The sequence below is a fragment of the Nitratireductor sp. GZWM139 genome, assembly GCF_030068685.1.
Lineage (GTDB): Bacteria > Pseudomonadota > Alphaproteobacteria > Rhizobiales > Rhizobiaceae > Nitratireductor > Nitratireductor aquimarinus.
The window spans coordinates 278642-336312 of the sequence record NZ_JAMQML010000002.1; the positions used below are offsets into that span (position 1 = coordinate 278642).

The following is a 57671-nucleotide window of genomic DNA, read 5'->3' on the forward strand; positions in this document are numbered from 1 at the left end:
TTCCTGCGCGAACGCGGCTGTTTTGAGTTGCGTTTTGCCGCATGAAACCCTTTATACGCATTGCCAGCCGGTCGGACGGCCGCGCGGACCGGGGCCGAAAGGCTGTTCGCGAGGAAAGTCCGGGCTCCACGGAAAAACGGTGCCGGATAACATCCGGCGGGGGCGACCCCAGGGACAGTGCCACAGAAAGCAGACCGCCCCGCCTTCGGGCAGGGTAAGGGTGAAAGGGTGGGGTAAGAGCCCACCGCGTCGACGGTAACGGAGGCGGCAAGGTAAACCCCACCGGGAGCAAGACCGAATAGGAACGGCGCGAGGGGCAACCCTCAGGGCTTTTTCCGGCTTGACCGTTCGGGTAGGTTGCTAGAGGCCGATGGCAACATCGGTCCCAGAGGAATGGTCGTCACGTTGCATCGCTTTCGGGCGGTGCGGCCATACAAAATCCGGCTTATAGACCGGCTGGCATTTTCGTCTTTCATTTTCCGGAATTCTGTCCCGTTTGGGAAAATTCCGGATGCTTTTGGAAAATTTACAGGCCGTTCAGCGCCGTTTCGATGGATGCCCAGAGCGCCTCGGTCGGCTCGCATCCAATCGACAGGCGCACAAAGCCTTCCGCCACATCGTCACCCCATCTTGCGCGCCGTTCAGCCGAAGAGTGAACGCCGCCGAACGAGGTCGTGGCTTCGAGCAGCGGGCAGGTGTTGATGAAGGCTTCCGCCTTTTCTTCCGTTGCCAGAGTTAGCCCGATCAGCGAGCCGAAACGCAGCATCTGCGTGCGGCTGAGCGCATGGGATGGATCGCCTGCAAGGCCGGGATAGCGCAATGCCTTGATGGCTGGATGATCGGCAAGGCGGGTGGCGATGGTTTCGGCCGACGAGCACATCCGGTCAAAACGCAGTTCAAGCGTCTCGATCCCGCGCAGCACCAGCCAGGCCTCGAACGGGCCGGGAATGTTGCCGGAAAGCTTGCGCCAGTCGCGCACCGCGCCGATCAGCGCGCCGTCGCGGCTTGCCACATGGCCGAACAGCACATCCGAGTGCCCGTTGACTGCCTTGGTGTCGGCGGCAAGAACGATGTCCGCGCCCAGATCCAGCGGGCGCTGGCCGAAAGGCGTCATGGTCGTGTTGTCGGCAACGACGATGGCGCCATGTTCATGGGCAGCCTTCGCGACGGCCGCGATGTCGCACACATCGAGCCCCGGATTGGACGGCGTTTCAATGAGAACCATGCGGTAGCCTTCAAACCCGCCTTCAAGGAAGGAGGCCGTGGGGCGCGTGTCGTAAAGAATGCCAAGCCGGGAGAGGTGTTTCTCCAGAAGAACGCGCGGCGTGTAGTAGCCGTCCGCGGGTAGAAGCACCCGGTCGCCAGCCGAAAGCAGCGCCAGAAAGACGGACGAAATTGCAGCCATGCCCGATGGGAAGCTCACGGTCTCGGCATCTTCCAGATGGGCGAGGGCGGCTTCGACCGCTTCCCAGGTGGGATTGTCGAAACGGCCATATTGCCTAAAGCCTGCGGGATCGCCGGGAAGATGAAACACCGAGCTCATGACGATGGGCGTGGAGAGCGGATCGCCCTTTGCGAGCCGTGCCGGATGGAGGTGCGAAAGGCTTGCAGCGCGGGCGTTCTGGCTGTCGGACATGGGGCTCCTCGCAGGCGTCATGGGTGACTTTGGGGCAGGTGCGGACCGGGCGGCCCGAAGCCTTTCCTAACCTTTTGTTAGCCTTAATGCACGATAAATGACCATGGCCCGATGCATGCCGAAATCGCCTGTCATCGAGGCATAAGTGAAGGTTAATCCCGTTGACGCCCATATCGGCCCATGGTACCCCATAAATCAAATCAGCGTTTCGTTGCAGTTGGAGTACGGGTTCCACCCATGTCGGCCTCTTTTTCAGGGCGACGTGGCGTATGGGATTCACCCTTGCAGAGGGGCGGGCACACATTCGGAGAGCCGCTTTTGACAGCGGCAGAAGAGATGCAAAGGGGCATAGGCCAATTGGCCGTTAAGCGTCATGGACCGGTTTCTGTCGAATGCAGTAAACAAGATCGACTCCAAGGGTCGGGTCTCGGTGCCGGCGCACTTTCGCTCCGTTGTTCAAAAGCGTGGTTTCACGGAACTCTATGCACTGCGTGCGCTCGACATCCCGGCGATGGATGTGGGCGGTCTCGACCTGCTCGACCGCTACGAGGAGCGCATTGCGCAGGAGGATCCGTTCCTGCAGACGGCGGACGACATGTCCTTTTTCGTGCATGGCGACGGCGCCTTCCTCAAATTCGATCAAGATGGGCGCATCACGGTGACCGATTTTATTCGCGAGCACACGGGCATCACGAAGGAAGTGGCCTTCGTGGGGCGTGGACTGTTCTTTCAGATCTGGGAGCCGGAGCGGCTGAAGGCCCATGGGCAGGCAGTGCGCGAACGGCTCCTCAAACTTCGGCAAGCGGCTGCATCCGGCCGGACTGCCGGACAGTCGGAATGATGGCGGGCCCCGGCGGCGAAAGCCCGGCCGGTGGCGGACCGGCCCGCCACATTCCGGTTCTTTTGCGTGAAGTTCTTGAAGCCCTGCATCCGCTCGAAGGTCATTCCTTCATCGACGGCACATTCGGCGCCGGCGGCTACACCACCGCGCTTCTGGAAGCCGGCGGTTCGGTCACGGCCATTGACCGCGACCCGACGGCGATTGCCGCAGGGCAGGCGCTGGTCGACAAATGGGATGGACGCCTGCGTCTGGTGGAGAACCGCTTCTCCCGCCTCGACGAGGTGGTTGACGCGCCGGTTGACGGCGTCGTTCTCGACATCGGCGTTTCCTCCATGCAGATCGACGAGGCGGTGCGCGGCTTTTCCTTCCAGAAGGAAGGCCCGCTCGACATGCGCATGGAGCGCACCGGGCTGAGCGCAGCCGACGTGGTCAACACGATGAAGGCGGGGGATCTCGCCCGCATCTTCGGCATTCTGGGCGAAGAGCGGCAGGCCGGGCGCATCGCGCGCGGGCTTGAGCGGCTTCGGGCCGAAAAGCCTTTCGAGACGACGCTCGACCTTGCCAATGCGGTCGAGAAAATCGTGGGCCGGCGTCCGCAGGAAAAGATCCACCCGGCGACCCGCGTGTTCCAGGGCCTGCGCATCTACGTCAATGACGAGCTGGGTGAACTGGCGCGCGCGCTCTTTGCAGCCGAGCGTGCTCTGAAGCCCGGCGGGCGGCTGGTCGTGGTCACGTTCCATTCGCTCGAAGACCGGATCGTGAAGCGCTTCATGGCTGAGCGGGCCGGCGGTTCCGGCGGTTCGCGCCATCTGCCGCAGGTTCACGAGGCGGCGCCCCTTTTCCAGAAACCGGCGAAATCCGTTTCGCCGTCGAAGGAAGAGACGGACGTCAACCCGAGGGCGCGCTCGGCGCGTCTGCGTCTGGCCGTGCGCACCGATGCGCCGGCGGGCGATGTGGATTTCGACATTGTCGGTCTTTCGCGGTTCCCGCGGCCGACGCGTGCTGGTGAAAGGTAGGCTCAGATGTTTCGCACAAGCGATATTGTTCTGATCACGGTGATGATGGCTGCCGCCGCCTTTACCTACAAGACCAAGCACGACGCCGAGGCCAGCTACAAGGAGCTGCGCACGATTGAGCGGCAGGCCGAGCTGGAGAAGGACTCCATCGACATTCTGAAGGCGGACTGGAGCCTGCTGACACAGCCTGCGCGCCTGCAGCGGCTGACGGAAACCTACAAGGAAGAGCTGGGGCTTGAGCCGGTGGAAGCGCCGCGCATCGCCGAGTTCTCCGATCTGCCGGAGCGGCCATTGACCATTGAGGGGATCGTCACCGACATGGCGGGTGCCGATGGCGGTCCTGACCAGACGACAACCGGGGCGGTGCGGCCATGACTGGGGCAAGCGAATACACCCACGACACGGATACCTCTGCGGTGCGCCGCGGGGCTGCAACCATTGTCATGGATGGCGCAGGCAAGGCGCGTGGCGGCCGGGCGCAGAATCGCGTCGTCATGGCCATGGCCGTGATCTTCGGCATTTACGCCGCGCTTGGTGGCCGTCTCGTGCATCTGGCCATGCAGGAAGAGCCCGAAGCGAGCCTTCCCGCTGCCCGCGTGACCGCGTCGCGGCCCGATCTCGTGGACCGCAATGGCGAAGTTCTGGCGACCGACATCAAGACGGCGTCGCTCTTTGCAGAGCCGCGTCGCATCGTCGACATCGACGAGGCCATCGAGAAGCTCTCCACGGTTCTGCCCGACCTGAACTATCAGCAGACCTATCGCCGGCTCGACAGCGATGCCGGTTTTGTGTGGCTGCGTCGCCAGCTTTCGCCGCGTCAGCAGGCCGACATTCTGGCGCTCGGCATTCCGGGCCTTGGTTTCCGCACCGAGAAGCGCCGCTTCTATCCGGGTGGCCCGACGGCCTCGCACATTGTCGGTCTCGTGAACATCGACAACAAGGGTATCGCCGGCATCGAAAAATTCGTCGACGATCAGGGGCTTGCCGACCTACAGGCGACGGGCCTCGCGGTCGAGGGGCATCTGGAGCCGGTCAGGCTTTCTCTTGATCTGCGCGTCCAGCACATCATACGCGACGAGTTGGTGCAGGCGCTCGACCGCTACAAGGCGATTGCCGCCGGTGCGGTGGTGCTCAATGCGCGTACGGGCGAAGTGGTGGGCATGGGCTCGGTGCCCGATTACGATCCCAACAACCCGGTCAACGCGCTCGACAAGGATCGGCTGAACCGCATGTCGGCAGGCGTGTTCGAGATGGGGTCGACCTTCAAGCTCTTCACCACCGCCATGGCGCTCGATTCCGGCCTGGTGAGCATCAATGACAGTTTTGACGCCACACGGCCGATCCGCATCGGCGGCTTTACCATCAACGACTTCCATGGCAAGCGCCGTGTGCTGAGCGTTCCGGAGATCTTCATCTACTCGTCCAACATCGGCACGGCCAAGATGGCCGACGTTGTTGGTATCGACGGACACCGCGCCTTCCTGCAGAAGATCGGTCTTCTGGGACGCCTGCCCACGGAACTGCCGGAGGTTGCTCTCCCGACCGAGCCGAAGACCTGGAAGAAGATCAACTCGATCACGATCTCCTACGGTCACGGCATGGCGACCACGCCGCTTCAGACGGCGGTTGCAGCGGCAGCGATGCTGAATGGCGGCAAGCTTTTCCCGCCGACCTTCCTGCCGCGCACCGAGGCCGAGGCCAACGAAATCGCCGAACAGGTGATCTCGCCGAAGACCAGCGCCGAAATGCGCTACCTCTTCCGTCTCAACACGGAAAAGGGCTCGGGCCGCCGCGCCGAGGTGGAAGGCTATTATGTGGGTGGCAAGACGGGCACGGCCGAGAAGGTCGTGAACGGCCGCTACTCAAACAATGTGCGCTTCAACGCCTACATCGCCGGTTTCCCGGCTGATGATCCGGACTATGTGGTTCTCGTCTTCGTCGATGAGCCGAAGCCGGAGCGGGATGGCATCAGTGCAACAGCGGGCATGAATGCCGCACCGATGGTGCGTAACATCATTCGCCGCTCTGCGCCGCTTCTTGGCGTGAAGCCCGAATTCGGTCAAGAAAGTAATGCTTTGCTGGTCTCACAGCAGTGAGTCGGCCATGCGCCGAGGGGAAACGTGGTAATTGAAAGCGCCGGGGCCCATGAAATTCAGTGAATTTGCAGACATTCTTTCCAGTCAGGGGCTCTTGCCGGCGGATCGACCGATTTCAGGCGTTTCGTCGGATTCTCGCACGGTTGAAGCCGGTGACCTGTTCTTCGCGCTTGCCGGCGTAAAGGCGGACGGCGCGTCCTTCGCGCAGGAGGCTGCGCGCAGGGGCGCTGCGGCCATCATTGCACGACCGGGCGCGCTTTCGTCTGATCCGGGCATTCCCGTCATCGAGACCGACGATCCGCGCCGTGCGCTGGCGCTCTGCGCTGCGCGTGTGTTTCCGCGCCAGCCCGAAACCATGGTCGCCGTGACCGGCACCAGCGGCAAGACCTCCGTTGCCTCTTTCACGCGGCAGATCTGGGAACATGCGGGACTGCCCGCTGCCAGCATCGGCACCACCGGGGTGGTTGCGCCGGGGCGCGATGAATATGGCGAACTGACGACGCCCGACCCGATTGCGCTGCACCGTCTTCTGGACGAGCTCGCGGGGGCGGGCGTGACCCATGCCTCCATGGAAGCTTCCAGCCACGGGCTCGACCAGCGCCGTCTCGATGGCGTGCGGCTCGCTGCCGGCGGTTTCACCAATCTTGGCCGCGACCACATGGATTACCATCCGACGATCGAGGAGTATCACCGCGCCAAGATGCGGCTCTTCGATGCGCTGCTGCCCAAGGGCGCGCCGGCGGTGATCTTCGCTGACGATCCGTGGTCGGAGCCGACCGAGAAGGCGGCGAAAGCTGCGGGTCTCGATGTGCGCACCGTGGGCCGCAAGGGCGGTTTCCTGACCCTGAAGCGGGTCGAGCATGAGCGGCATCGCCAGCGCGCCGAAGTGGATGTCGACGGCGTGATCTACGAGGTGGACCTGCCGCTTGCGGGCGACTTCCAGGTGGCCAATGCGCTGGTTGCGGCAGGCCTTGCCATCAGCACCGGCACTGCGGCGGAAACGGCCTTTGCCGCACTTGAGACGCTGAAGGGCGCTTCGGGACGGCTGGAGCTGGTCGGAACGGCCGGCAATGGCGCGCAGGTCTATGTGGACTACGCCCACAAGCCGGACGGCCTTGAGAATGTGCTCCAGTCGGTGCGGCCCTTCACCACCGGTCGCGTGATCGTGGTGTTCGGTTGCGGCGGCGACCGCGATACGGGCAAGCGCCCGATCATGGGTGAGATCGCCACGCGGCTTGCCGATGTGGCCATCGTGACCGACGACAATCCGCGCTCGGAAGATCCGGCGATGATCCGCGCCGCCGTCATGGAAGCGGCGTCGGGCGCGCGTGAGATCGGCGACCGCCGTGAAGCGATCCGCGCCGCCGTCGCCATGCTTGAGGAAGGCGACACGCTGATCGTGGCCGGCAAGGGCCATGAAACGGGTCAGGAAATTGCAGGCCGCAAACACCATTTCTCCGATCATGAGGAAGTGCGCACGGCACTCGCGGAGCGCGCCGGATGAGCACGTTGTGGACCTTCGAGGCGCTGGTGCAGGCGACGGGCGGAAGACCGCTGGGCCAGGCATCAGGCCCCATCACCGGTATTTCCATCGATACGCGGACGCTCAACCCGGGCGACGCGTTCTTCGCCATTGAGGGCGAGCGTTTTGACGGGCACAGCTTCGCCACCGCTGCCATGGCGGCGGGCGCTTCGGTGCTGATCGTCGCCGAGGCGAAGCTGCCGGCGCTCGGGCGGCTGGCCGTGCCGATGGTGGTGGTGCCGGACGTTCTGGGCGCGCTGGAAGATCTGGGGCGCGCGGCGCGACTGCGCAGCCGCGCCAAGATCGTGGCGGTGACCGGCTCGGTCGGCAAGACCTCCACCAAAAACATGATGCGCCAGGCGTTTTCCGCCTGCGGCAGCGTGCATGCGGCCGACCGCTCGTTCAACAATCACTGGGGCGTGCCGCTGACGCTCGCCCGCATGCCGGCCGATTGCGATTACGCGATCTTCGAGATCGGCATGAACCATCCCGACGAAATCCGCCCGCTGGTGAAGATGGTGCGTCCGCACATCGCCGTGGTGACGCTGGTGGCTGCCGCGCATCTGGGCTTCTTCAAGAGCGTTGAGGAAATCGCCCACGCCAAGGGCGAGATCTTCGAGGGGCTGGTGAAGGGCGGCGCGGCGCTGATCAACCGCGACGATGCGCACTGGGACACGCTTGCGCGTCTGGCCGAAGAGGCCGGCGTGAAGACCATTGCCGGCTTCGGCGCGCACGAAAAGGCCGATATCCGGCTGACCCATGTGGAGTGCGGTCCGCAATCCTCAACCTTTGCCATCGAGATCGATGGCGAGGCGACCGAGGTGCGGCTGGGCGCGCCGGGGCGGCACATGGTGCAGAATGCGCTGGCGACGCTGGGTGCGGTCCATCTGGCGCAGGCCGACCTGCAGAAGGCTGCGATGGCGCTTGGCTCCTTCGACGCCGAGGCCGGGCGCGGCGCACGCCATCGGCTGATGCTCGATGGCGGCGCGTTCACGCTGATCGATGAGAGCTTCAACGCCAATCCGGCCTCCATGGCGGCTGCCTTCGACCTGTTGAAGCGCGCCGAGCCGGAAGCCGGTGGACGGCGCATCGCCGTTCTGGGCGATATGGCGGAGCTTGGCGAACATGCAGAAAAGCTGCATGCCGGGCTCGCCGGCATGGTGACGGATGCGGGCACGGAGCTCGTTTTCCTCGCCGGCAGGGAAATGAAAGCGCTGGCCGCGGCACTGCCCGAAGGGCTGCCGGTGGAACACCGCGAAGCAACGGACGATCTGCGCGCGCTTGTGCTTGCGGCTGTGAAGCCCGGCGACGCCGTCATGATCAAATCTTCAAAAAGCATCGGCTTCAACAAACTGGTCGACGCCATCCTAAAAACCTATCCGGGCGCGGCGACGGGGGACTGATCCATGCTCATGATGCTCGTTGACCTAGCCGATGAAGTTTCGGTTCTCAACGTATTTCGTTACATCACCTTCCGCACCGGCGGTGCGCTGATCACCTCGGCGCTGATCGTTTTCCTGTTCGGGCCGATGATCATCGCATCGCTGCGTGTGCGTCAGGGCAAGGGGCAGCCGATCCGCGCCGACGGTCCGCAGACCCATTTCAAGAAGGCCGGCACACCGACCATGGGCGGGCTCATGATCCTGTCGGGCATTCTGGGCTCCTGTGCGCTCTGGGCGAACCTCTCCAGCGTTTATGTCTGGGTGGTGCTGATGGTCACGCTGGGCTTCGGCGCCATCGGCTTCTATGACGATTATCTCAAGGTGACGAAGCAGTCGCATCTGGGCTTTTCGGGCAAGGCGCGCCTGACGGCCGAATTCGTGATTGCGGGCATTGCCGCCTGGGTCATCATGAATGCGGGGCAGGCGCCGTTCTCCTCGTCTCTGACCTTCCCCTTCTTCAAGGATTTCCTGCTCAATCTGGGCATCTTCTTCGTGCCTTTCGCGGCCTTCGTGATCGTGGGCGCGGGCAATGCGGTGAACCTGACCGATGGTCTCGACGGGCTTGCCACGGTGCCGGTCATGGTGGCGGCGGCGTCGTTCGGCGTGATCGCCTATCTCTCCGGTAACGCCATCTTCGCCAACTATCTGCAGATCCACTTCGTGCCCGGCACGGGTGAGCTGGCGGTGATCCTTGGCGCGGTGATCGGTGCGGGGCTCGGCTTCCTGTGGTTCAACGCGCCGCCGGCAGCAATCTTCATGGGCGACACGGGATCGCTGGCGCTTGGCGGCCTGATCGGCTCGGTTGCCGTGGCCACCAAGCACGAGATCGTGCTCGCCATCATCGGCGGCCTTTTCGTGGTGGAAATCCTTTCGGTGATCATTCAGGTGGCGGTCTTCAAGATGACCGGCAAACGGGTGTTCCTGATGGCCCCGATACACCATCACTTCGAAAAGCTCGGCTGGACCGAAAGCCAGGTGGTGATCCGTTTCTGGATCATTGCGGTGCTTCTGGCGCTGGTGGGCCTGTCCACCCTCAAGCTGCGCTAGGGCGGGCGCGATGATCCCGGCCTCCGTCTTCAAGGGCAGGAATGTCGCTCTGTTCGGGCTTGGCGGCTCGGGCATCGCGACGGCGCGCGCGCTGGTTGCCGGCGGCGCGGTGGTGACCGCGTTCGACGACAATCCCGAAAGCGTGGCGCGGGCTGCCGGCGAGGGCGTGCCCACGGGCGACCTGCGCGGCATCGACTGGAGCGCGCAGGATGCGTTCGTCCTGTCGCCCGGCGTGCCGCTGACCCATCCGCGCCCGCACTGGAGCGTGGAGCTGGCGCAGGCGGCGGGTGTGGAGATCATCGGCGATGTGGAGCTGTTCGCCCGCGAGCGGCAGGCCCATGCGCCCGACGCACCGCTGGTGGCGATCACCGGCACCAATGGCAAATCGACCACCACGGCGCTTATCGCGCATATTCTCGCCGATGCGGGGCGCGACACGCAGATGGGTGGCAATATCGGCCGGGCGGTCATGACGCTCGACGCGCCGCAGCCCGAACGGCATTACGTGGTGGAGTGCTCCTCCTACCAGATCGATCTCGCACCCACACTCGACCCCTCGGTGGGCATTCTCCTGAACCTGTCGCCCGATCATCTCGACCGGCACGGCTCGTTCGAGAATTATGCCTCGATCAAGGAACGGCTGGTGGCGAAAAGCTGGCTGGCGATTGTCGGTGTCGACGATCCCGATTGCCGCCGCATCGCCGACCGGCTTGCTGAGGCAGGGCGCAGGGTCGAGCGCATTTCATCAACGTCCCGGCTCGATGACGGGTTCTACCTCGACGGGCTCGCTTTGATGCGGGCGGTGAACGGCGTTGCCGAACAGCTCGCCACGCTTGAAGGCATCGGCTCGCTGCGCGGCGCGCACAATGCGCAGAACGCGCTTGCCGCACTGGCGGCCTGTCTGGAATGCGGGCTCAGCCTCGAAGAGATACAGGCAGGGTTCAACAGCTTTCCGGGGCTTGCCCACCGCATGGAGCAGGTGGCGCGCAAGGGGCGGGTGCTGTTCGTCAACGATTCCAAGGCGACCAACGCCGATGCGGCGGAGCGGGCGCTTTCAAGCTTTGAACGCATCTACTGGATTGCCGGCGGCCTGCCCAAGGATGGCGGGATTGAAACGCTGAAGAGCCTCTTTCCGCGCGTCGCGAAGGCCTATCTGGTGGGCGAGGCCGCACCAGCCTTTGCTGCTACGATCGGAGAGGCGACGGCGTTCGAGATTTCGGGTACCATAGACAAAGCCGTCGACCATGCGGCGCGCGATGCGGCGGGCGATCCCGCGCCGGAGGCTGTAGTCCTGTTATCGCCAGCCTGTGCGAGTTTCGATCAGTTCAGGAATTTTGAGGTGCGTGGCGATGCCTTCCGCGAGGCGGTTCGTTCGCTCGCCGGCGCCGAGATGATGGGGAGCAAGTGACATGGTGAGCCGCACCGACCGAAGCCCGGTTGCCAATTGGTGGTGGACCATCGACCGTTGGTTCCTTGGCGCGTTCCTGCTTCTTATGGGGCTTGGCGTCGTTCTGTCGTTTGCGGCAAGCCCGGCCGTTGCCGATCGCATCGGCCTGTCCAGCTTCCATTTCGTGACGCGCCAGATTGTCTACATGCTGCCTGCGGTGGTGGTGATGATCGGTGTTTCGTTCCTCAGCCCGCGTCTGGTGCGGCGACTGGCGCTCGTGATGCTGGTGGGCGCTCTGGCGCTGATGGTGCTGACGCTCTTTGCCGGTATGGAAGTGAAGGGCTCGCGGCGCTGGCTCCACATATTCGGCGTCTCCATTCAGCCTTCGGAATATCTGAAACCCGCCTTTGTGGTGATCTGCGCCTGGCTCTTCCATGAGCATGCGCGCCAGCCCGAAATTCCAGGCAATCTATTTGCGATGCTGCTGCTCGGTCTCGTCATCGCGCTTCTGGTCGCGCAGCCCGATCTGGGTCAGACCATGCTGGTGCTTGGCACATGGGGCGCGATGTTCTTCATCGCCGGCATGCCGTGGCTCTGGATCGCCGTGCTCGGCGCGCTGGGCGCGGGCGGCGCGTTTCTCGCCTACACGATCTTTCCGCATGTGGCCGACCGTATTGACCGCTTTCTGACCGGCGAGGGCGACACCTATCAGGTGGACATGAGCATCGAGGCGATCACCCGCGGCGGCTGGTTCGGGCGGGGGCCGGGCGAAGGCACGGTGAAGCGCATTCTTCCCGACAGCCACACCGACTTCGTGTTCGCCGTGGCGGGCGAAGAGTTCGGGATCATCATCCTTCTTATCATTTTGAGTATCTTCGCCTTCGTTGTGCTGCGCGGTCTTTCAAAGGCGCGCCGCGAAGAAGACGATTTTACGCGCTACGCGGTGAGCGGGCTGGTGATTCTGTTCGGCTTCCAGTCGATCATCAATATGGGCGTGAATGTCCGCATGCTGCCGGCCAAGGGCATGACGCTGCCCTTCATCTCCTATGGCGGTTCATCGCTGATCGCCATGGCCATTTCCATGGGCTTCGTGCTGGCGCTCACGCGCCGCAAACCCGAAAAGCGCCGCCCGGTCGCCTATGCGCAGCCGGCGGGACGCGAGGCAGTCGCAGGATAACATGACCAAGGGTACGATCCTTCTTGCCGCCGGTGGGACCGGCGGTCACCTTTTTCCGGCCGAAGCTCTGGCGCACACGCTGCATGAGCGCGGCTGGTCGGTGCATCTGGCGACCGACCGGCGTGCGTCGCGCTTTGCCGGTTCGTTTCCCGCCGACGAGACGCACATCGTTGAGAGCGCCACGTTCGGTTCCAAAAATCCGATTGCGCTTCTGAAGGCCGGCTGGACCATCTGGCGCGGCGTCAAGCAGGCTTCGGTGATCCTGCAACGGTTCAAGCCGGCAGCCGTGGTCGGGTTCGGTGGTTATCCGACGCTTCCGCCGCTTTATGCCGCCACACGGCGCAGCATACCGGCGCTGGTTCATGAACAGAACGCGGTGATGGGACGCGCCAACAAGGCGCTGGCTGGCCGTGTGCAGGCGATTGCCGGCGGCTTTCTGCCGGATGAGGGTGCGTTTGCCGACAAGATCGTGGCGACGGGCAACCCGGTGCGCCCTGCGGTCATCGAAGCTGCGGCAGAACCTTATCGTGCGGCAGGCGCGCAGGAGCCTTTCAGGCTTCTGGTCTTTGGCGGCAGCCAGGGCGCGCAGTTCTTTTCCGATGCGATCCCCGCAGCGATTGCGCTGCTTGAGCCTGAGCAGCGGGCGCGGCTCGTCGTGACGCAGCAGGCGCGTCCCGAAGACGAGGGCGAGGTGCGCGCGGCCTATGAGAAGCTTGGCGTGCCAGCCGAGGTCTCCACCTTCTTCAAGGACATGGCGCACCGCATCGCCGAGAGCCATCTGGTCATTTCACGCTCTGGCGCTTCGACCGTTTCGGAAATCGCGGCCATTGGCCGTCCGGCGTTTCTGGTGCCTTATCCGCATGCGCTCGATCATGATCAGGCGGCCAATGCGGCAGCGCTTGAAAGGGCCGGTGGCGCGGAGCTTCACGCCCAGTCAACGCTCTCGCCCGAGCGGCTTGCAGAGCTGATCGGCGGCGCCATGAACGATCCTCAACATCTGGCCGAGATGGCGGCTGCCGCGCGCAGCGTGGGCAAACCCAATGCAGCGGAGTTGCTTGCCGACCTCGTGGAGGCTATTGCCTCCGGCCAACCCGCAGACACAATGAAGGAAGGAACCCGCGCATGAAAATGCCGCAGACGATTGGAACCGTGCATTTCGTCGGCATCGGCGGCATAGGCATGAGCGGCATCGCCGAGGCGCTGCACACGCTTGGCTACAAGGTGCAGGGATCTGACCAGGCCGAGAACCCCAATGTGGTGCGCCTGCGCGAGAAGGGTATCGAGGTTTTCATCGGTCACGCCGGAGAAAATCTGGGCGAGGCGGAAGTCATCGTCGTTTCGACGGCCATCAGGAAAGACAATCCCGAGATCGTTGCGGCGCGTGAGAAGCATCTGCCCATCGTTCGCCGCGCCGAGATGCTGGCCGAGCTGATGCGCTTCGGTCAGGCGGTCGCCATTGGCGGCACCCATGGCAAGACGACCACGACCTCGATGGTGGCGGCACTCTTCGATGCGGGCGGGTTCGACCCGACGGTCATCAATGGCGGCATCATCAACGCCTATGGCACCAATGCGCGCATGGGCGAGGGCGACTGGATGGTCGTCGAGGCCGATGAGAGCGATGGCACCTTCCTCAAGCTGCCCGCCGACATTGCCGTCATCACCAATATCGATCCCGAGCATCTCGATCATTACGGAGATTTCGACAAGCTGCGCGCGGCCTTCCGCCAGTTCGTCGAGAATGTGCCGTTCTACGGTTTTGCCGCCATGTGCATCGACCATGCCGAGGTGCAGGCGCTGGTTGGCCGCATCGAGGACCGCCGCGTCATCACCTATGGCGAGAACCCGCAGGCCGATGTGCGGTTCTCCAATCATCACATGGACGGTCCGGTCTCCGTGTTTGACGTGACATTCCGCGACCGCAAGACGGGCGAGACGCAGACGCTTGAGGGTCTGCGCCTTCCGATGCCCGGCCGGCACAATGTGTCGAACGCGACGGCGGCCATTGCCGTGGCGCATGAGCTTGGCATCGACCATGAGGCGATCCGCGCAGGTCTGGCGGGCTTTGGCGGCGTGAAGCGCCGCTTCACGCTTACGGGCGTGTGGAACGGCGTCAGCGTGTTTGACGATTACGGCCATCACCCGGTCGAGATCCGCGCCGTGCTGAAGGCCGCGCGCGAGGCGTGTCAGGGGCGCATTCTGGCGATTGCGCAGCCGCACCGCTATTCGCGCCTGCATGATCTGTTCGACGATTTCGCCGCCTGCTTCAACGAGGCGGACAAGGTGCTGGTCGCGCCGGTCTATTCGGCGGGCGAAGACCCGATCGAAGGCGTGACGTCCGACACGCTCGTTTCGCGCATCCGCGCTTCGGGCCACCGCGACGTGGCGTATATCGAAGGGCCGGAAGCGGTCGAGCAGATTGTGCGCGACTGGGCGAAGGAAGGCGATTTCATCGTCTATCTGGGCGCCGGCAACATCACCCAGTGGGCCTATGCGCTGCCCAAAGAGCTTGAGGCCAAGGGATGAGCGGAGCGGAACTGCTGGAGCGTCTCGGCGACCGGCTGTCGGGCCTGCGCGGACGGCTGACGCCCGACGCCGGCATGGACAAGATCACCTGGTTTCGCGCCGGCGGTCCGGCTGATGTTCTGTTTCAGCCGGCCGATGAGGAAGACCTCTCCGCATTTCTGAAAGCGGTGCCGGAAGACATTCCGGTGACCATGGTGGGCATCGGCTCGAACCTTCTGGTGCGCGAGGGCGGCATTCGCGGTTTCGTGGTGCGGCTTTCGGCCAAGGGGTTTGGCCAGGCGGAAGTGGTTTCCGATACCCGCATTCGCGCGGGCGCGGCCATTCCCGACAAGCGGCTTGCCGCAGCGGCGCTTGAGGCCGGCATTGGCGGGTTTCATTTCTATCACGGCATTCCCGGTGGTCTGGGCGGTGCGCTGCGCATGAATGCGGGCGCCAATGGCGTCGAGACGAAAGAGCGGGTGATCGAAGTGCGCGCGCTTGACCGGAAGGGCGAGCTGCATGTCTTCTCCAATGCCGATATGGGCTACGCCTACCGGCATTCGGACGCGCCCCGTGACCTGATCTTCACCTCCGCTCTTATGGAAGGTTACCGGGAAGATCCCGATGTCATCCGCAGCGAGATGGATGCGGTTCAGCATCACCGCGAGACCGTGCAGCCGGTGCGTGAGAAAACGGGTGGCTCCACCTTCAAGAACCCGCCTGAAAGCTCGGCCTGGAAAGAGGTCGACAAGGCCGGGTGCCGCGGGCTGACCATTGGCGGCGCGCAGATGTCGCCCATGCACTGCAACTTCATGATCAACACCGGAACGGCGAGCGGCTACGACCTGGAATATCTGGGCGAGACGGTGCGCGCGAAGGTTCTTGAGCATTCGGGCGTTCGTCTCGAATGGGAGATCAAGCGCATCGGTGAATTCCGCGACGGTCGCGAGATCGACCCGTTTCTGGGGCAGATGCTCTAGTTTTGCTCCACTGTGAATACCGGTCGCACGAGGATGCGGCCGGGGATATTTGCTCCCGCGCGGTCTATGTTGCGCCGCAGCAGTTCTGCCCCTCCCGGATGTGTCAAGTTGCGTCCCGGGGGTGTTTGCGTTCACAAAATGTAAAATTTTCAGAAAATTGAATCTTCGGGAATCTCAAGCCCTTGCCTTGGAATCAAACCTCTGATTCTTTGGCCCATAAGTAATCACTGATTTGAGTCGCGGCGTTCGGGTCGGGGGCTTTCCCATTTGAGGAGGTCTTGCTCGGCCAATGCGGAATATTGCCCGAAATTCCGGGCGCTTGGACAAGGGGGTAGCCGGAAAATGAAGAGGAAGCACGTTGCCGTCCTGATGGGGGGATTCTCCTCCGAGAGGCCGGTTAGTCTTTCTTCCGGTACTGCCTGCGCCGACGCTCTCGAAGTCGAGGGCTATGCTGTCACGCGTGTCGATGTTGGGCGCGATGTTGCGCGTGTCCTGTCTGATCTCAATCCCGATGTCGCCTTCAATGCCTTGCATGGTCCGTTCGGTGAGGACGGGGCCATTCAGGGCATTCTCGAATATCTCGATATTCCCTACACGCATTCCGGCGTGCTGGCGTCCGCGCTTGCCATGGACAAGCAGCTTGCCAAGACCGTGGCGAAGGCGGAAGGCATTCCGGTCGCCGACGCGCTGGTGGTCAACCGTTTCCAGATCGGCAATGAGCACCCGATGGAGCCGCCCTATGTGGTGAAGCCCGTCAATGAGGGGTCCAGCTTTGGTGTGGTGATCGTGCAGGAGGGGCAGAGCACGCCCCCGCAGATCATCAGCTCGACGGACTGGCAGTATGGCGAGCGCGTGATGGTCGAGCGCTATGTGGCCGGACGCGAGTTCACCTGTGCGGTGATGGGTGATCGTGCGCTCGGCATTGCCGAGATCATTCCGGTCGGTCACACCTTCTACGATTACGACTCGAAATACGTTCCGGGTGGGTCAAAACACGAATGCCCGGCAAAAATTTCACCAAATATTTACCAAAAAATAGAGACACTGGCCCTCACGGCACACAAGGCTATTGGCTGCCGGGGCGTGTCCCGGTCCGACTTCCGTTTTGACGATCGCAAATCCGCTGATGGAGAGCTTGTCTGGTTGGAGGTGAACACGCAGCCCGGCATGACGCCAACCTCTCTGGTGCCCGAGATCGCCGCAGCGGCGGGAATTGGGTTTGGTGAATTGTTGAGTTGGATTGTGGAGGACGCTTCGTGTTCTCGCTGACGTCATCAAAGGCTGGGAAGGACCGGTACATGGCAAGGCGTCGTGGCGGCGATGTGGTGCTGCCGCGCTGGCTGCGCCGGCCGGCCCGCTTCATGCAGCGCGTCAATGCGGGCGAAGTGGAGCCGCCGCGCTTTGGCGCGAGCATTGCAACAGCTGCCCTTCTCGGCGCGACCGCGATCTATGGAACGCTTGCCGGCGGACATCTGCCGCAGGTGGTGCAGAGCGTGACCGCGCGCACCGGTCTGGCGATTGCGCAGGTTCATGTGGTCGGCAATGATGAAACGTCCGAGATCGACGTGATCCAGGAAGTGGGTCTCGACGGCTGGACGGCGCTGGTCGGTTTCAGCGCCGAGGGCGCGCGCGAGCGGCTTTCCGCCCTGCCATGGGTCGAAGGTGTGGCTGTCCGCAAGATTTACCCGGCGACGCTTGAAGTCGACATCACCGAGAAGAAGCCTTTCGCGATCTGGCAGCACGGCAACGAGCTTTCCCTGATCGAGAAGGATGGTTCGGTGATCGCGCCGTTCGATGGCGGGCGCTACACGGCGCTGCCGATGGTGATCGGCGTTGGTGCGCGTGAGGCCGGGCCGGAGTTTATCGCCAAGGTGGCGCGTCATCCCGCGATTGCGGATGCGGTGCGCGCCTATATCCGCATTGGCGACCGGCGCTGGGATCTGCGTCTGAAGAATGGCGTGACCATCAAACTGCCCGAGCGTGACGAGGCGCTGACGCTGGCGACACTGGCTTCGCTCGATCGCCAGAAGGGCCTTCTGTCGCGTGACATCACCTCGGTGGACATGCGTCTTGGCGACCGCATCGCCATCGGTCTGTCCGAGGATGCCGCCGAGGATCACCAGGAAGCGATGCGCAAGCGTTACAAGGCGCGGATTGCAGGTGGGGCGCAGATATGAGCTGGTTATCAGATCCCAAGAAGAACGCTGCGCGCCGCTCCGGCATCATCACGGTTCTCGATGTTGGTTCGAGCAAGGTGTGCTGCATCATCGCCAAGCTCATGCCGGCGGAGGAAGGCCGCGCGCTGCGCCATCGCACGCATCGTGTGAAGGTCATCGGCATCGGTCATCAGCAGTCGCAGGGCGTGAAGTCCGGCGTCATCATCGATCTCGACCGGGCCGAGGAATCGATCCGGCTTGCGGTGGATGCGGCCGAGCGCATGGCGGGCCTGACGGTGGATTCGCTGATCGTCAACGTGTCGGCGGGACGCCTGCGCAGCGAGACGATCTCGGCGTCGATCAATCTTGGCGGTCACGAGGTCGCCCGGTCCGACATCAACCGCGTTCTCGCGGCCGGTGCGCGGCAGGGGCTCGAGACTGAGCGTGAAGTGGTGCATTCGCTGGCGACGGGCTTCAGCCTCGATGCCGAGCGCGGCATTCGCGATCCGCGCGGGATGGTTGGTGCGGAACTCGGCGTCGACATGCACATCCTGACGGCGGACGCAGCGCCGCTGCGCAATCTGGAGCTTTGCATCAACCGTTCGCACCTTTCGGTCGAGCGCATGGTGGCGACGCCCTACGCAAGCGGTCTGGCCGCACTTGTGGATGACGAGGCGCAGATGGGTGCGGCCTGCATCGACATGGGCGGCGGCACGACGACGATTTCCGTCTTCGCCGAAGGCAAGTTCGTGTGGGCCGAGGCGCTGCCGGTTGGCGGCAACCACGTGACCATGGATCTGGTGCGCGGCCTGTCGGCGCGGCTTGAGGATGCGGAGCGGCTGAAGGTCATGCACGGTTCGGCGCTCATCTCTTCGAGCGACGACCGGGACATCGTTTCGATCCACCCGATGGGGGCGGATCCGAGCGAACAGCCGATCCAGGTGCCGCGCGCCGTGATGACCCGGATCATCCGCGCGCGCATCGAAGAAACGCTGGAGATGGCTCGCGACAAGCTGAACCGCTCCGGATATGGCGGCCTGGTGGGGCGCCGGGTGGTGCTGACGGGTGGCGCTAGCCAGCTTGTCGGTCTGCCTGAGGCAACCCGCCGGCTTTTCGGGCGCAATGTCAGGCTCGGGCGTCCGCTCGGCGTGGCGGGGCTTCCGGAAGCGGCCAAGGGGGCGGCTTTCTCCGCCTCGGTGGGCCTCTTGATCTATCCGCAGGTTGCGGAGTTCGAAAACCGTGGCCGCAGCGGAAAGAGCGGCATATTCACGCGCGCGACTGGCACTGGTGGCCGGTTCCAGCGCGTCAGCCAGTGGCTGAGAAGCAACTTCTAGCGGGGGCGGCCCCAAATTGACGACCGCGGCGGCGACCAGGCGGCGGCAAAGGCGGAAAGGACGAGGACAATGACTATCAATCTGCAGAAGCCGGACATTACCGAGCTGAAGCCACGCATCACCGTTTTCGGTGTCGGGGGCGGGGGCGGCAACGCCGTCAACAACATGATCAATGCCGGTCTGCGTGGCGTCGAGTTCGTCGTCGCAAACACCGATGCGCAGGCTCTGACCCAGTCCAAGGCCGAGCGCCTGATCCAGCTCGGCGCTGCCGTGACCGAGGGGCTTGGCGCCGGTTCGCAGCCGGAAGTTGGTAAGGCCGCCGCCGAAGAATGCATCGACGAACTGGTCGATCACCTGTCCTCCACCCACATGTGCTTCGTGACCGCCGGCATGGGCGGTGGCACCGGCACCGGTGCTGCGCCCGTTGTGGCCCGCGCCGCCCGCGAAAAGGGCATCCTGACCGTTGGCGTCGTCACCAAGCCGTTCCACTTCGAAGGCCAGCGCCGCATGAAGACGGCGGAAGCCGGCATCGAGGAGCTGCAGAAGTGCGTTGACACGCTGATCGTCATCCCGAACCAGAACCTCTTCCGCATCGCCAACGACAAGACCACCTTCGCCGACGCCTTTGCGATGGCCGACCAGGTGCTCTACTCGGGTGTCGCCTGCATCACCGACCTGATGGTCAAGGAAGGCCTGATCAACCTCGACTTCGCCGACGTTCGCTCGGTGATGCGCGAGATGGGCAAGGCCATGATGGGCACCGGCGAAGCATCCGGCGAGGGCCGTGCAATGGCTGCCGCCGAGGCTGCAATCGCCAACCCGCTGCTGGACGAGAGCTCCATGAAGGGCGCACGCGGCCTTCTGATCTCGATCACCGGCGGCCGCGACCTGACCCTGTTCGAGGTGGACGAAGCCGCGACCCGCATTCGCGAGGAAGTGGACCCGGACGCGAACATCATTCTCGGCGCGACCTTCGACGAAGACCTGGAAGGCGTCATCCGCGTTTCGGTCGTCGCGACCGGCATCGACAAGTCGGCAGCGGAGATTTCCGCACCTGCATCCGCTTCGCGTCCGGCTCAGCCGCGCACGGTGGAAATGCAGCGCCCGGCAGCCGTTGAAGCCAAGCCGCAGGTTGTTGCCGATCCGGTGGCCGAAGCAATCCGTGAGGCCGAGCGCGCCGAACCTGCTCCGGTAGCCGCCCGTGCGCCGACGCCGCGTCCTGCCGTCAGCAATGGTGGTTTCCAGCCGCAGAGCTCGCTCTTCCGTGGCGCACAGCCGGTTCAGCCGGCTCCGAAGGCCGCAGCGCCTGCGCCGGCTCCCAAGCCGGTACAGCAGCAGCCCGCACCGGCTCCGGTCGCCGCACAGGCTCCGCAGCAGCCGCAGCCGGCTCCGATGCAGCCGCGCGCCGAGCAGGTTCAGCCGCAGCCGCAGGCCGCCGCACCGCGCATGCCGCGCGTCGAGGATTTCCCGCCGGTCGTGAAGGCCGAGATGGAAGCCCAGGCGCAGGAGCATGAGGATCGTGGTCCGATGGGCCTGATCAAGCGCCTCACGCATGGTCTTTCGCGCCGTGACCCCGAGCAGGGTTATTCGGAGCAGCCGCGCGAGCCGAAGCTGCGTCAGGCAGCCCCGCAGGCGCGCCGTGCACCCGAAAGCGACGGTCAGCTCTATGCGCCGCGTCAGGGCCGTCTCGACGAGCATGGCCGCCTGACCACGCAGCAGCGCAATGTGCAGGAAGAGGATCAGCTGGAGATTCCCGCTTTCCTTCGCCGGCAGGCCAACTAGATCGCCGTGCATCCAATTGGATGCACAAAGGACGAGCCAGGTTTTTGAAGAGCATCGGAATCAACCGAAAACCGGATTCCGCTTTTCGGTCCGATGCTCCGGCGGTTACGCCTGTAACAAAATGTCAGGGAGGGGGATGCGGCGCATCCCCCTTTTTGTTAAAAATTCCTAAACAAATCATGTCGTTATGGCTGAATCTGATTTTTGTGATGCCGTAACAAGAAGTAAGAAAGCGTGATTTGGAGTCTGTATTTGGCGACATTATCTTCCGTCGCAACTAAAGGCGGGGCGTGGGACGCATTTTGGGGGTGTTGTCCTGAAAACCATGGACGTGCTGGCGCTTGACTGAGCGCAGGCCTTTGAGAGCTTACGGGGACCATTTTGCTCGAATATCAGACGACACTCAAATCGCGCTGTTCTCTCTCGGGTATCGGCGTTCACAGCGGTAAGCCCGTTTCCATTCACTTTTCTCCGGCTGAGCCTGACACGGGTATCGTGTTTCAGCGGATCGACGAGGCCGGCACCGGTCGCGTGATTCGCGCGCTCGCCTCTGAAGTCTGCCAGACGGATCTCTGCACGGCGCTGGGCGATGCCCGCGGCGAATATGTCGCCACCGTAGAGCATCTCATGGCAGCGCTTCTGGCTGTCGGCATCGACAATGTCGTGATCGAGATCGATGGCACCGAAGTGCCGGTTCTCGATGGCAGCGCCATCGGTTTCATGGATGCGTTCGAGCAGGCCGGCATTGCAACGCTTGCCGTCAAGCGCCGCTATATCCGCGTCGTCAAACCGGTTCGCGTCGACAATGGTGGTTCCTGGGCGGAGTTCCGCCCCTATGACGGTACGCGTTTCGAGGTCGATATCGATTTCGACACTCCGGCCATCGGCCGGCAGGCGCTTGCGCTGGACCTGAATGCCGGGAACTTCCGCAAAGAGGTTGCGCGCGCCCGTACCTTCGGTTTCATCAAGGATGTTGAGCGGCTGTGGGCTGCCGGCTATGCGCTGGGTTCTTCGCTGGAGAACTCGGTTGTCATCGGTGAGGACCACAAGGTCATCAACATGGAAGGCCTGCGCTACCCTGACGAGTTCGTGCGTCACAAGATGCTCGACGCCGTGGGTGATCTGGCTCTGGCCGGTGCGCGTTTCATTGGTTGCTTCCGCTCCTACCGTGGCGGACACCGACTCAATGCGGCTGCACTGCGCCACCTTCTGACCGACCATTCTGCCTACGAGATCGTCGAAACGACGCGTCGTGAGCAGGGACGTCGTGCGGAAATGGTTGCCGTCAGCGCACCCGTTTACGCGCCCTGGACGCTTTAGTTCTGCGCTTTATGCGCCAGTTCAGGGCCTGCGCTTCCTTCCTCGTGCCACAAAATTGTACGATTGGCGGGCAATAGCGTTGCCGCGTGGCGGTCATTTGCTCTATGACTGCGTTCCGATATCGATTTTCCGTTTGCGAGAGGCGAAATGCGTTCAACTTTTGTTGCCGGCATGACCAGGACAGGCAGAGCTGCCATCACGACAGCTTCCGTGCTTGGCGTTTCGCTTCTTCTTTCGGCCTGTAATGCGGAGAAGGACCTTGATCTGTCGACCTATGTCGAGCAGACCGATCCGGCTGACGTGCTCTACAATCAGGCGCTGGCCAACATGAATGCCGGACGGCTGAAGGAGGCGAGCGCGAAGTTCGAGTCCATCGACCGTCAGCACCCCTATTCGGAATACGCCCGCAAGGCGATGGTGATGAACACCTTCGCCAACTACCGGCAGGGCAAGTATGACGAGGCCATCAACAGCGGCAAGCGCTATGTGGCGCTCTATCCGACCACGGAAGATGCAGCCTATGCGCAGTATCTCGTTGGCCTGAGCTATTTCCGCCAGATCCGCGATGTGACGCAGGACCAGCGCGAGGCGCGCCGCACCGTCGAAGCGATGGAAGAGGTTGTGCAGCGCTGGCCGGATTCGGAATATGTGCCGGATGCCGAAGCCAAGATCCGCATTGCCCGCGACCAGCTCGCCGGCAAGGAAATGCAGATCGGCCGCTACTATCTCGAGCGTCGTGAATATGTTGCCGCCGTGCGCCGCTTCCGTGGTGTGGTGGAGAGTTATCCCAACACACGCCATGTCGAGGAAGCGCTCGCGCGCCTGACCGAAGCCTATTACGCGATGGGCCTGGTGTCGGAAGCGCAGACGGCTGCTGCCGTTCTGGGTCACAACTACCCGGACAGCCAGTGGTACAAGGATTCCTACGCATTGCTGCAGTCTGGCGGGCTGGAGCCGCGTGAAAACAGCGGTTCCTGGATTTCCAAGGCTGGAGCGGCAATTCTGGGCGGCTGACGCATTAGGGTCAGGACCTGTTGATATGGTCGCAATGGCGTTCGATAGACCAAGAGATGCAAGGAAAAGCCCGCAGAGCGGGGGCTTCCCCCCGGTCAAGGGATTTGACACGGCAGGTCGCCGGTCTACCGAGCGTCCTTCGGATCGGCCTTATTTGCACGGACTACTTTGTCGCAAGGCCTTGAAAGACATTAAGTCTTCCTGCAGCCTTGCTTCGCGTATCCGTACAAATCAGGCCGACCATTTCGGCCATATCAACAGGTCCTGACCCTAACCATGCTGTCTCATCTGTCGATCCGCGATATCGTCCTGATTGAACGCCTCGACATGGATTTTTCCTCGGGGCTCTCGGTTCTGACCGGTGAGACCGGCGCGGGCAAGTCCATCCTGCTCGATTCACTCTCACTGGCTCTTGGTGGCCGTGGCGACGCCTCACTGGTGCGCCATGGCGCAAATCAGGGGCAGGTGATCGCCGTGTTCGATCTGCCGGCGGCACACCCCGTGCGCGCCGTGCTGGCCGAGAACGCCATTGACGATGAGGGCGACGTCATTCTGCGCCGCGTGCAGAGCGCGGATGGCCGCACCCGTGTTTTCATCAACGACCAGCCATCCAGCGTTGCGCTGATGCGGCAGGTGGGCCGACAGCTTGTCGAGATCCACGGCCAGCATGATGAGCGCGCGCTTGTCGATGCCGCGATGCACCGCGACCTGCTTGACGCATTTGGCGGGCATGGGCCTGACGTTGAGCGTGTGCGCACCGCATGGCGCGATCTGCGCCAGTGTGAGCAGGAGCTTGCGCGGCACCGTGCGCGTGTTGAGGCTGCAGCCCGTGAGGCCGATTTCCTGCGCGCCTCGGTGGAGGAATTGACCAAGATCGATCCGCGCCCGGACGAGGAAGCGGTGCTCGCCGGCGAACGCGCGGACATGATGCGTGCGGAGAAGATCGCGTCCGACATCTCCGATGCGCAGGAAGTGCTGTCTGGCCATGCGTCGCCCGTGTCACAGCTCTCCAGCCTGCTGCGCCGCTTGCAGCGCAAGGCGGAAGAAGCGCCGGGCCTTCTTGACGGCATCATCGAACCGCTCGATTCAGCGCTTCTGTCGCTTGATGTCGCCCAGTCCGGCGTGGATGAGGCGATGCGCGCAACCGAGTTCGATCCGAAGCGTCTGGAAGACACGGAAGAGCGCCTCTTTGCGCTGCGCGCCGTTGCGCGCAAGCACAATGTCCAGGTGGATGATCTGGCCGAGCTGTGCGCCCGCATGGTGGGCGATCTGGATGATCTCGACGCCGGTGAGGAGCGCCTTGGCGCGCTGGAGGAGCGGGCGAAGGCCGCGATCGGCATCTACAGTGCTGCGGCGGAAGAACTCTCTCAGCGACGCCGTGAGACGGCTCTGACGCTGAGCAAGGCCGTCATGGCGGAACTGCCGGCCCTCAAGCTGGAGCGCGCCGAGTTTATCGTGGAGATTGCCACCGAGGCCGACGACCGGGGCGAGGATGGCATCGACCATGTGGAGTTCTGGGTGCGGACCAATCCGGGCACCCGCGCAGGCCCGATGATGAAGGTCGCTTCGGGCGGCGAGCTTTCGCGCTTCCTGCTGGCCCTCAAGGTGGTGCTGGCGGATCGCGGTTCTGCGCCGACGCTCGTTTTCGATGAGATCGACACGGGTGTGGGCGGTGCGGTGGCAGATGCCATCGGTCAGCGCCTTGCGCGCCTTTCCGACCGCATTCAGGTACTTTCAGTGACCCATGCGCCGCAGGTGGCGGCGCGCGCGGGCACGCATTACCTGATCGCCAAGAGCGGCGATACGGACCGCGTCGCGACCGGCGTTTCGGTGATGAACACCGACGCACGGCGCGAAGAGATTGCCCGCATGCTGGCTGGCGCAACGGTGACCGACGAGGCGCGCGCAGCCGCGCACAAACTGCTTCAGGGCAACGCAGTCGCCTCCTGATCCATTCTTCTGTTCGGGGTTTGCCGGCGACCCTTGTCAGCAGGCTTCAGGCGCTTAAAAAGACCGCTGCCCCTATCGGGCGCGAATGTTTTACACTGCGCGCCGTTTCACACAGTCGGATCCATTGTCATGCCCAAAGCCAAGCCCGCCGTTGACACGCTGACGGAAGCCCAAGCCAGTGAAGAACTCGAGGCGCTCGCCCTTGAGATCGCCAAGCATGACCGGCTCTATCACGCTGAAGACGCGCCGGCGATTTCGGATGCTGACTATGACGCGCTGCGGCGGCGCAACCTGGCCATCGAGCAGCATTTTCCGCATCTCGTCAGGGACGATTCGCCTTCGCGGCGGGTTGGTGCGCCTGTCTCCGGCAAGTTCGAAAAGGTCCGGCACAAAGTGCCCATGCTGTCGCTCGACAATGCCTTTTCCGACGAGGACGTGATCGACTTCGTGGCGCGCATCCGCCGCTATCTGAAGCTTGCCGCCGACGCGCCGGTGGTGATGACCGCCGAACCCAAGATCGACGGCCTGTCGCTTTCTCTGCGCTATGAAAACGGTCGCCTGATCTCCGCCGCCACCCGTGGCGACGGGCAGGAGGGCGAGAACGTGACGGCCAATGCGCGTGTGGTTGCTGACATCCCGAGCGTGCTTGCAGGCAATCCGCCCGAGGTGATCGAGGTGCGCGGCGAGGTCTATATGACCCATGCCGACTTCTTCGCGCTGAACAAGCGCCAGGAAGAGGCGGGCAAGCAGACCTATGTGAACCCGCGCAACACGGCTGCCGGTTCGCTGCGCCAGCTCGATTCCTCCGTCACCGCCGCCCGGCCGCTGAAATTCTTTGCCTATGCATGGGGCGAGGTGTCGGAAATGCCGTCTGACACGCAGACGGGCATGGTGGAAGCGCTCGAGGAATACGGGTTCCGCGTCAACGATCTGATGAAGCGCTGCGAGAGTGCCGAAGCGCTTATCGCGCAGTATCGCAAGATCGAGGAAGAGCGCGCGATGCTGCCCTATGACATCGACGGCGTGGTCTACAAGGTGGACGATCTTGAACTGCAACGGCGGCTCGGCTTCGTCTCGCGCAGCCCGCGCTGGGCGATTGCCCACAAATTCCCGGCCGAGAAGGCGACGACGATCCTGCATGGCATCGACATTCAGGTGGGGCGCACGGGCGCGCTGACGCCGGTTGCGCGGCTGGAGCCGGTCACGGTCGGCGGTGTGGTGGTGACCAATGCGACGCTCCACAATGCCGAGGAGATCGAGCGGCTGGGCGTGATGGTCGGCGACACGGTGACGGTTCAGCGCGCCGGCGATGTGATCCCGCAGATCCTCGGCTTCATCGAGGAGAAGCGTCCCAAAGACGCCGTGCCCTTCGCGTTTCCCACGGTCTGCCCCTGCGATCTCAAGACGCCGGTGGTGCGCGAGGGCATCGGCTCTGGCGTTGAGGGGGTGGTGCGCCGCTGTTCGGGCGAGTTTGCCTGCCCGTTCCAGCGCGTGGAGCATCTGCGGCACTTCGTTTCGCGCCGCGCCTTCGACATTGACGGGCTTGGCGAGAAGCAGATCGAATTCTTCTTCAACGATCCCGACCTGCCGGTGAAAGCGCCGGGCGACATCTTCACGCTGGCTGCGCGCGACGCCGAAAGCTTCAAGAAGCTGAAAGACAAGGAAGGCTGGGGTGCGACCTCCGCCGTCAAGCTGTTCGAGGCCATTGAGCAGCGCCGCACGATCACGCTGGAGCGCATGGTCTATGCGCTTGGCATTCGCCATGTGGGCGAGCAGACGGCCAAGACCCTGGCGCGCGCCTATGGCAGCTGGCAGGAGTTCCACGACGCCGCGCTGGCGGTGGCCAATGGCGACGCGCAGGCGCGTGAGGAAATGGACGCGCTCGATGATATCGGCGATGCGGTGATCGCTTCCATCGCGCAGTATTTCGGCGAGGCGCACAACCGGGAACTGGTCGAGCGTCTGGCAGGCGAAGTGACCGTGAAGGAAGCCGAGCGCCCGGCCGCCGATTCGCCCGTGGCCGGCAAAACCATCGTCTTTACCGGTAGTCTGGAACGCATGTCGCGCGATGAGGCGAAGGCCATGGCCGAACGGCTGGGCGCGAAGGTTGCCGGCTCCGTCTCCAAGAAGACAGATCTGGTGGTGGCCGGCCCCGGCGCAGGCTCCAAGCTCAAGAAGGCGGCGGAGTTCGACATCGAGGTGATCGACGAAGACACGTGGTTCGAGCGCGTCGGAGGCTAGAGCGCCGTGCGTCTGTTCGGACGCACAACGGACGCTCTAACCCATTGAAAGCACGATGCGCTTCAAACAGCGCGCCGTCGGTGGTGCACTGTTTGAAGCGCACCGTGCCGCTGGCCGTCTTTGGCTGGGTGATTATGCGGTCGTGGCGTTCTGGCATGGATCCCCGGGTCAGGCCCGAGGATGACGAGTGTGTTTTGACGCTTGTACGCAACCGTATTCGAGCTGGACTGGATACCACCCCCTGTCGTCATCCTCGGGCTTGACCCGGGGATCCATGCCCGGGCATCCGGACAGCTCCAGAAACGCTCTACCCCCCTTGAAAGCACGATGCACCTCAAACAGCGCGGCGTCGGTGGTGCACTGTTTGAGGCGCACCGTGCCGCTGGCCGTCTTTGGCTGGGTGATTATGCGGTCGTGGCGTTCTGGCATGGATCCCCGGGTCATGCCCGAGGATGACGAGTGTGTTATGACGCTTGTACGCAACCGTATTCGAACTGGACTGGGCACCATCCCCCGTCGTCATCCTCGGGCATGACCCGGGGATCCATGCCCGGGCATCCGGACAGCTCCAGAAACGCTCTAACCCCTTGAAAGAACGATGCACCTCAAACAGCGCGCCGTCGGTGGTGCACTGTTTGAAGCGCACCGTGCGGCTGGCCGCCTTTGGCTGGGTGATTATGCGGTCGTGGCGTTCTGGCATGGATCCCCGGGTCAGGCCCGAGGATGACGAGTGTGTTTTGACGCTTGTACGCAACCGTATTCGAAATGGACTGGGCACCATCCCCCGTCGTCATCCTCGGGCCTGATCCGGGGATCCATGTCTGAGCATCCGGACAGCTCCAGAAACGCTCTAAACCCTTGGAAGCTCGATGCGTCAGGTCAGCTTTGGTATTCACTGGTCCGTGGTTCAAAGGAATTCACGTGACTGGTCAGCACTGCTGACCTAGGGTCGCGCTTTTGAGGGTTTGATGTCAGTCGAGATTGCCAGAGAAGATGCGCCTCCGCGCGAATTTATGGATGGGTTGCGCGACAGCGTTCCTGTGGTCGTCGCGGCGATGCCGTTCGGCCTCCTGTTCGGGGCGCTGGCCGTCGAAAACGGTTTCACCACGTTCGAAGTCGTGCTGATGAGCGCGACGATCTTTGCGGGCGCGAGCCAGATGGTCGGCATCGACCTGTTCGGCCAGAAGGTTGCGCCATGGCTCATCGTCCTGTCCATCTTCGCCGTCAATTTCCGGCATGTGCTCTATTCGGCCACCACGGGAAGGCGCATTGCGCATTGGGGGCCGGTGCAGCGTCTGATGGGGTTCTTCCTGCTGGCTGATCCGGTCTTTGCGGAAGCCGAGCGCCGTGGCGAGACACATGGCAAGATCACCTTCGGCTGGTATATGGGCTCCGCACTGCCGCTCTATCTGTGCTGGGTGGCGGAAGGCTGGGTTGGCGCGCTGTTTGGAAATCTGGTGCCTGATCCGCAGGCGCTGGGCATCGACTTCCTTCTGCCGATCTATTTCCTCGGCCTCGTCATGAGTTTTCGAAAGCGGTCTTTCTGGCTGCCGGTGGTGCTGATGAGCGCCGTTGTATCGGTGATCGCGTATCGCACGGTCGGCTCGCCCTGGCATGTTTCGATCGGAGCCATTGCCGGTGTGGCGCTTGCCGCTGCCGTGGCGCCGGGCACGCGGGCAGGGAAGGAGAAGTCATGAGCACGACAGTCTGGATCATTCTGGCAGGCGCACTCCTGACCTTTCTGACACGCGTTGGCGGCCATGTGGTGCTGTCGCGCTTCGAGCGCATTCATCCGCGTGTGGAGGCGGGCCTCAATGCGGTTCCCGCAGCGGTTTTGACCACACTGGTCGCACCGGCGGCGATGAATGGCGGTGTGGCCGAAACGGCGGCCCTTGTGACCGGCATCGCAGTTTCGCTGGTGACGGGCGGCATGATGCCGATGTTTCTGTCATCGGCGGCGGTGCTGATTCTGCTCCGCCACCTGCTTGGTTAGATGCCCGAACCGAACCCGCTCAATCGAGCGGGGCGGTCACTTTCTCCAGCCAGCCAAGCGCTTCTCCATCGAGCAGGGGCGAGAGCATGTCCCGCACCCGCGCATGATATGCATCGAGCCAGGCGCGCTCCTGCGTTGAGAGCAGGGTGGTGTCGATCAAACGGCGGTCGAACGGGCACAGGGTGAGTGTTTCGAAACCGTGCATGTCGATCTCGCCGCCTTCGATTGCGGTGGCAGGCTCGACGACGATCAAATTCTCCAGACGAATGCCATAACCGCCCGGTTTGTAATAGCCGGGCTCGTTGGAGAGGATCATGCCGGCTTCCAGCGCCTGCGTACCGGTTTTGGCGACCCGTTGCGGCCCTTCGTGAACGGCAAGATAGGAGCCGACGCCGTGGCCGGTGCCATGGGCATAGTCGAGCCCGGCCTGCCAGAGGGCGTGACGCGCGAAGGGATCGAGATCCATGCCGCGCGTGCCTTTGGGAAAGCGCACGGTGGTGAGCGCGATCAGCCCCTTGAGAACCCGCGTGTAGCGCTCGCGCATTTCATCATTTGGCGTGCCGGAAATCACCGTGCGGGTAATGTCGGTGGTGCCGTCTTCATATTGCGCGCCGGAATCGACCAGATAGAGCTCGTTCTGGCCAAGCGTGCGATTGGTTTTCGTGGTCACACGATAATGGATGATCGCGCCATTGGGGCCGGCGCCGGAAATCGTGTCGAACGAGATGTCGCGCAGCGGCATCTGCAGGTCCTGCCCGGTATCCGCCCGGCTTTCTTCCAGCTTGCGCACGGCGCTGATCTCGTCGACCGTGCCGGGGTTCTGCCGGTCCAGCCAGCTCAGGAAACGCACCATGGCGACGCCATCGCGGCGGTGCGCCGCGCGCGCGCCCTCAAGCTCCGTCGCGTTCTTGATGGCGCGGGGCAGGCGGGCGGGATCGCCCAGATCGACAATGCTTCCGCCGGCCTGTTCGGCAACCTGCCGCAACCGCTCGGCGACCAGCACCGGGTCGAGGCCGATTGCGTTGCCGCCCTCGGCGCGCTCGGCCAGAACGTCGTCGAGCGTGGAGGGCGCTTTCAGATCGGCAAGCTGCGTCAGATAGGCTTCGGTCTCCCGGTCAAGCTTTCGTTTGTCGATGAACAGGATCGGACGCCCTTCGCCGGGGATCAGCGCGAAGCCGAGCGCGAGCGGGGTGTGCGGCACGTCCTGACCGCGAATGTTGAACGCCCAGGCGAGTGATGACGGATCCGTCAGAACGGTGCAGTCCGCGCCGCCTTCGCGCACGGTCTCGGCCATCCGTTCGAGCTTGGCGCTCGCCAGTTCGCCTGCGTATTCCTTCGGCTGGATGCGCGCCGGTCCAAGCGGCGGGGCGGGGCGATCATCCCAGATACTGTCCACCAGATTGTCATCGACCGGCACCATTTCGACGCCGCGCGCCGCAGCCGCTTTTCGCAGTGCGCGCAGTTCGGCAATCGTGTGAAGCCAGGGATCGAAGCCGATGCGCGCGCCCTTCGGCGCGTTCTGGCCGATCCAGTCCTTTGGCGGATTCTCGATCAGGCTTTCCACGGTGAAGGTGGATGGATCGGTCTGTTCCGCTGCCTGAAGCGTGTAGCGGCCATCGACAAAGAGAATGGCGCGGTCCTTCATGACAAGGGCAGCGCCGGCAGAGCCGGTGAAGCCGGTGAGCCAGGCAAGCCGCTCCGAGGAGGGAGCGACATACTCGCCCTGATGCTCGTCCGCCCTGGGAATGAGGTAGCCGTCCAGATTGGCCTTCAGGAGCGCTTCGCGGAGCCGTCCAACGCGGGATATGCCCTGGCTGGGATCGGCGGTGACATCAAAAGACTGAAACATGGAACCCTGTCGCTTCTTCGAAATCGGCCCGAACCTACAGCATGGCCGAAGAAAGCGGAACGGGTTTCACGCGAGGCGGTATGCTGCACTGCACAATTTAAAGTGTGCAATGCAAAATGAGATGGTAGCCATGCGCAAACTGCGCTGGTTGTGCCGGAAAGACAGGCCTATCTACAGGGCCACGGGCGAGGGAACATCCTTCGCAGGATTTTTAGGAGAACTCAGATGGCCAATAAGCGTGGCTTTTTCCGCGGCGCATTCGACGCGCTGATCGAAGCTCGTCAGAAGCAGGTCCGGAGCTATGTCAACGGCGCGCTTCTGATGCTTGACGACGAGACCCTGCGTGCTCACGGCTACAACCGTGAAGAGCTGAAGCGCAGCCGTAGCGTGTCGCACATGTTCTGATCCGCTGGTAACAGCGTTTGACCGAAACCCCGGAAGCTCTGCTTTCGGGGTTTTTGTTTTTTGTTAAGCATCCTTGAGAATTTCGCCGGCATATTAAAAGTGTTCTTTCCGCTTCCATGTAAGGAAGACGGAAGTCTGCCGGGTTTTATTGTTTGCCGGCGCGAAGCTTCATGACCATCGTTGGCCTGAACCATGCAACTTGATTTCCAGACCCTCTACATCATCATTCTGCTGAACTCCCTCGGGCTGATCGTGGTCTGGACCTCCGTTGCCTTCGTTTACCGGGAGATCGCTGCCGCGCGGTACTGGCTGGCAGCGCTGGTCGGAACCAGCATTGGCGGGCTTCTTCTCACAGTTGATGCGAATGGAGCGGTCGGTGTTGCCACAGTGGCCGGCATGGTCTTCATCGGATGCGGCTTCGCGACGATCCTTCAGGGCGTGGCTGTGTTCTATGACGGCCGCGCGCGCTGGAGACTTTTAGCCGCCTATGCGGTCGTCTGCGCGGTTCTGGCGGAAATGGCGGGGCCTGACCGGGCCGTGCAGAATGTCGTTTTTGCGCTGCTTCAGGCGCTGCCGACATCACTGCTGCTGCTCGTGCTCGCGACAAGACGGCCCGTCCGGCTCGGCGCTACGGTGGCGACCTTTGCTGCCGGCATTGCGCTTTCCGGTCAGGTTCTGGAGATTGCGTCCAATCTTGCCCGGATTTCCGGTTCTCTGTCCGATGCGGGGTACTACGCGTTTGCGCCATGGCTGCTGGTGGCAAACATTCTGGGAACGAGTGTTCTCAATCTCGGTTTCCTGCTGATGACCATCGACCGGTTGAGCTCCGCACTTGCTGATCTCGCCAGCCGCGATGACCTGACGGATTTGCCCAACCGCCGTGGGCTGCGCAACCGCGCACGGCGGGTCGAGAGAAGGGGGCGTGAGCAGGGGGAGTGCGTTTCGGTGATGATGCTGGACGTCGATTCCTTCAAGCAGATCAACGACACATTCGGCCATCATGCCGGGGATGCCTGCCTCGTGCATATCGCCGGCATTCTGAGCAATGGTCTGCACCGCAAGGACATTCTGGCCCGTGTGAGCGGTGATGAGTTCTGCGCCATACTGCCGGCGACGGATATGCGCGATGCAGCGCAGATTGCCGATATGCTGGTGAAGCAGATCTCCACGACACCGTTCATTGCCGGCAAGAGCCGCATTCCGCTGTCGGTGAGCATCGGCATTGCCGAGTGGAGTCCGGTGGGAAGCGAGGGGCTTTTTGAAGCGCTCACGCGCGCCGATGCCGCCCTTTACGACGCCAAGCGCTCCGGCCGAAACGGCTATGCGACGGATGTGCCCGAAGGGGAAGACAGACGTCGCGCCCTGGGCTGACAGGAAACCCGGGCGGTGCCGGGTTCCGCTTTCCTGACCCTAGCGCTTCATGTGAATGGTGACCCAGCCCTCACGCGCCTGCGTGCGAATGTGCCGGAAGCCCTGAACGCTGTAGGCCGCGATGACGGCGCGGCGCTGGCGCTCGAGAATGCCTGACAGGATGATCGAGCCACCCGGCGTGAGATGCCGGGCCATGGCCGGTGCAAGGCCCATCAGCGGCCGGGCCAGAATGTTTGCCACGATCAGGTCGAAGGGTTTCTGCTGGGCAAAGATCGCGTGGTGAAAGCCCGGCGCCGTCTGCGTGTCGACCAGGCTGGTGACGCCGTTGAGCTGGACATTGGCGCGGGCGACCTGCGTGGCGATGTCATCGATGTCGGTTGCCAGAACCGGGATGCGCGCGGCCTTGGCCACGGCAATCGCCAGAACGGCGCTGCCGGTGCCCAGATCCAGCGCATTGCGCGGCTGCTCGCATTTCAGGACAGCGGCAATCGCTTCAAGGCAGCCGGCAGTGGTGCCATGATGGCCGGTTCCGAAGGCGAGGCCCGCATCGATTTCGATGGCGATGTCGCCGATGCGCTGCAGATGCCGGTCGTGGCTGCCATGAACCAGAAAGCGCCCGACGCGGACGGGCTGCAGCCCTTCCAGCGAATGGCTGACCCAGTCGATGTCCGGCACCGTCTCGCGCTCCAGCGCGGGCGTGGGCGATATGCCGGCCAGACATTCGAGAACCTGCTTTTCGAGCTGGTCGACATCGTCTTCCGTGTAGACGGAGATCTGGAAGATCCCGCTGTCTTCTTCCGGTTCGAAGATGCTGATCGGCAGCCCATCCTCTTCAAAACGGGTATCGAGGATAGAAAAGATCGCTTCGGCTTGTTCGCGCTGAGCGGTCAGGAAAAGTCGTGTCTGGCCCATGGATTTCCGATGTCAGGTTTCGTTCGCCAGACGCTTCAGCTTGGCGATTGCGGTGTCACGATTTTCTTCATAGGCGATCGTTCCGAAAAAGTCGCCATCGCTGTCGAGCAACAGGATCGATGCGGTGTGGTCCATCGTGTAGTCGTCACCTTCAAGCTCGACCTTGCGCACATAGATGGAGAAGCCCTTGGCCATGGCCGCCACCTTCTCGGGATCGCCGGTGATGCCGGTGATGCGGTCGGAGAAGTTGGAGAGATAGGTCTTCATCACTTCGGGCGTGTCGCGCTCGGGATCGATGGAAACGAAATAGGGCTCGATCTCCTCGCCTTCCTCGCCAAGCTCTTCCAGATAGCCATCCAGTTCAAACAGCGTGGTGGGGCACACTTCCGGGCAATGGGTGAAGCCGAAAAAGACGACGCGCGGCCCGCCCCTGAAGGCGGCCTCGGTGATGGTGTTGCCATCCTGATCGACCAGTTCGAACGGCACGCCGAAGGCCCTGCCGGAATTCTGCTGCTGGTACCACTGGAAGGTAAGAAGTCCGACGCCCACGGCCATGACCGCGAGAATGCCGATAAGAATGGATCGCATCATTGAAGTTCACCCGGAAACAAGAAAGCGCTGAAAGGCGGTGTCAGAGGCACCAGGCCAGCCCGGACTGGGCCAGCGCGAGAAAGATGTCGGCTCCGTTTTCCAGCCACATGGCAAAGACAAGACCGGTCAGGGCGGCAAGAACCAATGCTGCCGCGCCCATCACGATCCAGTTGGCCAAAGGCCTGGAGCCGTTTGTTTTCATGCCCCATGATAGGCGAAATGCGCTGCCGGACGCAAAGCCCATCTTGTCGCAAGCCTGTGCAGAAAATCGGAAGGGGAGGGAACCTCCCGTCGCCGGGAGCGCGACGGGAGGACTGCGGGGTTGAGGTGTTTTGCCTGGAGGCATTGCGCGGGTTTCTGGCCCGCAGGAACACAATAGGCATTCACGGCTAGGAAATGGTGTCCTTGATCTTCAATCATCGGGTGTGGATGATTGTATCGCCAATCAGCAGGAGACCGGGCAATGTCGATTGCGGGCATTCGTCTCAAGCGGATCTATGATCCTGTCGAGCCGGAAGATGGGGCGCGCATCCTCGTCGACCGGCTGTGGCCGCGCGGCGTCAGCAAGGAGCGCGCGGCACTTGAAAGCTGGCTGCCTCAGATCGGGCCGAGCCACGAGCTACGCCGGTGGTTTGCGCATCAGCCGGAGCGCTGGGACACGTTCTGCAACAGATATTGCGCTGAATTGAAGGCGCAGCCTGATCTTCTCGAAGACTTGCGTGAAAAAGCGCGGAAAGGACCAGTGACGCTGCTTTTCTCGGCGCGGGACCGTGAGCGCAATCAGGCGGCTGTGATCCGCAATCTTCTTCAAGAAAGCACGGATGGCTGAGGGAAAAAGTATACGAATTCTGAAAACGGCAACCTGCCATTGTACTTTTTCGCAAATGACTGTTTCTTGTAAAAAAGAGTAGAGCCGGTAATGAAACCTGTTTGCCTTTAGCGTATACGCAGGGGCTCTCTCTTGACTTCATTCATACAGACAGAGACATATGTGTTCAGGCAGCGCGCTTGTTTTGGGCAGCTGCGGCATCGGGGCGGATTTTATGATCAAGGATTTTGACAAGTTAAAGCAGCAACTTGCCGAGCTTTCCGAGGCGGTGAACAAGTTCGAGTCTGAAGCGGTGCAATTGCGCGTCGTGGAGCTTGTTCTGGGCCAGCGCGACGGTCAGGTTGCCGGCCTGTCCGAAAATGGTATCGATGGATACATTGCCGGACCGGGCATGATGCACATTGTGCGCAACACGCCGCGTCCCGGACGCAAGAAGACGACCACCGACAGCGCCAGGGGCGCCGTCGCGGCGCTGAATGAGCTGCTTGAAGGCGATTTCTTCAGCGAGCCGCGCACGATTGGCGATGTCGTCGCCCACTGCCAGAGCCAGTTTGGCACGCGCTACAAGTCGAACGCCTTTTCAGGCCCGCTCTCGCGCCATGCCCGCAACGGCATTCTGACCCGCGAGAAAAATGAAGACGGCAAGTTCGTCTACGTCGATCCGCAAAAGGCTGCCTAGAGCAGCGCGCACACATTGCGGGCCGGGTGAGTGCGCTTACAGCCGCCCGGGTTTGCTCCTTCCAGAAAACCGAAACGCTCGCTTCCCGTCGGGGCCGCGCATTTTGCGGGTCAGGTGATTCCACCTGACCCCTTGTTCCTGTTTTCACGAAATTCTGGACGGAAAACCGTTTCCCGATTTTGCCGCTGGGTCTAGGCCGGCTTCACGAAGCCTTCGAGAACGCGTTTCTGGCCGGCCTTGTCGAAATCGATGGTGAGCTTGTTGCCCTCGATTGCCGAGACATTGCCATTGCCGAACTTCATATGGAACACGCGGTCGCCGACCTTGAAGGTGGACGGCTTTTCGGACACGGATCTGGCGACCAGCTCGCCCTCGATCACACGGCCCTTCACCGAGCCGCGTCCCGCGCCATAGCCCGAATCCGCCTCGCCATAGCCGATGCGCTCGACCTGATGGCCGGAGCGATTGCCCCAGTTGCGCGCGGTTGCGTCGGTGCGGTTCTTCTGGGCGCGCTGCCAGCCGGGCGTCGCGTAGCTGTTGGAGAACACGCTCTGGTCGTCGAAACGCGATTTGCCATAGGGGTTGGGCCGGCCGGGCTGGCCGACGGAATACCCGCCATAGCTGTTGCTCTCTTCGGCCACGTCCACATGCGCTTCGGGAAGCTCGTCCAGAAAGCGGGAAGGAATGGTCGACTGCCACAGACCGTGGATACGCCGGTTTGAGGCGAACCACAGGTGCAGGTTCTTCTTGGCGCGCGTCAGGCCCACATAGGCCAGCCGCCGCTCTTCCTCGAGGCCCGAGCGACCGCCTTCGTCAAGCGCACGCTGATGCGGGAAGAGGCCTTCCTCCCAGCCGGGCAGGAACACGGTCGGGAATTCAAGCCCCTTGGCCGAGTGCAGCGTCATCAGGCTTACGGCGTCGAGCTCTTCATGGCGCTCGGCGTCCATCACCAGCGCCACATGCTCCAGAAAACCGCGCAGGCTCTCATATTCCTCCATGGAGCGGATCAGCTCCTTGAGGTTTTCAAGCCGTCCCGGCGCTTCGGCCGAACGGTCGTTCTTCCACATTTCCGTGTAGCCGGATTCCTCGAGGATCATCTCGGCCAGTTCCGTGTGGGGCGTCCGGTCGAGCATGCTCTGCCAGCGCTCGATGTTCTCCACCAGCGTGCGCAGCGAGGCGCGCGGCTTTGGCTTCATCTCCTCGGTGCCGACCAGATCGCGTGCGGCCTGCAGGAGCGTTGCCTCACGCATGCGAGAAACATCGTGGATCTGGCGCACGCTGGCTTCACCCAGCCCGCGCTTGGGCACATTGACGATGCGCTCGAATGCCAGATCGTCGGCGGCCTGCGCGACGATGCGGAAATAGGCCATGGCGTCGCGGATCTCGAGGCGCTCATAGAAGCGCGGTCCGCCGATGACGCGGTAATTGAGCCCCAGCGTGACGAAGCGGTCTTCGAACTCACGCATCTGGAAGGAGGCGCGCACGAGGATGGCGATGTCGTTGAGCGCGTGGCCCTTGGACTGCAACGCCTCGATCTCTTCGCCCACGGCCCGGGCCTCTTCCTCCGAATCCCAGGCAGCATGCACCTTCACCTTGGGATCGTCGGGGTCGGAATGCTCGGTGAAGAGCGTTTTGCCAAGCCGCCCTTCATTGTTGGCGATGAGGTGCGAGGCAGCGCCCAGAATGTGCTTGGTGGAACGGTAATTGCGCTCCAGCCGGATCACGGCGGCGCCGGGGAAATCCTTCTCGAAGCGCAGGATGTTGTCCACTTCCGCGCCGCGCCAGCCATAGATCGACTGGTCGTCATCACCGACGCAGCAGATGTTTACCGGTTCCGTGCTCTTGGGGCGCTGCGCGAGCAGCCGCAGCCACATGTACTGGGCGGTGTTGGTGTCCTGATACTCGTCCACCAGAATGTATTTGAACCGGCGGTGATAGTCCGCAAGCACATCGGGATGATCGCGCAGAATGCGGATCGGATGGCAAAGGAGATCGCCGAAATCGACGGCGTTGAGCGTCTTCAGGCGGTTCTGATAGGCGGTGTAGAGTTCACGGCCCTTGCCATTGGCGAAGGCGCGGGCGTCGCCCTCGGGAATTTCCTTTGGCGCGAGCCCCTTGTTCTTCCAGCCGTCGATCATCTGCGCGAACTGGCGCGGCGGCCAGCGCTTGTCGTCCAGCCCTTCGGCCTGAATGATCTGCTTGATGAGGCGGATCTGGTCGTCGGTATCGAGAATGGTGAAGGAGCTTTTGAGCCCCGCCAGCTCGGCATGCTTGCGCAGGATCTTCACACCGATGGAGTGGAAGGTGCCGAGCCATGGCATGCCCTCGATGGCCTCGCCGACCAGCGTGCCGATACGCACTTTCATCTCGCGCGCGGCCTTGTTGGTGAAGGTCACGGCCAGGATCTGCGAGGGATAGGCGCGGCCGGAGGCCAGAATATGCGCGATGCGCGTGGTCAGAACGCGTGTCTTGCCGGTGCCCGCGCCCGCAAGCACCAGAACCGGGCCTTCGGTGGTTTCCACCGCCAGCCGCTGCTCGGGATTGAGCGCATCGAGATAGCGTGTGTCGGGTCCGCCCGTGCGCGCAGCCATGGCGCGCGCTGCAATGCCGGAGGGCTTCGGCGCAGCCGGGGGAGTCGGGGCGGGTTCGTCCTCGTCAAAGAACGGAATATCATCAGGAAAGCCGGACATCGCACCTGCTTATGGTGATTCGGGGGGGGCATAGCCCATGGATGTTTTCTATTTGTACCGGTTTGCGCCTCACGAACCAAGGGGGTGGCGAGCCGGCAAAATGCGGGGGAACAGCGTCGTCAGTGCTCGCTTTCGCAGAGTGAATGGTCGGATAGCGCCCGCAGCACATAGCAATCGCAAACCGAGCCGCTGTCGCAACTGTCGACGATGCGCTGGAGCTCATGCTCCAGCCTTTGCAGGCGGGCAATGCGCTCGCGCACTTCGGTAAGGTGCTCGCGGGCAATGCTGTCCGCCGTTTCGCAGGGTTTTTCGGGATGCCCGCTCAGTTCGATCAGCGAACGGATTGCGTCGATGCCCAGCCCCAGGTCGCGGGCGTGGCGGATGAAGGCGAGGCGTTCCATCGCCTGCTTTCCATAGCGGCGCTGGTTGCCGGCGGAGCGCTCGGGCGGTTCGATCAGCCCGGTTTCCTCGTAATAGCGGATGGTCGGTACCTTTACGCCCACCCGTTTCGACAGTTCGCCAATTGACCACATGCCGTGCGGCTCCTTCAAAATCTCTAGTCTATATAGGTATTGTCGGTCTTCTGCGAAAGGCGAGAGGGGGGGGGCGGGCGAAGAGAAAATTGGTTCACGCGGGCGTGAATGGACGTTTTCCCGGCTGGCCCTACCTTGGACTTCGGCGGGAACCAGTCAACGAAATGGGAGTGAATTCATGCAGGATCAGCCGAAGATCACCCAGGCGATGATCGACGCCTATGACGAATACACCCATCTGACCCTCGACCGCCGCGCCTTCATGAACAGGCTGACGCGACTGGCCGGGTCGGGTGCAGCTGCGGCCGCCATCGCGCCCCTTCTGGCGGCAAATTCCGCCCGCGCGGCCATGGTCGCAGACGATGACGAACGCCTTGAAGCCGAAGACATCACCTATCCGGGTGAGGGCGGCGAGATGAAGGGCTATCTCGTGCGGCCTGCGGATGCGGGCGAAAAACTGCCCGCCGTGATCGTCGTTCACGAAAACCGCGGCCTGAACCCGCATATCCGCGATGTGGCGCGGCGTGTTGCGCTGGAAGGCTTTGTGGCGCTTGCCCCGGATTTTCTGTCGCCGCTGGGCGGCACGCCGGAGGATGAGGACAAGGCGCGCGGTCTGTTTGGCGAACTGGATCGCGATCAGACGGTGGGCAATGCGGTGGCCACGCAGGCTTTTCTGGCAGGCCATGACGCCACGACCGGCAAGGTGGGCGTGATCGGCTTCTGCTGGGGCGGGGCGCTGGTGAACAATCTGGCCGTTGCCGATCCCGAACTGGATGCGGGCGTCGCCTATTACGGCACGCAGCCGGCGGCGGAAGATGTGGCGCGGATCGAAGCACCGCTGCTTCTGCACTATGCCGGGCTGGATGAGCGCGTGAATGCGGGCATCGACGCCTATCGGGCCGCACTTGAAGATGCGGGCAAGACCTTCACCATCCATGTCTATGAAGGGGTGAACCACGCCTTCAACAACGACACCTCCGAAGCCCGCTATGACAGTGCGGCGGCGGAACTGGCCTGGGAGCGCACCATTGCGTTTCTGAAGGAGAACCTGACCTGACTTCAGTATGAGCCGAAGGGCAGGGGATCGAAGTCCAGAAAAATGCGTTTCTGGCGCGCGGTGCGCACGATGGCGCGCACATAGATCAGATCGATGGGAATGGGTCTGCGGTTGCGCTCCAGCCAGTAGAGCTCGTCCTCGATGGATTTGAGCGCGCGCCAGAAATCATAATCGGAGATCTCGTGCGAATGCGCGAGACTGTCCGACAGGGCTCTGGCTTCCTCGTTCAACAACTGGCTTCTCGCCGCCTACGAATCGACTGGTTTCAGGCGATGGTCTGCGCGGGGAGGGGCCGCTTCAAGCGGGCGACATGGTTAAACTTGTGCAAAGATCTGGCCGCTGGCGTTATGGTTAACGGAGCCTTTAACCAGTCCTTATCCCTTTAAGCCTTTGGCACTAAAGGACTATCGGTGCTCTTCCTCGCTGATGTCCACCAGCGCACGGTTGAAGAAACGCAGCGCCCGCACATGGCTGGCAAAGGCGATGACGCGGCCCGGATCCTGCAGATCGACCACCGGCAGGCGGTCATAGCCGCCCTTGTCGAAGGCGCGCAGCGCCGCCTCCAGCGTGTCGGTCGGTTTGAGCGCCGGCGCGCCCGTTTCCGGGTCGAAGGCCACAGGTTCCTCATCCTCCGGCAGTGGCTCCATGAAATCCATCACACGGGTCATGTGGCCGAGCGTCTTGTGCGGCCCCTCCACGAGAAACAGCCCGCGCATCTCCAGCTGCCACTGGAACCAGGAATGGCCGTGAATGGCCTGGGTGATGCCATGCGCCACCGCAACGGTGAGCAGGAGCGCGATGGACAGTTCGTAGCCGCCGGTCAGTTCGAACACGATGACGGTGGTGGAGATGGGGGCGCCGAGAACGGCTCCGGCAACGGCACCCATGCCGAGGATGGCGTAGAGCCCTTCGCTCGATGCCATGTTGGGGAAGGCTGCGGCGGCGATGATGCCGAATGCGCCGCCGGTGAGCGCGCCGAGGAAGAGGGCTGGGGAAAAGATGCCGCCGCCAAACCGCATGGCGAGCGTGATGGAAGTTGCGGCCGTCTTGACGACGATGAGCGCCAGCATGGTCATGAGCGGCAGGCGGTTCCACAGCGCCATGTCCGTGATCTCGTAACCGACGCCGAGGATCTGCGGGAAGACCACGGCCATGCCGCCGACGATGAGCCCGCCGACCACGGGGCGCGTCCATAAGGGAATGCGCACGCCGCGCGCCGCATAGTCGGAGACGAAGAGCGAGAACTGGAACAGGATTGCGACCACGGCGGCGGTCACGCCGAGCAGTGCGAAGGCCGGAAACTCCCAGAAGGACGTGATCTGGTGGGTGGGCACCAGAAAGGCCGCCGAACTGCCGAACCAGAGGCGCGAGGCCACCGCACCCGCCGCCGAGGCGATGACGATGGGCACGAAGGAGCGCATGGCGTAGTGCCCGAGGATGACCTCATGGGCGAACAGGACGCCGGCGATGGGTGCGTTGAACGAGGCGGAGATGGCGCTCGCAACACCTGCGCCAAGCAATGTGCGCCGGCACCATTCGGGCAGGTTTGCGCGCCAGGCGATGGCGCTGGCCAGCACTGCGCCCAGATGCACCACGGGCCCTTCGCGCCCCGCGCTTGCGCCCGAACCGAGCGAAAGCGCGGTGATGAATGCGGACAGGATGCCTTCGCGGAAGGAAAGCTTGCTGCGGCCGGAAAGCGCGCGCGCCTCGATCACGTCGGCCACCGCGCCGGTGCGGCGCGCTTCAAGCCGCGTGAGCAGCAGGCCGACGAAAAGCCCGCCCACGGTGGGGCCGGCCACGATCCAGTACCAGGGCAGCGACAGGGCGGCGGTGAACACGCGCTCCGAACGCGTGCCGAGCCAGAAAAGCTGGAAGACGCCGATCAGCTCGCGGAAGATGATTGCGGCAATGGCGACGCCGAGCCCCAGAAACAGCGACAGAAGCCAGACAAGCGGCAGACGCGCGTTGAGGAACGCGCTGACGTTTGGTTCAATCCACGTCCGCAGAATTTGCGGAAGCCGCTGTATCAGCCTGAGAATCGACATGCCTGCCCCGTTTTCCCGAGCCTAAAGCATCGGACCGGAAAGTGGAATCCGGTATTCGGCTATTCCGGTGCTCCATCAATAGTTTAGATCGGCCTTTTGCGTCCGAAGGGACGCTGGCGATCTAGCTCTTTCGGCGGCGGATTGCGATTGACCGGCCGGCGCGGGCGGGTGTTTCGAGCGTCGCGTGGAGCGTGCGCATCGCTTCGACCCGCTCAAGCACATCACGGGGGAAGGGGGTGACCTTCGGCCCCGACATGTCGATGTGAAGCGTCATGGTTTCGCAGGTGGCCGCCAGCCAGCCCTCGTCGGCGTGGCGCAGCTCCTGATAGGAGTGAAGCCGCTTTTCGTCATGGTCGAGCAGCTGGTAGGTCCCGCGCACCCGGTCGCTGAGATGCAGTTCGCGCACATAGCTAAGATGGATTTCCGCCGTGTAGGTGGTGAGCCTGCGGGTGGCCGCATAGTGCGCGCCCATGCCCAGGCTCTCCCCGACTTCCTCATAGGCGCGGTCGAAGAGCACGGTGTAGTAGGCCATGTTCAGATGGCCGTTGAAATCGATCCAGTCTTTCTGCAATTCGAAGACGCGGGAAGTGTAGGGCGCGTTGTCTGGCATTGTTCTTCCGTATTTCTGGCCTGTGGACTGTTTCGGACCTGCGGCGTTTGTGTCACCCAAATTGATCCAAACTGCCTGTAAAGGTGCTTTATTGCGGCAGATTCGGATAGAAACGAAAACCACCCCGCTGGACAAGTGTTGGACCACGCGAAGGGTTGGACCAGGTAATTGGAGAACAGGCATGGCGCTGGCGGAACTGGAAAAGCTGGATCGCAACGAAGAGGGCATTGCCCGCGTTCTTGAGATTCTCGGGGAGCGCTATGGCGAGCGTTTGCTGACGGGACATTCGGTGCGTGAGCAGCATGCCCACTCGACCAGCTATATTCCCGCGCAATTGCCCGATGGCGTGTTCGCGCCGAACAATGTGGAAGAGGTGCAGGATGTGGTGCGTCTGTGCGCCGAGCACCGCGTGCCGGTCATTCCCTTCGGCACGGGCTCTTCGCTTGAAGGGCATGTGAATGCGCCGGCCGGCGGCATTTCGCTCGATCTCATGAACATGAACCGCATCATCGCCGTCAACGCCGAGGATCTGGACTGCACGGTCGAACCCGGCGTGACGCGTGAGGATCTGAACCACTATCTGCGTGATACGGGCCTGTTCTTTCCGATCGATCCGGGCGCGAACGCCAGCCTTGGCGGCATGGCCTCGACGCGCGCTTCCGGCACCAACGCCGTGCGCTACGGCACGATGCGCGACAATGTGGTGAATGTGCAGGCGGTGATGCCCGACGGGCGTCTCATCACCACGGCGCGGCGCGCCCGCAAGACCTCTGCAGGCTACGATCTGACCCGGCTCATGGTCGGCTCCGAAGGCACGCTCGGCATCATCACGGCGATGACGCTCAAGCTCTACGGCATCCCGCAGGCGGTATCCGGCGGCGTCTGCTCGTTCCCGGATGTGGAATCGGCCTGTCAGGCGGTTATCATGACGATCCAGATGGGCGTGCCGGTGGCGCGCATCGAGTTCGTCAACGGCCTCGCCATGAAGGCGATCAACGCCTATTCCGATCTGGATTACCCGGAGGGCCCGTGCCTGTTCCTGGAATTCCATGGAACCGATGCAGGCGTGAAGGAACAGGCCGAGACCTTTGGCGAGATCGCCGAGGAGTTCGGCGGCGGGCCGTTCCAGTGGACGAGCGTTGCCGAGGAGCGCACCAAGCTCTGGAAGGCGCGTCACAACGCCTACTGGGCCTGCGTGGCTCTGCGCCCCGGTGCGCAGGGGCTTTCCACCGATGTCTGCGTGCCGATCTCGCGGCTGGCCGAATGCATTGTCGAGACCGAGGCCGACATCGCCGAATCGGGCCTGATCGCCACGGTCATCGGCCATGTGGGCGATGGCAATTTCCACGTGCTGGTTCTGATGGATATGAACGATCCGAAGGAGATCGAGCAGGCGGAAGCCTTCGTTGCGCGTCTCAATCGGCGGGCCCTCTCCATGGACGGCACCTGCACCGGTGAACACGGCATCGGCCAGGGCAAGATGCGCTTCCTCGAAGAGGAACTGGGCGACGCGGTGGACGTGATGCGCGCGGTCAAGGAGGCCATCGACCCGCACAACATCATGAACCCGGGCAAGATCATCGGGGCAAGGCGCACATAAGCCGGATTTGTGCGACCATGCGTGGTGTAGAGCGCCGTGCGTCCATTCGGACGCACAAAGGACGCTCTGACCTGTTGAATCTGCGCATCGTGCTTTCCGAAAATCGATCCCGATTTTCGGGCCGATGCGGCAGCCCCTTTAACGCCACTGAAATACGCATAGTGTAGGGGCTGAGGACGCATATTTAGGAGACGGAACTGGCCCGGCTGTTCGTATTCTTCGGTGGACTTGTGGTGCTGGCGCTGACCTCGGCGCTGGTGGCTCCCTATTTCATCGACTGGAACCATTATCGCTCCGCCTTCGAACGTGAGGCGGGGCGGGTGCTTGGCCGTGAAGTCCGGGTGGAAGGCTCTGCGCGCGCGCGGCTTCTGCCGTTTCCGTCTCTGACCTTCACCGATGTCGTCGTGGCCGGGAAGACGCCGCAGGCGCCGGGCATGACGGTGGACGAGTTCTCCATGCATGCGGAGCTTGCGCCCTTCCTGCGCGGCGAGGTGCTGATCTTCGACATGCAGCTCACGCGGCCGCATGCGCAGATCGCGATTGCCGCCGATGGCGGTATCGACTGGGCGGTGCGTCCGTCCGGGCCGTTCGATGCGCGACAGGTGACGCTGGAGAATGTCTCCATCGTCGATGGCTCGGTGACGCTGGCGCATGCGGCAAGCGGGCGTCAGCACGAACTGACCGACATCGATGCGCAGCTTTCCGCCCGCAGTCTGGCCGGGCCGTGGCGTATTGGCGGAACGCTCTCGCTCGACGACATGCCGATGCGCGTTTCCGTTTCCACCGGCTCGCTGGGCGATGATGGCCGCATGCGGGTGCGTTTCGAGGCGCTGCCGGATGACCTGCCGGTCAGGCTCGCCACCGATGGACAGGCGCGGATTGAGGAAGGGGCCGCCTTTTATGACGGCGCCTTTGCGCTCAACACCTATTCCGATGAGGCCATGGCCAGGCTGCGCAAGGAGGCCGAGCGGCCGCTGGCGCTGACGAGTGCCGCCGCCACCAACCGGCTGACGGGTCTCTTCGACCTGCGCCACGACCGTCTGGCGGTCGAGCAGTTCCGTTTCGAGACGGGGCCGGCCGACGCGCCTTACACCGCCGAGGGGCGGGCCAGTCTGGAGCTTGGCGGCGAACCGCGCTTCTTCATTTCAGCCGACGGCGCGCAATTGCGTTTCGATGGCGAGAATGACGGCGACAGCGCGTCGGGCGGTCTGGATATAGCCAGGCGTTTTGAGGCGTTTGCCGCACTGATCCGCGCCGTGCCTTCGCCAACCATACCGGGCGAGGTTGCAATCAACCTGCCGGCGATCGTTGCCGGCGACACGACCATCCGCAACATCGAACTGCGCGCCGAACCCGCCGAGGGCGGCTGGGCGGTGGGGTCCGTTGCGGCCACACTTCCCGGGCGCACCCGCTTCGAGGCGAACGGATTTCTGGCGACGGATGAAGAACTCGGCTTCAACGGGCACATGCTTCTGGCAATCGCCCAGCCCTCGGGTTTTGCCGCCTGGGTTTCGCGCGATGTGGACGATGCGATCCGCCGACTTCCGGCAGCGGGTTTCAGCGCCGATGTGGCGCTTTCGCGCCGCGCGCAGACCTTTGAGGGGCTTGAACTCATCCTGGGTGACGCGCGTTTCAACGGACGCGTCGAGCGCCGGGAGCCGGAGAACGCAAAGCCCTGGCTCGATGCAACGCTCGACGGTGAGGCGCTCGATCTGGAAGGAATTCAGGCCTTCATGTCGCTGTTTGTCAGCGATGCGGGCGTGAACCGGCTTTCGGGCCATGATGTGGATCTCGACATCAAGGCCGGCCCGGTGGCGGCGCTGGGCATGCAGGCCAACACGCTCGACACGGCACTTCGCCTGCGCGAGGGCGTTCTGGAAATCGACCGGCTGACGCTCGGCGGGTTCGCCGGCGCGCAGCTGAGCGCGACCGGTCAGTTGCGCAATTTTGCAGGCATGCCCACGGGGCAGGTCGATGCGACGGTTCTGTCGACCGATCTTGGCGAGCTGGTTCTGGCGCTGGCGGGACGCTTTCCCGAGAACCGTGTCTTCAGGGCGCTGGCGCAGCGCGTTCAGGCGTTTCCCGGTCTGCTTCAGGACGCCGAGCTGAACCTCGTCGCCAGTGCCGCCGAGAATGGCGATGAAACCATGGGCATCGCCGTCAGCGCCGAAGGCGTTGCCGGCGGCACGGATCTGAGCCTTTCGCTTTCCGACAGCGGTACAGAGGACGATCTGGCGCGCGGTGATTTCAAGCTCTCGCTGACGGCGCGAAACGACGAAGCCGCCGTTCTTTATGGACTGGCCGGCATTCCGGCCCTGCCGCTTGGTCTGGTCGGCGAGGCGCGGCTTGAGCTTTCGGCCGAAGGCTCTCTGGCCGATACGGTTGACGGGCAGGCGCGGGTGATGGGCGAGGGGCTTGTCGCCTCCTTCAAGGGGCAGGCGCTCAATGCGCTTTCCGCGCCATCCCTCGACGGCGAGGTGAAGCTTGTCAGCGATGACATTGAAACCTGGCTTGCCGTTGGCGGCGTGGTTCTGCCCGGTTTCGGGCTTGGCATGCCCGTTGCGCTTTCCGCTGATCTTGAATGGAGCGAGAAGCTTGCCGTTCTGACCGATCTTGAAGGCGAGGTGGCCGGCAGCGGTGTGACGGGGGACCTGAACATCGCGCTCGATGGCGGCAAGCCGCATATCGATGGCGCGCTCACCATGACGCGCTTTGATCTCGCACCGGCTGCCGAACTCGTCATGGGGCCGGACGTGCTTTCGGGCGAAGAAGACGGGGCATGGCCGCAGGCGCCATTCGGCAACGACGTGTCTTTGCCGTTCTCGGCCAATCTCGACCTGCGCACGGATGCGCTTTGGACGGGATTTCTCTCGGCTGGCCGCGATGCGCGCCTGAAACTCAGGCTGGACGATGAGGGGCTGACGGTCTCCGATCTCAAGGCGTCCCTGTTCGATGGTTCCGTCGAAGGCTTTGCCACGCTGAAAAACAATGCAGGCACCGGGCTTCTTTCGGCGCAGATCGGTCTCAACGACACGGCGCTTGATACGCTGATGCCGCAGGGCAGCCTGGAAGGGCGCATGAGCGCGCGCGCCAGCGTGACCGCCAGCGGCAAGAGCGTGAATGCGATGGCGGCGGCCCTGACGGGCTCCGGTTCCGCGACGCTGAAGGATCTGGTCATCAACGGGCTGAACCCGAAGGCGCTGCCGCAGATCCTTGAAGAAGCCGATGCGGTGGGTAATGGGATCGATCTTGAAAAGACCGAGGCTTTCGCGCCGCGGCTGATCCGCGAAGGACAGTTTTCCGCAGGCGAAACGGAATTCGCCTTCACCATTGCCGGCGGCATGGCGCGCACGCCGCCCGTGCAGCTGGCGACGGATGGCGCGACCTTAAGCACCACGGCCACGGCCGATTTGCAGAAGATGGAAGTCTCCACCGATGGCGCGCTGGTCTTCGATCCCGGTGTGGATGCGGTGGTGGGGGCGGAGCCGCGTGTCGAGGTGGTTGCCTCCGGGCCATTCGGCTTTGTTGGTTCCCGGCTTTCGGTCGAACCTCTGGCGCAGTATCTCACCCAGCGCGCGCTTGAGCGCGAGCAGGTGCGTGTGGAGCGCATGCAGTCGGTGCTTCTGGAGAAGCAGCGCCTACGCCGTGAAGCGCGTTATTTCGCAGAGCTTGAGGTCAAGCGCGAGCAGGCCGAAGCCGAGCGGCAGCGGCTTGAGCGCGAACTCCGGCTGGAGCGCGAGGAGGCCGAGCGTCGCGCGGCTGAAGAGGCGGAGCGCAAGGCGCGTGAGGCGGAAGAGGCCCGCCGCCGTGAAGCCGAGGAAGCGGCCCGGCTGGAGGCTGAAGAGGCCCGCCGCCGCGAGGCGGAAGCCGCTCGCGCCGCCGAAGCCCTTAAGCGCACGCAGCGTGTCGCGCCGGCTCCTTCTGGAAATGGCTCCGCAGCAGAGATCGAGCGTGCGCCGCTTGAGCCGCCGTCAGGCGGCATCAATACGCCTGATGCGGTGTCGGAGTTTTTCCGGGCCAAGGATCTTTCAGCGGATCGTCTGCGCGAACTTCTGGACGGTGGCCAGTAGAGCGGTCGCCGCTCAATTCTCCCGGCAGGCTCTCATGCCTTGCCGTTCGTTTCCTCAAGACGCGCCTTGAGATCACGCAGCACATGGAGGCGAAGCTCGGAGGACAGATTGTTGTCCGCGCTGCGGTTCTCATCCACCTCGGCAATCAGCGTGGCCAGCGGCATGTTCTGCCGCCGGGCTATGGCTTCAAGTTCCTGAAGGAATGGTTTTTCGAGGGAAATGCTCGTGCGGTGGCCGCGAATGCTGACCGAACGCTTGGCAATTCCGCTCATTTGGGATCGCGTTCCGGGCGACCGGTGAGCCGGTGCCCGTCCAGCTGCGCGATGGTCTGCGATCTGTCGCTCTCATCGCGCATGCGCTCGGCCTTGCTGCGGCCATGCAGGATGCGGTTTTCGGCGGCGCGCTGCTCTTTTTCCGCACGCGCACGCTGCTTGCGGCGCTGGCGAAGATTGACCAGCTCGCCCATCGTCACTTCTTCCGGAAGGCGTCCAGGGAAACCACTTCCGCACCCTTGTTCCCGGGCCCGGCGTCGTCTTCTGCCTCATCGGCTGCCGTCTCGGCATCCGCTTCGGCCTTTTCCTTCTTCTTCGGCTTGCGGGCGGTTTTCTTTGCGCCGGCCTTTTTCGCCGATCCCTCATCCGCCTCGTCGCAATCGGTGTGAACCGCGGTGATCTCGGCGCCGGGAGCGTCTTCCTGCTCGGGCTTCACATCGAATTCCAGCTCGAAATTCACGGACGGATCGTAGAACCCGCGCACTGCAGAGAAGGGAACGCTCAGCATTTCCGGCACATCGGCGAAGGAGAGGCCCACTTCGAAACCCGTCTCGCTGACTTTCAGGTCCCAGTACTGATACTGCAACACGATTGTCATCTGTTCGGGATAACGTTCACGCAGGCGTGACGATACACGGACACCGGGTGCATTGGTCAGAAAGGTGATGAAGAAGTGATGCTCGCCGGGAAGCCCCGTGCGCGCAACTTCAGTCAGGACTTTGCGCATGACGCCACGCAGCGCATCCTGAGCGAGAATATCGTATCTAATGCGGTCTTCGGCCATTCTGCGAACCGGTTGTTGAATCTTTGACTTACCTCTAATCAAGGACCGTGCTCACGTAAACCGGCAAAAGGCGGCTTATGTCTGTTCGCACGCTCCCACCCGCCTGACAGACCAGTTTTTTTCAACCATGGCCCTCTTGTCTGTATTGCAGACAATCGCTGCGGGACGCTGCAATGCGCCGGAGACATTGCCTGACAGCTTCGCTGTCTGTGCGCGAATGTCGATGCAGGGAAGGGGAGATTGAAAGGAGAGGTCGAGAGCGGGGCAAGAGTGGAGGCTTCTGTTGCCAGGTGCCTCCGGACCCCGCCTAAAGGTGCGAACCCTTAGGAGTTCAAGTGAAGCTGTCGCACTGCATTAAGCAGCGAGACGTGCCTCCGCATAGTTGTCGTTTGCAACTACTAGTTTGACCCGATAACGGTGGTATCATGCCGAGCGAAAGTCCGATCTTTACACCCTCGTCGATCCTGTTTCGCCCCCATCAGAAGCCGCCCTTGGGCCGGAGCCCTGCGGCGGTTTGTGGTGGAGGCGCCGGGCACTGCCCCCGGGTCCGAATGGCTTATTTCACCGGCAGTTTATCGCCATAGTCGGTCAAGCCGACGCAGCAAATATAGTGACCCGGCCTTCGCAAGAAAAGGGGTCTTCGCGTGAAACCCGTGGGGTTTTCGCATTGACTTAGCGTCAACCTTTAATAAATGTCTTTTTTGGTGTGAGGCGGCTTTGGCAAACGCACAGGTTGCGTGAGGTCCGGCCGTTTCTGTGGAAGCGTACCCACGTTGAAAAGTGAGGGAAAAGATCATGGCCGATTATCTTGCGGATGTCCGCAAATACGATGCCACCGCGAGTGAGGAAATCGTCAACAAGATCGTGAAGCATCTTGGCATCGCGTTGCGCAACAGGGATTCCTCCCTGGTCTCCTGCAGCGATTCCAGCGAGCTTGACCGCGTTCGCACCAGCTGGTGCATGAAGAAGCTCGGACAGACCGACGCCGCAAAATGCGATGCCGTGATCGAGACCGTGTGCGAAACCATGTCTGGCGACCGGTCCAAGAGCCGCGTGACGTTCTACTATCTGGTTGCGAAGCATCTGGGCCAGCTTTCCGAACTTTGAGGTTCCGGCTTCGCTGAACTTCGCCGCCTCTTTCTGCCGGGGGGAGGGGCGGCTTTCTCTTTAACCCTGTTGCCCGAATGTGCGCCGGCGTATGTGGATGGCGTCGCCAAACCCTGTGGCGCGCACTTTTCGTGGCAGGTGGCTGCTTTATGATGGCGCGATAACGCCAGCCCGAATCGGACAGCCATGCGCCAGTATCTCGATCTTCTTTCCCATGTTCTCGAAAACGGTGTCGACCGCGACGACCGCACGGGAACCGGCACGCGCGGCGTGTTCGGCCATCAGATGCGCTTTGATCTGGAAGAAGGCTTTCCCGTTCTCACCACCAAGAAGCTGCATCTGCGTTCGATCATTCACGAGCTTCTCTGGTTTCTGAAGGGCGACACCAACATTCGCTACCTGAAGGAAAACGGTGTTTCCATCTGGGATGAGTGGGCGGATGAGAATGGCGATCTGGGGCCCGTCTATGGTGCGCAGTGGCGCTCCTGGCCGGCGCCGGATGGCGGACATATCGACCAGATCGCGAATCTTCTGAAAGGTTTGCGCGACAATCCTCATTCGCGGCGTCACGTGGTGTCGGCGTGGAACCCGGCCGAGGTGGATTCCATGGCGCTGCCGCCATGCCATTGCCTTTTCCAGTTCCACGTGGCCGACGGGCGGCTTTCCTGCCAGCTCTACCAGCGCTCCGCCGACATTTTTCTGGGCGTGCCCTTCAACATCGCCTCCTATGCGCTTTTGACGATGATGGTCGCCCAGGTGACCGGGCTGCGCGCCGGCGATTTTGTGCACACGCTGGGCGACGCCCATCTTTATTCCAACCATTTCGATCAGGCGCGCGAGCAGCTGACGCGCACGCCCAAGCCCTTGCCCACCATGTGGATGAACCCGGATGTGACGGATCTCTTTGCGTTCCGCTTTGAGGATTTCCGTCTCGATGGCTATGTCGCGGATCCGACGATCCGTGCACCGATTGCCGTTTGAGCGGGGAGGGGGCGATGAGCATCGAACTGGTTGTGGCAATGGCCGAAAACGGTGTGATCGGCCGCGAGGGCGACCTGCCGTGGCGGCTGTCGACTGATCTGAAGCGCTTCAAGGCGATCACCACGGGCAAGCCCGTGGTCATGGGGCGCAAGACCTGGGAAAGCATCGGCAGACCGCTGCCGGGACGGCGCAACATCGTCATCACGCGGCAGGCGGGATACGAGGCTGAAGGTGCGGAATGCGTCTCTTCGCTTGCCGTTGCGCTTGCGCTGGCTGGCGGTGGCGATGCGAAGGCCGATGTCTGCGTCATCGGCGGCGGGCAGATCTACCGCGAGGCGATGGAGATGGCCGACCGTCTGCATGTCACGCATGTGCATGCCGAGATCGACGGTGATACGGTGTTTCCCGAAATCGACCCGGAAATCTGGGAAGAAGTCTCGCGTGAGGACGTGCCCGAAGGCGAAAAGGACGTTTACGCCACAACCTATGTGGTCTACCAACGGCGCTGAACAGGCTGGGCAAGGCACTCTTTTCCCTGCAAAGATCAGGGAACGCGGCGGGCTGCCGCGTTGAAAGGGGATTTGCCGCTACCTATAACTGACCGGATGGGAGAGCTGGCCTTTGGGCCGGAGCCCGGATCAAGAAAAGGAACACGAATGCCCTGGAACAATCAAAGTGGCGGAGGCGGCCCTTGGGGCGGCGGCAATAACGGGGGGCCCTGGGACCAGGGACCGCGTGGGCCGAGCGGACCGCAGGGATCTCCGCCCGATCTGGAAGAGATCATCAAACGCGGACAGGACCGGTTGAAGAACGCACTGCCCGGTGGCGGTGGCGTCAGCCCGGCCATGATCGTTCTGGTGCTCGTTGCGTTGGCCGGTCTGTGGCTGTTCAAATCCGTTTACACGGTTCAGCCGGACGAACTGGCGGTGGAACTGCGTTTCGGTAAGCCGAAGCCGGAACTCTCCGAGCCGGGCCTGCACTTCCATTGGTGGCCGATCGAAACGGTCGAGAAGGCCACGGTCGCCGAGCGTCTGGTGGACATTGGTGAGACGCGGGGCGGCACGTCCAGCGGTCTCATGCTGTCCGGTGACCAGAACATCGTCGACGTGAAGTTCTCCGTCGCCTATCAGGTTGCCGATCCTTCAGCCTATCTGTTCAATGTCGCCAATCCCGACGAAACCCTGCGCCAGGTTGCCGAAAGCGCCATGCGTGAGGTTGTCGGTCGCAGGCCGGCTCAGGACATCTTCCGTGATGACCGTCAGGGCATTGCCGAGGATGTGCGCACGACCATCCAGACCGCGCTTGACGAATATGGCACGGGTCTGACGGTCAACGCCCTGTCGATCGAGGACGCTGCGCCGCCGCGCGAAGTGGCCGATGCGTTCGACGAGGTGCAGCGCGCCGAGCAGGATGAAGACCGCTTCGTTGAGGAATCCAACCAGTACTCCAACCAGCAGCTCGGTCAGGCCCGTGGTGAAGCGGCCCAGATTCGCGAAGAAGCCGCGGCCTATAAAAACCGCGTCGTGCAGGAAGCCGAAGGTGAGGCCCAGCGCTTCGTCTCCGTCTATGACGAGTACGCAAAGGCCCCGGCCGTGACACGCAAGAGGCTGTTCCTCGAAACCATGGAAAACGTGCTTCAGGGCTCGAACAAGGTGATTGTCGGCCAGGATGGCGGTTCGGGCGTTGTGCCCTATCTGCCGCTGCCTGAACTTCGCCAGCAATCGCAGCCGCGCACGACTGCGGGAGGGAGCAACTGATGTCCAACCGTTTCCCCATTCTCGTCGTCATTGGCGCGGTCATCCTGTTCCTGGTCTATTCGTCGATCTTCGTGGTCAATGAACGCCAGCAGGCCATCGTTCTTCGCTTCGGTGAAATCGTCGATGTGAAGACCGAGCCGGGTCTCTACTTCAAACTTCCGTTCGGCTTCCTCGAAGCGGACAACGTCCAGATCATCGAAGACCGCATTCTGCGCTTCGACCTCGACGATATCCGCGTTCAGGTCTCGGGTGGTAAATTCTACGAAGTGGACGCCTTCATCGCTTACTCGATCAGCGATCCCCGCCGTTTCCGGCAGGCCGTTTCGGGTAGTGTCGCTCTTGCCGAGCAGCGTCTGCGCACGCGTCTCGACTCCGCCCTGCGCGGTGTCTATGGCCGTCGCGGCTTTGAGGCTGCACTTTCTGAAGAGCGCGCATCGATGATGCGTGAAGTCGCCGACGAACTGCGTCCCGCCGCTGCTTCGCTGGGTCTGGAGATCGAAGACGTGCGCATTCGCCGGACCGATCTGACGGCAGAGGTTTCTCAGCAGACCTATGACCGGATGAAGGCCGAGCGTCTGGCCGAGGCCGAGCGCCTGCGTGCCCGTGGTCGTGAGGCCGCTGCCCGCATCCGCGCCCGCGCCGACCGTGAGGTCGTCGAGATCCTGGCTGCTGCACAGCGTGAATCGGAAATCCTGCGTGGTGAGGGCGAAGCAGAGCGCAACGCCATCTTCGCCGATGCTTTCTCGCGCGATGAGGACTTCTTCGAGTTCTATCGTTCGATGAATGCTTACCAGCAGGCGCTGAACCCGGAAGGCACGACCATGCTGCTTTCGCCGGATTCGGAGTTCTTCCGCTTCTTCAACGACTCGACCGGCGGTGCCTCGGGCTCATCCGCTCCGGCGGCTCCGGCCGCACAGGGCGCGACGGCCGGCCAGTAGCCGGCGGTCGACATGAGCGACTTCCTTGCCGCTCTGGGCCTTGTCCTCGTTATCGAGGGTCTGGTCTACGGCGGCATGCCAGGGCTGGCCAAGAGGCTTGCCGAGCAGGTCCTCGAAATGCCGGACAGTGCGCTTCGCACTGCCGGCATCACCGCCATGATGCTGGGGGTGTTCTTGGTCTGGCTCGTCAGAGGATGAAACATTTTGCGGCCCGTACGGAAATCCCGTGCGGGCCGCAAACGTGCCGTAATCACGGCGAATCATGGAAATTTGAAGCGCCTGTTAATGGAATCGGCCCAGCATAGGGCGTAGAATTCCGGCCAATCGTCGTTCCACCAAGCAAGCCATCTGGAGAAATGCTCTTTATGACCCCATCCAAGATTTTACGCGCCACGCGGGTGGCGCCAGTGGCCGCTCTCCTTGCGCTTGGAGGTCTTGCCGCAACGCCGGTCATCGTTGCGCAGGAAGCGCGGGCGGAAGGCCCTGCCTCGGTTGCCGACCTTGCCGAGCGGCTTGCCGGCGCGGTGGTCAACATTTCCACCTCGCGCTCCGCAGGTGGTGGAAGCTCCGGCCGGGTGCCGCTGCCCAAGCTGCCCGAGGGCTCGCCCCTGCAGGAGTTCTTCGACGATTTCTTTCAGGATGAGCCGGAGGCCGATCGTGGTCCGCGTCAGGCCCAGTCCCTGGGCTCGGGTTTCGTGATCGACGCCAAGGAAGGCATCGTCGTCACCAACAATCACGTGATCTCCGATGCCGACGAGATCGTCGTCAACTTCACCGATGGCGGCAAGCTGGACGCCGAGCTGCTGGGCGTCGACACCAAGACGGATCTTGCCGTTCTGAAGGTGGATGCGAGCAAGCGCGAATTGCAGGAAGTGCCGTTTGGCGATTCCGACAGGATGCGCATCGGCGACTGGGTCATGGCCATCGGCAACCCGTTTGGCCTTGGCGGCACGGTGACGGTGGGCATCGTTTCGGCCCGCAACCGCGAAATCGGTTCCGGCCCCTATGATGATTTCATCCAGACGGATGCGGCCATCAACCGGGGCAATTCCGGTGGTCCGCTTTTCAACATGGATGGTGAGGTGATCGGCATCAACACGGCGATCATTTCGCCGACCGGCGGTTCCATTGGCATCGGCTTCTCCATTCCCTCGGCGCTGGCGATCAAGGTTGTCGATCAGCTGCGCGAGTTCGGCGAGACGCGTCGCGGCTGGCTCGGCGTTCGCATTCAGGAAGTGACCGACGACATTGCCGAGAGCCTCGGCATGGACGAGGCCATGGGTGCGATGGTGAGCGGCGTGATCGAAGGCGGTCCGGTCGATGACGGGTCGATCCAGCCCGGTGACGTGATCATCACCTTCGACGGTCAGACGGTCGAGAATGTGCGCGAACTGCCGCGCATCGTCGCTGAAAGCCCGGTGGGCAAGGAAGTGGATGTCACCGTTGTCCGCAAGGGCGAAGAAGAGACCGTGAAGGTCACGCTCGGCCGTCTTGAAGACAGTGAGAAGCTGGCTTCCACCGAAACGCCGGGCGATGAGCAGGCCGGCGAGAGCGAAGCCGTGTCGTCTGCTGCCGTTCTGGGCATGCACATGGCCGAGCTGAATGACGCGCTGCGCGAGCAGTATGAGATTTCGGCCGATGTGAACGGCGTCGTCATCACCAAGGTGGATGAGGATTCGGTTGCCGCAGACAAGGGCGTTGCCGTTGGCGATGTCATTGTCGAGATCGCCCAGGCGACGGTCTCCACGCCGAAGGAGGCGCTGGACCGTCTTGAGGAGCTGAAAGGGCAGGGTCGCCGCAATGCGCTTCTGATGCTGGCTTCCAAGAATGGCGAGCTGCGCTTCGTGACGCTGCGGATGGACTGATCTTCAGGCAATCTTGCCAGATCAATGCAAAACGGCCCGGAAACGATGGTTTCCGGGCCGTTCTCTTATATTTGGGGAGAAAAGTGCCGGCTATGCCTGCCGGGCTTTCCAGTCCGCGCGGGACAGGCGGTAGAGCACGTGGCGCTTCAGCCCGGGGTGCGTGTCGGGCACGGCGGGATGGTCGAAATCGTCAGCCGCGTCGTGGCGCATACCGATGCGGCGCATGACGGCGGTGGAGCGCTCATTGCCGGCAACCGCAAACGAAACGATTTCATCAAGGCCGAGCGTTTCGAAACCGTGGGCGAGCCATGCGCGCGCAGCCTCGCTGACATAGCCCTTGCCCCAGAATTCAGGCGCAAGCCTCCAGCCGATCTCGATGGCGTCTTCGGGCAGGTTGGAGAGCCCGCGCGGGCGATGCAGCCCAACAAAGCCGATAAGGTCGCCGGTTTCCTTCAGTTCCACCGCTGCAAAGCCGAAACCGTTCTGTTCGATGCCATCGCGGATGAAATCCATCGCTGCGTCGGCGTCCTCGCGGCTGCGACGATAGGGGAAGAACTCCATGATCGTCTCATCGGAGTTGATGTGGTGGAAGAAGGCGCGGTCTTCCTCGCCCCAGTTGCGCAGGATCAGGCGCTCGGTCTCAAGAAGCGTCATGTGACGAAGTCCGCTTCGCGATAGCCCTGCAGGAAGAGAAGGGCGGTGAGGTCGCCATGGTCGATGCGCACCCGCGCCTGTTCCGCAACAGAGGGCTTGGCATGGAGGGCAACGCCGAGGCCGGCCAGAACCAGCATGTCGAGATCATTGGCGCCGTCACCCACGGCCAGCACATCGTCCGGCGTCAGGCCGTGTTCTGCGGCAAAGCGGTTTAGCGCGACGGCCTTTGCCTCCCGCCCCAGAATGGGTTTCCGGACCTCACCGCTCAGCCGGTCACCATCGGTCAAAAGATGGTTGGCCTGCTGCGTGTGGAAGCCGAGTTTTGCGCCGACCGGCCCGGTGAACTGTTCGAATCCGCCCGAGACGAGGGCGGTGAATGCGCCTGCGGCTTTCATCGTGGCGACGAGCGCCGGGCCGCCGGAAGCGAGCGTGATGCGCTTTTCGATCACGCTGTCGATGACGTTGAGCGGCAGGCCTTTTAAGAGCCCGACGCGCTCTTCCAACGCCGGTTCGAAAGCGATCTCGCCATTCATCGCGCGCCGTGTGATGCCGGCAACGGCGTCCTTCAGACCAAGCTCGGCTGCCAGTTCATCAATGCACTCCTGATCGATCATGGTGGAATCCATGTCGGCG

At 62.9% G+C, this 57671-nt stretch carries 51 protein-coding genes and 2 other RNA genes (1 of these 53 cut by a window edge); 37 read left to right on the plus strand and 16 right to left on the minus strand.

Annotated features, from left to right (window positions below):
• Positions 1–63: 63 nt before the first annotated feature.
• Positions 64–464, plus strand: an RNA gene (gene rnpB / locus NDI72_RS03745) — RNase P RNA component class A.
• A 62-nt stretch (positions 465–526) separates the two neighbouring features.
• Here rnpB and NDI72_RS03750 read toward each other — a convergent pair.
• Positions 527–1636, minus strand: a complete 1110-nt coding sequence (locus NDI72_RS03750; protein WP_283799650.1) for a cystathionine gamma-lyase — start codon at positions 1634–1636, stop codon at positions 527–529.
• A gap of 373 nt (positions 1637–2009) precedes the next feature.
• On the opposite strand from NDI72_RS03750, the gene mraZ reads away from it, so the two are divergent.
• The 22 genes from mraZ (at position 2010) to NDI72_RS03860 (ending at position 29439) form a co-directional block, all read left to right on the plus strand.
• The gene (gene mraZ, locus NDI72_RS03755) at positions 2010–2477 is read left to right on the plus strand and encodes a division/cell wall cluster transcriptional repressor MraZ (protein WP_113155651.1); all 468 of its coding nucleotides are present in this window, start codon (positions 2010–2012) and stop codon (positions 2475–2477) included.
• Positions 2474–3493 (plus strand): 16S rRNA (cytosine(1402)-N(4))-methyltransferase RsmH, encoded by a 1020-nt coding sequence (gene rsmH, locus NDI72_RS03760; RefSeq protein ID WP_206543895.1) that lies wholly within the window; start codon positions 2474–2476, stop codon positions 3491–3493. Before mraZ ends, rsmH begins: the two co-directional genes overlap by 4 nt.
• Positions 3494–3499: 6 nt before the next feature.
• A complete protein-coding gene (gene ftsL, locus NDI72_RS03765) occupies positions 3500–3868 on the plus strand; it encodes a cell division protein FtsL (RefSeq protein ID WP_206554164.1) in 369 nt (122 codons plus the stop codon).
• A complete protein-coding gene (locus NDI72_RS03770; protein WP_113155648.1) occupies positions 3865–5589 on the plus strand; it encodes a peptidoglycan D,D-transpeptidase FtsI family protein in 1725 nt (574 codons plus the stop codon). Before ftsL ends, NDI72_RS03770 begins: the two co-directional genes overlap by 4 nt.
• 49 nt (positions 5590–5638) lie before the next feature.
• Positions 5639–7093, plus strand: coding sequence for a UDP-N-acetylmuramoyl-L-alanyl-D-glutamate--2,6-diaminopimelate ligase (locus tag NDI72_RS03775; RefSeq protein WP_283799653.1), 1455 nt, complete (start codon positions 5639–5641; stop codon positions 7091–7093).
• Positions 7090–8514, plus strand: coding sequence for a UDP-N-acetylmuramoylalanyl-D-glutamyl-2,6-diaminopimelate--D-alanyl-D-alanine ligase (locus tag NDI72_RS03780; RefSeq protein ID WP_283799654.1), 1425 nt, complete (start codon positions 7090–7092; stop codon positions 8512–8514). The genes NDI72_RS03775 and NDI72_RS03780 overlap by 4 nt, the downstream gene beginning before the upstream one ends.
• A 3-nt stretch (positions 8515–8517) precedes the next feature.
• Positions 8518–9600, plus strand: coding sequence for a phospho-N-acetylmuramoyl-pentapeptide-transferase (gene mraY, locus NDI72_RS03785; protein WP_113155645.1), 1083 nt, complete (start codon positions 8518–8520; stop codon positions 9598–9600).
• Between the two features lie 10 nt (positions 9601–9610).
• Positions 9611–11008 carry a UDP-N-acetylmuramoyl-L-alanine--D-glutamate ligase gene (gene murD / locus NDI72_RS03790; protein ID WP_283799657.1) on the plus strand — a complete coding sequence of 466 codons (1398 nt, stop codon included), beginning with the start codon at positions 9611–9613 and terminating at the stop codon, positions 11006–11008.
• Between the two features lies 1 nt (position 11009).
• Positions 11010–12164, plus strand: coding sequence for a putative lipid II flippase FtsW (ftsW, locus tag NDI72_RS03795; protein WP_113155643.1), 1155 nt, complete (start codon positions 11010–11012; stop codon positions 12162–12164).
• A gap of 1 nt (position 12165) precedes the next feature.
• Positions 12166–13290 (plus strand): undecaprenyldiphospho-muramoylpentapeptide beta-N-acetylglucosaminyltransferase, encoded by a 1125-nt coding sequence (murG, locus tag NDI72_RS03800; protein ID WP_283799659.1) that lies wholly within the window; start codon positions 12166–12168, stop codon positions 13288–13290.
• Positions 13287–14690 (plus strand): UDP-N-acetylmuramate--L-alanine ligase, encoded by a 1404-nt coding sequence (gene murC / locus NDI72_RS03805; RefSeq protein WP_283799661.1) that lies wholly within the window; start codon positions 13287–13289, stop codon positions 14688–14690. Before murG ends, murC begins: the two co-directional genes overlap by 4 nt.
• Positions 14687–15649 carry a UDP-N-acetylmuramate dehydrogenase gene (gene murB, locus NDI72_RS03810; RefSeq protein WP_283799663.1) on the plus strand — a complete coding sequence of 321 codons (963 nt, stop codon included), beginning with the start codon at positions 14687–14689 and terminating at the stop codon, positions 15647–15649. Before murC ends, murB begins: the two co-directional genes overlap by 4 nt.
• 342 nt (positions 15650–15991) lie before the next feature.
• Positions 15992–16918, plus strand: a complete 927-nt coding sequence (locus tag NDI72_RS03815) for a D-alanine--D-alanine ligase (RefSeq protein WP_113155639.1) — start codon at positions 15992–15994, stop codon at positions 16916–16918.
• A gap of 29 nt (positions 16919–16947) precedes the next feature.
• Complete coding sequence (locus NDI72_RS03820) at positions 16948–17826, plus strand: cell division protein FtsQ/DivIB (protein ID WP_113155638.1); 879 nt, start codon at positions 16948–16950, stop codon at positions 17824–17826.
• Positions 17823–19139 carry a cell division protein FtsA gene (gene ftsA / locus NDI72_RS03825; protein ID WP_113155637.1) on the plus strand — a complete coding sequence of 439 codons (1317 nt, stop codon included), beginning with the start codon at positions 17823–17825 and terminating at the stop codon, positions 19137–19139. Before NDI72_RS03820 ends, ftsA begins: the two co-directional genes overlap by 4 nt.
• Before the next feature lie 69 nt (positions 19140–19208).
• Positions 19209–20921: a cell division protein FtsZ gene (ftsZ, locus tag NDI72_RS03830; RefSeq protein ID WP_206548134.1), complete on the plus strand. Its 1713-nt coding sequence runs from the start codon at positions 19209–19211 to the stop codon at positions 20919–20921.
• 381 nt (positions 20922–21302) lie between these two features.
• Entirely contained in the window at positions 21303–22241 is a 939-nt protein-coding gene (lpxC, locus tag NDI72_RS03835; protein WP_113155635.1) for a UDP-3-O-acyl-N-acetylglucosamine deacetylase, read from the plus strand.
• 171 nt (positions 22242–22412) lie between these two features.
• A complete protein-coding gene (locus tag NDI72_RS03840) occupies positions 22413–23255 on the plus strand; it encodes an outer membrane protein assembly factor BamD (RefSeq protein WP_222474089.1) in 843 nt (280 codons plus the stop codon).
• 276 nt (positions 23256–23531) lie between these two features.
• A complete protein-coding gene (gene recN / locus NDI72_RS03845) occupies positions 23532–25205 on the plus strand; it encodes a DNA repair protein RecN (protein WP_206543884.1) in 1674 nt (557 codons plus the stop codon).
• Between the two features lie 129 nt (positions 25206–25334).
• Entirely contained in the window at positions 25335–27446 is a 2112-nt protein-coding gene (ligA, locus tag NDI72_RS03850) for an NAD-dependent DNA ligase LigA (protein WP_283799666.1), read from the plus strand.
• Between the two features lie 968 nt (positions 27447–28414).
• The gene (locus NDI72_RS03855; RefSeq protein WP_206548131.1) at positions 28415–29143 is read left to right on the plus strand and encodes an AzlC family ABC transporter permease; all 729 of its coding nucleotides are present in this window, start codon (positions 28415–28417) and stop codon (positions 29141–29143) included.
• Positions 29140–29439, plus strand: coding sequence for an AzlD family protein (locus NDI72_RS03860; RefSeq protein ID WP_113155630.1), 300 nt, complete (start codon positions 29140–29142; stop codon positions 29437–29439). Before NDI72_RS03855 ends, NDI72_RS03860 begins: the two co-directional genes overlap by 4 nt.
• 19 nt (positions 29440–29458) lie before the next feature.
• On the opposite strand, the gene NDI72_RS03865 is transcribed toward NDI72_RS03860, so the two are convergent.
• Positions 29459–31288 (minus strand): aminopeptidase P family protein, encoded by a 1830-nt coding sequence (locus NDI72_RS03865; RefSeq protein WP_283799669.1) that lies wholly within the window; start codon positions 31286–31288, stop codon positions 29459–29461.
• Between the two features lie 225 nt (positions 31289–31513).
• On the opposite strand from NDI72_RS03865, the gene NDI72_RS03870 reads away from it, so the two are divergent.
• Entirely contained in the window at positions 31514–31693 is a 180-nt protein-coding gene (locus tag NDI72_RS03870; protein WP_113155628.1) for a hypothetical protein, read from the plus strand.
• 192 nt (positions 31694–31885) lie between these two features.
• Positions 31886–33064, plus strand: a complete 1179-nt coding sequence (locus NDI72_RS03875; RefSeq protein ID WP_283799670.1) for a GGDEF domain-containing protein — start codon at positions 31886–31888, stop codon at positions 33062–33064.
• Between the two features lie 39 nt (positions 33065–33103).
• Here NDI72_RS03875 and NDI72_RS03880 read toward each other — a convergent pair whose 3' ends face one another.
• From NDI72_RS03880 to NDI72_RS03890, 3 genes are read right to left on the minus strand one after another with little or no spacing between them, the layout of a single operon-like run.
• Positions 33104–33976 carry a 50S ribosomal protein L11 methyltransferase gene (locus tag NDI72_RS03880; RefSeq protein ID WP_283799671.1) on the minus strand — a complete coding sequence of 291 codons (873 nt, stop codon included), beginning with the start codon at positions 33974–33976 and terminating at the stop codon, positions 33104–33106.
• 12 nt (positions 33977–33988) lie between these two features.
• On the minus strand, positions 33989–34567 hold the full coding sequence (locus NDI72_RS03885; RefSeq protein WP_236042179.1) for an SCO family protein: 579 nt from the start codon (positions 34565–34567) through the stop codon (positions 33989–33991).
• A gap of 40 nt (positions 34568–34607) precedes the next feature.
• Positions 34608–34769 carry a hypothetical protein gene (locus tag NDI72_RS03890; RefSeq protein WP_206544343.1) on the minus strand — a complete coding sequence of 54 codons (162 nt, stop codon included), beginning with the start codon at positions 34767–34769 and terminating at the stop codon, positions 34608–34610.
• Between the two features lie 261 nt (positions 34770–35030).
• On the opposite strand from NDI72_RS03890, the gene NDI72_RS03895 reads away from it, so the two are divergent.
• Positions 35031–35396: a DUF488 domain-containing protein gene (locus NDI72_RS03895; protein WP_206543878.1), complete on the plus strand. Its 366-nt coding sequence runs from the start codon at positions 35031–35033 to the stop codon at positions 35394–35396.
• A gap of 214 nt (positions 35397–35610) precedes the next feature.
• Positions 35611–36075, plus strand: coding sequence for a hypothetical protein (locus NDI72_RS03900; protein ID WP_113155623.1), 465 nt, complete (start codon positions 35611–35613; stop codon positions 36073–36075).
• A gap of 191 nt (positions 36076–36266) precedes the next feature.
• Here the strand turns inward: NDI72_RS03900 and NDI72_RS03905 are convergent, their stop codons facing one another.
• Complete coding sequence (locus NDI72_RS03905; RefSeq protein ID WP_283799674.1) at positions 36267–38765, minus strand: ATP-dependent helicase; 2499 nt, start codon at positions 38763–38765, stop codon at positions 36267–36269.
• 119 nt (positions 38766–38884) lie between these two features.
• On the minus strand, positions 38885–39298 hold the full coding sequence (locus NDI72_RS03910) for a MerR family transcriptional regulator (RefSeq protein ID WP_113155621.1): 414 nt from the start codon (positions 39296–39298) through the stop codon (positions 38885–38887).
• 178 nt (positions 39299–39476) lie between these two features.
• Here NDI72_RS03910 and NDI72_RS03915 point away from each other — a divergent pair, with 178 nt between their 5' ends.
• The gene (locus NDI72_RS03915) at positions 39477–40355 is read left to right on the plus strand and encodes a dienelactone hydrolase family protein (protein WP_283799675.1); all 879 of its coding nucleotides are present in this window, start codon (positions 39477–39479) and stop codon (positions 40353–40355) included.
• A 2-nt stretch (positions 40356–40357) separates the two neighbouring features.
• On the opposite strand, the gene NDI72_RS03920 is transcribed toward NDI72_RS03915, so the two are convergent.
• From NDI72_RS03920 to NDI72_RS03930, 3 genes are all read right to left on the minus strand, one after another.
• A complete protein-coding gene (locus NDI72_RS03920; RefSeq protein ID WP_113155619.1) occupies positions 40358–40585 on the minus strand; it encodes a hypothetical protein in 228 nt (75 codons plus the stop codon).
• A 174-nt stretch (positions 40586–40759) separates the two neighbouring features.
• Complete coding sequence (locus NDI72_RS03925) at positions 40760–42400, minus strand: chloride channel protein (RefSeq protein ID WP_113155618.1); 1641 nt, start codon at positions 42398–42400, stop codon at positions 40760–40762.
• A 121-nt stretch (positions 42401–42521) separates the two neighbouring features.
• Entirely contained in the window at positions 42522–43010 is a 489-nt protein-coding gene (locus NDI72_RS03930; RefSeq protein WP_206543875.1) for a thioesterase family protein, read from the minus strand.
• A gap of 181 nt (positions 43011–43191) precedes the next feature.
• Between NDI72_RS03930 and NDI72_RS03935 the strand changes: the two genes are divergently transcribed.
• A complete protein-coding gene (locus tag NDI72_RS03935; protein WP_206543874.1) occupies positions 43192–44610 on the plus strand; it encodes an FAD-binding oxidoreductase in 1419 nt (472 codons plus the stop codon).
• A gap of 206 nt (positions 44611–44816) precedes the next feature.
• The gene (locus NDI72_RS03940; protein ID WP_283799724.1) at positions 44817–48680 is read left to right on the plus strand and encodes an AsmA family protein; all 3864 of its coding nucleotides are present in this window, start codon (positions 44817–44819) and stop codon (positions 48678–48680) included.
• A gap of 32 nt (positions 48681–48712) precedes the next feature.
• Here the strand turns inward: NDI72_RS03940 and NDI72_RS03945 are convergent, their stop codons facing one another.
• The 4 genes from NDI72_RS03945 to ssrA all read right to left on the minus strand — a co-directional run bounded on the left by NDI72_RS03945 (position 48713) and on the right by ssrA (position 50373).
• Positions 48713–48952, minus strand: a complete 240-nt coding sequence (locus NDI72_RS03945; protein WP_206543873.1) for a ribbon-helix-helix domain-containing protein — start codon at positions 48950–48952, stop codon at positions 48713–48715.
• Positions 48949–49146, minus strand: a complete 198-nt coding sequence (locus tag NDI72_RS03950; protein ID WP_206543872.1) for a DUF4169 family protein — start codon at positions 49144–49146, stop codon at positions 48949–48951. Before NDI72_RS03950 ends, NDI72_RS03945 begins: the two co-directional genes overlap by 4 nt.
• A gap of 2 nt (positions 49147–49148) precedes the next feature.
• Complete coding sequence (locus NDI72_RS03955) at positions 49149–49736, minus strand: SspB family protein (protein ID WP_283799677.1); 588 nt, start codon at positions 49734–49736, stop codon at positions 49149–49151.
• Positions 49737–50005: 269 nt separating this feature from the next.
• Positions 50006–50373, minus strand: a transfer-messenger RNA (tmRNA) gene (ssrA, locus tag NDI72_RS03960).
• A gap of 158 nt (positions 50374–50531) precedes the next feature.
• On the opposite strand from ssrA, the gene NDI72_RS03965 reads away from it, so the two are divergent.
• The 7 genes from NDI72_RS03965 (at position 50532) to NDI72_RS03995 (ending at position 56384) form a co-directional block, all read left to right on the plus strand.
• A complete protein-coding gene (locus tag NDI72_RS03965) occupies positions 50532–50843 on the plus strand; it encodes a DUF2853 family protein (protein ID WP_283799679.1) in 312 nt (103 codons plus the stop codon).
• A 186-nt stretch (positions 50844–51029) separates the two neighbouring features.
• A complete protein-coding gene (locus NDI72_RS03970; RefSeq protein ID WP_113155610.1) occupies positions 51030–51824 on the plus strand; it encodes a thymidylate synthase in 795 nt (264 codons plus the stop codon).
• Between the two features lie 14 nt (positions 51825–51838).
• Entirely contained in the window at positions 51839–52333 is a 495-nt protein-coding gene (locus NDI72_RS03975; protein ID WP_206543868.1) for a dihydrofolate reductase, read from the plus strand.
• Positions 52334–52480: 147 nt separating this feature from the next.
• Positions 52481–53581, plus strand: coding sequence for an FtsH protease activity modulator HflK (gene hflK, locus NDI72_RS03980; protein WP_206543867.1), 1101 nt, complete (start codon positions 52481–52483; stop codon positions 53579–53581).
• The gene (gene hflC / locus NDI72_RS03985) at positions 53581–54519 is read left to right on the plus strand and encodes a protease modulator HflC (protein ID WP_206543866.1); all 939 of its coding nucleotides are present in this window, start codon (positions 53581–53583) and stop codon (positions 54517–54519) included. The genes hflK and hflC overlap by 1 nt, the downstream gene beginning before the upstream one ends.
• A gap of 12 nt (positions 54520–54531) precedes the next feature.
• Positions 54532–54717, plus strand: coding sequence for a DUF2065 domain-containing protein (locus NDI72_RS03990; protein ID WP_206543865.1), 186 nt, complete (start codon positions 54532–54534; stop codon positions 54715–54717).
• Positions 54718–54884: 167 nt separating this feature from the next.
• Entirely contained in the window at positions 54885–56384 is a 1500-nt protein-coding gene (locus NDI72_RS03995; protein ID WP_206543864.1) for a DegQ family serine endoprotease, read from the plus strand.
• Positions 56385–56474: 90 nt separating this feature from the next.
• On the opposite strand, the gene NDI72_RS04000 is transcribed toward NDI72_RS03995, so the two are convergent.
• A complete protein-coding gene (locus NDI72_RS04000; RefSeq protein WP_283799682.1) occupies positions 56475–57038 on the minus strand; it encodes a GNAT family N-acetyltransferase in 564 nt (187 codons plus the stop codon).
• Positions 57035–57671: the 3' portion of a phosphoserine phosphatase SerB gene (gene serB, locus NDI72_RS04005; RefSeq protein WP_283799683.1), read on the minus strand. The gene runs 251 nt beyond the window's last position; only the last 637 of its 888 coding nucleotides appear in the window; its start codon lies beyond the right edge, outside the window; the stop codon is at positions 57035–57037. Before serB ends, NDI72_RS04000 begins: the two co-directional genes overlap by 4 nt.

Coding starts and splice junctions, on each gene's coding strand:
- NDI72_RS03840 (WP_222474089.1), top strand. CDS start 22,413: ATGACCAGGACAGGCAGAGCTGCCATCACGACAGCTTCCGTGCTTGGC.
- NDI72_RS03770 (WP_113155648.1), top strand. CDS start 3,865: ATGACTGGGGCAAGCGAATACACCCACGACACGGATACCTCTGCGGTG.
- NDI72_RS03875 (WP_283799670.1), top strand. CDS start 31,886: ATGCAACTTGATTTCCAGACCCTCTACATCATCATTCTGCTGAACTCC.
- NDI72_RS03750 (WP_283799650.1), bottom strand. CDS start 1,636: ATGTCCGACAGCCAGAACGCCCGCGCTGCAAGCCTTTCGCACCTCCAT.
- hflK (WP_206543867.1), top strand. CDS start 52,481: ATGCCCTGGAACAATCAAAGTGGCGGAGGCGGCCCTTGGGGCGGCGGC.
- rsmH (WP_206543895.1), top strand. CDS start 2,474: ATGATGGCGGGCCCCGGCGGCGAAAGCCCGGCCGGTGGCGGACCGGCC.
- NDI72_RS03930 (WP_206543875.1), bottom strand. CDS start 43,010: ATGCCAGACAACGCGCCCTACACTTCCCGCGTCTTCGAATTGCAGAAA.
- recN (WP_206543884.1), top strand. CDS start 23,532: ATGCTGTCTCATCTGTCGATCCGCGATATCGTCCTGATTGAACGCCTC.
- NDI72_RS03935 (WP_206543874.1), top strand. CDS start 43,192: ATGGCGCTGGCGGAACTGGAAAAGCTGGATCGCAACGAAGAGGGCATT.
- NDI72_RS04000 (WP_283799682.1), bottom strand. CDS start 57,038: ATGACGCTTCTTGAGACCGAGCGCCTGATCCTGCGCAACTGGGGCGAG.
- ftsZ (WP_206548134.1), top strand. CDS start 19,209: ATGACTATCAATCTGCAGAAGCCGGACATTACCGAGCTGAAGCCACGC.
- NDI72_RS03865 (WP_283799669.1), bottom strand. CDS start 31,288: ATGTTTCAGTCTTTTGATGTCACCGCCGATCCCAGCCAGGGCATATCC.
- NDI72_RS03995 (WP_206543864.1), top strand. CDS start 54,885: ATGACCCCATCCAAGATTTTACGCGCCACGCGGGTGGCGCCAGTGGCC.
- NDI72_RS03855 (WP_206548131.1), top strand. CDS start 28,415: ATGTCAGTCGAGATTGCCAGAGAAGATGCGCCTCCGCGCGAATTTATG.
- NDI72_RS03990 (WP_206543865.1), top strand. CDS start 54,532: ATGAGCGACTTCCTTGCCGCTCTGGGCCTTGTCCTCGTTATCGAGGGT.
- mraZ (WP_113155651.1), top strand. CDS start 2,010: ATGGACCGGTTTCTGTCGAATGCAGTAAACAAGATCGACTCCAAGGGT.
- NDI72_RS03925 (WP_113155618.1), bottom strand. CDS start 42,400: ATGTCGATTCTCAGGCTGATACAGCGGCTTCCGCAAATTCTGCGGACG.
- NDI72_RS03860 (WP_113155630.1), top strand. CDS start 29,140: ATGAGCACGACAGTCTGGATCATTCTGGCAGGCGCACTCCTGACCTTT.
- NDI72_RS03965 (WP_283799679.1), top strand. CDS start 50,532: ATGGCCGATTATCTTGCGGATGTCCGCAAATACGATGCCACCGCGAGT.
- NDI72_RS03970 (WP_113155610.1), top strand. CDS start 51,030: ATGCGCCAGTATCTCGATCTTCTTTCCCATGTTCTCGAAAACGGTGTC.
- NDI72_RS03815 (WP_113155639.1), top strand. CDS start 15,992: ATGAAGAGGAAGCACGTTGCCGTCCTGATGGGGGGATTCTCCTCCGAG.
- ligA (WP_283799666.1), top strand. CDS start 25,335: ATGCCCAAAGCCAAGCCCGCCGTTGACACGCTGACGGAAGCCCAAGCC.
- NDI72_RS03900 (WP_113155623.1), top strand. CDS start 35,611: ATGATCAAGGATTTTGACAAGTTAAAGCAGCAACTTGCCGAGCTTTCC.
- NDI72_RS03910 (WP_113155621.1), bottom strand. CDS start 39,298: ATGTGGTCAATTGGCGAACTGTCGAAACGGGTGGGCGTAAAGGTACCG.
- NDI72_RS03905 (WP_283799674.1), bottom strand. CDS start 38,765: ATGTCCGGCTTTCCTGATGATATTCCGTTCTTTGACGAGGACGAACCC.
- ftsA (WP_113155637.1), top strand. CDS start 17,823: ATGAGCTGGTTATCAGATCCCAAGAAGAACGCTGCGCGCCGCTCCGGC.
- NDI72_RS03885 (WP_236042179.1), bottom strand. CDS start 34,567: ATGATGCGATCCATTCTTATCGGCATTCTCGCGGTCATGGCCGTGGGC.
- NDI72_RS03870 (WP_113155628.1), top strand. CDS start 31,514: ATGGCCAATAAGCGTGGCTTTTTCCGCGGCGCATTCGACGCGCTGATC.
- mraY (WP_113155645.1), top strand. CDS start 8,518: ATGCTCATGATGCTCGTTGACCTAGCCGATGAAGTTTCGGTTCTCAAC.
- hflC (WP_206543866.1), top strand. CDS start 53,581: ATGTCCAACCGTTTCCCCATTCTCGTCGTCATTGGCGCGGTCATCCTG.
- NDI72_RS03915 (WP_283799675.1), top strand. CDS start 39,477: ATGCAGGATCAGCCGAAGATCACCCAGGCGATGATCGACGCCTATGAC.
- NDI72_RS03895 (WP_206543878.1), top strand. CDS start 35,031: ATGTCGATTGCGGGCATTCGTCTCAAGCGGATCTATGATCCTGTCGAG.
- murC (WP_283799661.1), top strand. CDS start 13,287: ATGAAAATGCCGCAGACGATTGGAACCGTGCATTTCGTCGGCATCGGC.
- murG (WP_283799659.1), top strand. CDS start 12,166: ATGACCAAGGGTACGATCCTTCTTGCCGCCGGTGGGACCGGCGGTCAC.
- NDI72_RS03975 (WP_206543868.1), top strand. CDS start 51,839: ATGAGCATCGAACTGGTTGTGGCAATGGCCGAAAACGGTGTGATCGGC.
- NDI72_RS03950 (WP_206543872.1), bottom strand. CDS start 49,146: ATGGGCGAGCTGGTCAATCTTCGCCAGCGCCGCAAGCAGCGTGCGCGT.
- NDI72_RS03890 (WP_206544343.1), bottom strand. CDS start 34,769: ATGAAAACAAACGGCTCCAGGCCTTTGGCCAACTGGATCGTGATGGGC.
- NDI72_RS03955 (WP_283799677.1), bottom strand. CDS start 49,736: ATGGCCGAAGACCGCATTAGATACGATATTCTCGCTCAGGATGCGCTG.
- NDI72_RS03780 (WP_283799654.1), top strand. CDS start 7,090: ATGAGCACGTTGTGGACCTTCGAGGCGCTGGTGCAGGCGACGGGCGGA.
- NDI72_RS03775 (WP_283799653.1), top strand. CDS start 5,639: ATGAAATTCAGTGAATTTGCAGACATTCTTTCCAGTCAGGGGCTCTTG.
- NDI72_RS03945 (WP_206543873.1), bottom strand. CDS start 48,952: ATGAGCGGAATTGCCAAGCGTTCGGTCAGCATTCGCGGCCACCGCACG.
- murD (WP_283799657.1), top strand. CDS start 9,611: ATGATCCCGGCCTCCGTCTTCAAGGGCAGGAATGTCGCTCTGTTCGGG.
- murB (WP_283799663.1), top strand. CDS start 14,687: ATGAGCGGAGCGGAACTGCTGGAGCGTCTCGGCGACCGGCTGTCGGGC.
- ftsL (WP_206554164.1), top strand. CDS start 3,500: ATGTTTCGCACAAGCGATATTGTTCTGATCACGGTGATGATGGCTGCC.
- NDI72_RS03880 (WP_283799671.1), bottom strand. CDS start 33,976: ATGGGCCAGACACGACTTTTCCTGACCGCTCAGCGCGAACAAGCCGAA.
- ftsW (WP_113155643.1), top strand. CDS start 11,010: ATGGTGAGCCGCACCGACCGAAGCCCGGTTGCCAATTGGTGGTGGACC.
- NDI72_RS03820 (WP_113155638.1), top strand. CDS start 16,948: ATGGCAAGGCGTCGTGGCGGCGATGTGGTGCTGCCGCGCTGGCTGCGC.